This window comes from Streptomyces sp. NPDC006207 (assembly GCF_040613835.1).
GTDB lineage: Bacteria > Actinomycetota > Actinomycetes > Streptomycetales > Streptomycetaceae > Actinacidiphila.
This window is the reverse complement of the sequence record NZ_JBEXSX010000045.1, coordinates 1-56,788: the sequence shown is the minus strand read 5'-3', so window position 1 is coordinate 56,788 and position 56,788 is coordinate 1. Positions and strand designations below refer to the sequence as shown.

The 56,788-nt window shown below is 72.2% G+C and carries 51 protein-coding genes, 1 tRNA gene and 1 pseudogene (1 of these 53 cut by a window edge); 36 read left to right on the top strand and 17 right to left on the bottom strand.

Annotation, left to right across the window (positions count from 1 at the left end):
- On the bottom strand, positions 1-1,164 hold the 5' portion of the coding sequence (locus ABZ312_RS30250) for an FG-GAP-like repeat-containing protein (protein ID WP_500439159.1). It extends 318 nt beyond the left edge of the window; 1,164 of the gene's 1,482 nt are visible here — the first part of the coding sequence; it begins with the start codon at positions 1,162-1,164; its stop codon lies off the left edge, out of view.
- A gap of 263 nt (positions 1,165-1,427) precedes the next feature.
- On the opposite strand from ABZ312_RS30250, the gene ABZ312_RS30245 reads away from it, so the two are divergent.
- The gene (locus ABZ312_RS30245) at positions 1,428-2,174 is read left to right on the top strand and encodes a thioredoxin domain-containing protein (RefSeq protein WP_500439158.1); all 747 of its coding nucleotides are present in this window, start codon (positions 1,428-1,430) and stop codon (positions 2,172-2,174) included.
- 108 nt (positions 2,175-2,282) lie between these two features.
- Here the strand turns inward: ABZ312_RS30245 and ABZ312_RS30240 are convergent, their stop codons facing one another.
- Positions 2,283-4,550, bottom strand: coding sequence for a (Fe-S)-binding protein (locus tag ABZ312_RS30240; RefSeq protein ID WP_500322543.1), 2,268 nt, complete (start codon positions 4,548-4,550; stop codon positions 2,283-2,285).
- Between the two features lie 324 nt (positions 4,551-4,874).
- Here ABZ312_RS30240 and dnaK point away from each other — a divergent pair, with 324 nt between their 5' ends.
- Genes dnaK through ABZ312_RS30220 form a run of 4 tightly spaced genes read left to right on the top strand, consistent with a single transcriptional unit; the run spans position 4,875 to position 9,065 of the window.
- A complete protein-coding gene (gene dnaK, locus ABZ312_RS30235) occupies positions 4,875-6,716 on the top strand; it encodes a molecular chaperone DnaK (protein WP_500322545.1) in 1,842 nt (613 codons plus the stop codon).
- A complete protein-coding gene (gene grpE / locus ABZ312_RS30230) occupies positions 6,713-7,384 on the top strand; it encodes a nucleotide exchange factor GrpE (protein WP_499512673.1) in 672 nt (223 codons plus the stop codon). Before dnaK ends, grpE (ABZ312_RS30230) begins: the two co-directional genes overlap by 4 nt.
- Before the next feature lie 33 nt (positions 7,385-7,417).
- On the top strand, positions 7,418-8,596 hold the full coding sequence (gene dnaJ / locus ABZ312_RS30225; protein WP_500322547.1) for a molecular chaperone DnaJ: 1,179 nt from the start codon (positions 7,418-7,420) through the stop codon (positions 8,594-8,596).
- A 4-nt stretch (positions 8,597-8,600) separates the two neighbouring features.
- Complete coding sequence (locus ABZ312_RS30220) at positions 8,601-9,065, top strand: heat shock protein transcriptional repressor HspR (protein ID WP_361789985.1); 465 nt, start codon at positions 8,601-8,603, stop codon at positions 9,063-9,065.
- Between the two features lie 28 nt (positions 9,066-9,093).
- Here ABZ312_RS30220 and ABZ312_RS30215 read toward each other — a convergent pair whose 3' ends face one another.
- The 3 genes from ABZ312_RS30215 to ABZ312_RS30205 all read right to left on the bottom strand — a co-directional run bounded on the left by ABZ312_RS30215 (position 9,094) and on the right by ABZ312_RS30205 (position 12,878).
- Positions 9,094-9,636 (bottom strand): PIN domain-containing protein, encoded by a 543-nt coding sequence (locus ABZ312_RS30215; RefSeq protein ID WP_500322549.1) that lies wholly within the window; start codon positions 9,634-9,636, stop codon positions 9,094-9,096.
- Positions 9,633-10,790 (bottom strand): ImmA/IrrE family metallo-endopeptidase, encoded by a 1,158-nt coding sequence (locus tag ABZ312_RS30210; RefSeq protein WP_500322551.1) that lies wholly within the window; start codon positions 10,788-10,790, stop codon positions 9,633-9,635. The genes ABZ312_RS30215 and ABZ312_RS30210 overlap by 4 nt, the downstream gene beginning before the upstream one ends.
- A gap of 66 nt (positions 10,791-10,856) precedes the next feature.
- A complete protein-coding gene (locus ABZ312_RS30205) occupies positions 10,857-12,878 on the bottom strand; it encodes a PA14 domain-containing protein (RefSeq protein WP_500439157.1) in 2,022 nt (673 codons plus the stop codon).
- A gap of 166 nt (positions 12,879-13,044) precedes the next feature.
- Between ABZ312_RS30205 and ABZ312_RS30200 the strand changes: the two genes are divergently transcribed.
- A complete protein-coding gene (locus tag ABZ312_RS30200; RefSeq protein WP_500322554.1) occupies positions 13,045-13,509 on the top strand; it encodes a hypothetical protein in 465 nt (154 codons plus the stop codon).
- Here the strand turns inward: ABZ312_RS30200 and ABZ312_RS30195 are convergent.
- From ABZ312_RS30195 to ABZ312_RS30170, 6 genes are all read right to left on the bottom strand, one after another.
- A complete protein-coding gene (locus ABZ312_RS30195) occupies positions 13,467-13,763 on the bottom strand; it encodes an NIPSNAP family protein (RefSeq protein WP_500322555.1) in 297 nt (98 codons plus the stop codon). The two genes, ABZ312_RS30200 and ABZ312_RS30195, sit on opposite strands and share 43 nt — an antisense overlap.
- A 51-nt stretch (positions 13,764-13,814) precedes the next feature.
- Complete coding sequence (gene grpE / locus ABZ312_RS30190; RefSeq protein WP_500322557.1) at positions 13,815-14,462, bottom strand: nucleotide exchange factor GrpE; 648 nt, start codon at positions 14,460-14,462, stop codon at positions 13,815-13,817.
- Positions 14,459-15,598 (bottom strand): tetratricopeptide repeat protein, encoded by a 1,140-nt coding sequence (locus ABZ312_RS30185; protein ID WP_500360056.1) that lies wholly within the window; start codon positions 15,596-15,598, stop codon positions 14,459-14,461. The genes grpE (ABZ312_RS30190) and ABZ312_RS30185 overlap by 4 nt, the downstream gene beginning before the upstream one ends.
- 22 nt (positions 15,599-15,620) lie before the next feature.
- A complete protein-coding gene (locus tag ABZ312_RS30180) occupies positions 15,621-17,216 on the bottom strand; it encodes an Hsp70 family protein (RefSeq protein WP_500322561.1) in 1,596 nt (531 codons plus the stop codon).
- 115 nt (positions 17,217-17,331) lie between these two features.
- A complete protein-coding gene (locus ABZ312_RS30175; protein ID WP_500322562.1) occupies positions 17,332-17,736 on the bottom strand; it encodes a pyridoxamine 5'-phosphate oxidase family protein in 405 nt (134 codons plus the stop codon).
- Between the two features lie 13 nt (positions 17,737-17,749).
- The gene (locus tag ABZ312_RS30170) at positions 17,750-19,507 is read right to left on the bottom strand and encodes a PA14 domain-containing protein (RefSeq protein ID WP_500439156.1); all 1,758 of its coding nucleotides are present in this window, start codon (positions 19,505-19,507) and stop codon (positions 17,750-17,752) included.
- A gap of 178 nt (positions 19,508-19,685) precedes the next feature.
- Here ABZ312_RS30170 and clpB point away from each other — a divergent pair, with 178 nt between their 5' ends.
- Together clpB and ABZ312_RS30160 are read left to right on the top strand one after the other, a co-directional pair.
- Positions 19,686-22,283: an ATP-dependent chaperone ClpB gene (gene clpB / locus ABZ312_RS30165; protein ID WP_500322564.1), complete on the top strand. Its 2,598-nt coding sequence runs from the start codon at positions 19,686-19,688 to the stop codon at positions 22,281-22,283.
- A 104-nt stretch (positions 22,284-22,387) separates the two neighbouring features.
- A complete protein-coding gene (locus tag ABZ312_RS30160) occupies positions 22,388-22,918 on the top strand; it encodes a type III secretion system chaperone family protein (protein WP_499512661.1) in 531 nt (176 codons plus the stop codon).
- A gap of 144 nt (positions 22,919-23,062) precedes the next feature.
- Here the strand turns inward: ABZ312_RS30160 and ABZ312_RS30155 are convergent, their stop codons facing one another.
- The gene (locus ABZ312_RS30155; RefSeq protein ID WP_500439155.1) at positions 23,063-24,226 is read right to left on the bottom strand and encodes a pyridoxal phosphate-dependent aminotransferase; all 1,164 of its coding nucleotides are present in this window, start codon (positions 24,224-24,226) and stop codon (positions 23,063-23,065) included.
- A 188-nt stretch (positions 24,227-24,414) separates the two neighbouring features.
- Here ABZ312_RS30155 and ABZ312_RS30150 point away from each other — a divergent pair, with 188 nt between their 5' ends.
- The 19 genes and pseudogenes from ABZ312_RS30150 (at position 24,415) to ABZ312_RS30060 (ending at position 41,316) form a co-directional block, all read left to right on the top strand.
- Positions 24,415-24,888, top strand: a complete 474-nt coding sequence (locus ABZ312_RS30150) for a DUF4240 domain-containing protein (protein WP_500360061.1) — start codon at positions 24,415-24,417, stop codon at positions 24,886-24,888.
- A 245-nt stretch (positions 24,889-25,133) separates the two neighbouring features.
- Positions 25,134-25,259: a hypothetical protein gene (locus ABZ312_RS30145; protein WP_500322569.1), complete on the top strand. Its 126-nt coding sequence runs from the start codon at positions 25,134-25,136 to the stop codon at positions 25,257-25,259.
- 96 nt (positions 25,260-25,355) lie between these two features.
- Positions 25,356-26,159 carry an RNA-binding protein gene (locus ABZ312_RS30140; RefSeq protein WP_500360062.1) on the top strand — a complete coding sequence of 268 codons (804 nt, stop codon included), beginning with the start codon at positions 25,356-25,358 and terminating at the stop codon, positions 26,157-26,159.
- A gap of 131 nt (positions 26,160-26,290) precedes the next feature.
- The gene (locus ABZ312_RS30135) at positions 26,291-26,479 is read left to right on the top strand and encodes a hypothetical protein (protein WP_500322572.1); all 189 of its coding nucleotides are present in this window, start codon (positions 26,291-26,293) and stop codon (positions 26,477-26,479) included.
- A gap of 220 nt (positions 26,480-26,699) precedes the next feature.
- A complete protein-coding gene (locus ABZ312_RS30130) occupies positions 26,700-27,065 on the top strand; it encodes a hypothetical protein (RefSeq protein WP_500322574.1) in 366 nt (121 codons plus the stop codon).
- 399 nt (positions 27,066-27,464) lie between these two features.
- Positions 27,465-27,821, top strand: a pseudogene (locus ABZ312_RS30125) (tyrosine-type recombinase/integrase); the annotation flags it as partial.
- A gap of 750 nt (positions 27,822-28,571) precedes the next feature.
- Positions 28,572-29,108, top strand: coding sequence for a DUF2617 family protein (locus ABZ312_RS30120; protein ID WP_500322576.1), 537 nt, complete (start codon positions 28,572-28,574; stop codon positions 29,106-29,108).
- Positions 29,109-29,217: 109 nt separating this feature from the next.
- Positions 29,218-30,786, top strand: coding sequence for a polyamine aminopropyltransferase (locus ABZ312_RS30115; protein WP_500322578.1), 1,569 nt, complete (start codon positions 29,218-29,220; stop codon positions 30,784-30,786).
- 57 nt (positions 30,787-30,843) lie between these two features.
- A complete protein-coding gene (locus ABZ312_RS30110; protein WP_500439154.1) occupies positions 30,844-31,725 on the top strand; it encodes an SRPBCC domain-containing protein in 882 nt (293 codons plus the stop codon).
- Positions 31,726-31,735: 10 nt separating this feature from the next.
- A complete protein-coding gene (locus ABZ312_RS30105; RefSeq protein WP_500322580.1) occupies positions 31,736-32,566 on the top strand; it encodes an aldose epimerase family protein in 831 nt (276 codons plus the stop codon).
- Between the two features lie 10 nt (positions 32,567-32,576).
- Positions 32,577-33,116, top strand: coding sequence for an orotate phosphoribosyltransferase (gene pyrE, locus ABZ312_RS30100; protein WP_500322582.1), 540 nt, complete (start codon positions 32,577-32,579; stop codon positions 33,114-33,116).
- Positions 33,117-33,306: 190 nt separating this feature from the next.
- Positions 33,307-34,329: a class II fructose-bisphosphate aldolase gene (fbaA, locus tag ABZ312_RS30095; RefSeq protein WP_499512647.1), complete on the top strand. Its 1,023-nt coding sequence runs from the start codon at positions 33,307-33,309 to the stop codon at positions 34,327-34,329.
- Between the two features lie 74 nt (positions 34,330-34,403).
- Complete coding sequence (locus ABZ312_RS30090; RefSeq protein WP_499512646.1) at positions 34,404-34,817, top strand: DUF3151 domain-containing protein; 414 nt, start codon at positions 34,404-34,406, stop codon at positions 34,815-34,817.
- Positions 34,818-35,023: 206 nt separating this feature from the next.
- Positions 35,024-35,857: a tryptophan 2,3-dioxygenase family protein gene (locus tag ABZ312_RS30085; RefSeq protein ID WP_500439153.1), complete on the top strand. Its 834-nt coding sequence runs from the start codon at positions 35,024-35,026 to the stop codon at positions 35,855-35,857.
- Positions 35,850-37,073, top strand: a complete 1,224-nt coding sequence (gene kynU, locus ABZ312_RS30080) for a kynureninase (RefSeq protein ID WP_500322584.1) — start codon at positions 35,850-35,852, stop codon at positions 37,071-37,073. The genes ABZ312_RS30085 and kynU overlap by 8 nt, the downstream gene beginning before the upstream one ends.
- Before the next feature lie 3 nt (positions 37,074-37,076).
- On the top strand, positions 37,077-38,021 hold the full coding sequence (locus ABZ312_RS30075; protein WP_500322585.1) for an alpha/beta hydrolase family protein: 945 nt from the start codon (positions 37,077-37,079) through the stop codon (positions 38,019-38,021).
- Positions 38,022-38,116: 95 nt separating this feature from the next.
- Positions 38,117-39,409: a sensor histidine kinase gene (locus ABZ312_RS30070; RefSeq protein ID WP_500322586.1), complete on the top strand. Its 1,293-nt coding sequence runs from the start codon at positions 38,117-38,119 to the stop codon at positions 39,407-39,409.
- Positions 39,406-40,074 (top strand): response regulator, encoded by a 669-nt coding sequence (locus ABZ312_RS30065; protein WP_500322588.1) that lies wholly within the window; start codon positions 39,406-39,408, stop codon positions 40,072-40,074. The genes ABZ312_RS30070 and ABZ312_RS30065 overlap by 4 nt, the downstream gene beginning before the upstream one ends.
- 24 nt (positions 40,075-40,098) lie before the next feature.
- A complete protein-coding gene (locus tag ABZ312_RS30060) occupies positions 40,099-41,316 on the top strand; it encodes a cytochrome P450 (protein WP_499512640.1) in 1,218 nt (405 codons plus the stop codon).
- Positions 41,317-41,369: 53 nt separating this feature from the next.
- Here the strand turns inward: ABZ312_RS30060 and ABZ312_RS30055 are convergent, their stop codons facing one another.
- Entirely contained in the window at positions 41,370-42,953 is a 1,584-nt protein-coding gene (locus tag ABZ312_RS30055; RefSeq protein WP_500439152.1) for an ABC transporter permease, read from the bottom strand.
- A complete protein-coding gene (locus tag ABZ312_RS30050) occupies positions 42,950-43,900 on the bottom strand; it encodes an ABC transporter ATP-binding protein (RefSeq protein WP_500439151.1) in 951 nt (316 codons plus the stop codon). The genes ABZ312_RS30055 and ABZ312_RS30050 overlap by 4 nt, the downstream gene beginning before the upstream one ends.
- Positions 43,901-43,971: 71 nt before the next feature.
- Between ABZ312_RS30050 and ABZ312_RS30045 the strand changes: the two genes are divergently transcribed.
- The gene (locus tag ABZ312_RS30045) at positions 43,972-44,463 is read left to right on the top strand and encodes a GbsR/MarR family transcriptional regulator (RefSeq protein WP_500322594.1); all 492 of its coding nucleotides are present in this window, start codon (positions 43,972-43,974) and stop codon (positions 44,461-44,463) included.
- 4 nt (positions 44,464-44,467) lie between these two features.
- On the opposite strand, the gene ABZ312_RS30040 is transcribed toward ABZ312_RS30045, so the two are convergent.
- The gene (locus ABZ312_RS30040; RefSeq protein WP_499516881.1) at positions 44,468-45,256 is read right to left on the bottom strand and encodes a diacylglycerol kinase catalytic domain-containing protein; all 789 of its coding nucleotides are present in this window, start codon (positions 45,254-45,256) and stop codon (positions 44,468-44,470) included.
- Between the two features lie 188 nt (positions 45,257-45,444).
- Between ABZ312_RS30040 and ABZ312_RS30035 the strand changes: the two genes are divergently transcribed.
- From ABZ312_RS30035 to ABZ312_RS30020, 4 genes are all read left to right on the top strand, one after another.
- The gene (locus ABZ312_RS30035) at positions 45,445-46,728 is read left to right on the top strand and encodes an adenylosuccinate synthase (protein WP_500357606.1); all 1,284 of its coding nucleotides are present in this window, start codon (positions 45,445-45,447) and stop codon (positions 46,726-46,728) included.
- A 101-nt stretch (positions 46,729-46,829) separates the two neighbouring features.
- The gene (locus ABZ312_RS30030; protein ID WP_500357608.1) at positions 46,830-48,188 is read left to right on the top strand and encodes an aspartate aminotransferase family protein; all 1,359 of its coding nucleotides are present in this window, start codon (positions 46,830-46,832) and stop codon (positions 48,186-48,188) included.
- 128 nt (positions 48,189-48,316) lie between these two features.
- A complete protein-coding gene (locus ABZ312_RS30025) occupies positions 48,317-49,003 on the top strand; it encodes a GntR family transcriptional regulator (RefSeq protein ID WP_500357609.1) in 687 nt (228 codons plus the stop codon).
- A gap of 57 nt (positions 49,004-49,060) precedes the next feature.
- Positions 49,061-49,714: a putative DNA-mimic protein gene (locus ABZ312_RS30020; RefSeq protein WP_499512633.1), complete on the top strand. Its 654-nt coding sequence runs from the start codon at positions 49,061-49,063 to the stop codon at positions 49,712-49,714.
- Positions 49,715-49,744: 30 nt separating this feature from the next.
- On the opposite strand, the gene ABZ312_RS30015 is transcribed toward ABZ312_RS30020, so the two are convergent.
- Positions 49,745-50,494 (bottom strand): SLATT domain-containing protein, encoded by a 750-nt coding sequence (locus ABZ312_RS30015; RefSeq protein WP_500322599.1) that lies wholly within the window; start codon positions 50,492-50,494, stop codon positions 49,745-49,747.
- Between the two features lie 203 nt (positions 50,495-50,697).
- Here ABZ312_RS30015 and purD point away from each other — a divergent pair, with 203 nt between their 5' ends.
- The 4 genes from purD to ABZ312_RS29995 all read left to right on the top strand — a co-directional run bounded on the left by purD (position 50,698) and on the right by ABZ312_RS29995 (position 56,438).
- Positions 50,698-51,948, top strand: coding sequence for a phosphoribosylamine--glycine ligase (gene purD / locus ABZ312_RS30010; RefSeq protein ID WP_500322600.1), 1,251 nt, complete (start codon positions 50,698-50,700; stop codon positions 51,946-51,948).
- Positions 51,949-52,138: 190 nt separating this feature from the next.
- Positions 52,139-53,818: a hypothetical protein gene (locus tag ABZ312_RS30005; protein ID WP_500322601.1), complete on the top strand. Its 1,680-nt coding sequence runs from the start codon at positions 52,139-52,141 to the stop codon at positions 53,816-53,818.
- A gap of 144 nt (positions 53,819-53,962) precedes the next feature.
- A complete protein-coding gene (locus ABZ312_RS30000; RefSeq protein WP_500322602.1) occupies positions 53,963-55,471 on the top strand; it encodes a N,N-dimethylformamidase beta subunit family domain-containing protein in 1,509 nt (502 codons plus the stop codon).
- A gap of 70 nt (positions 55,472-55,541) precedes the next feature.
- The gene (locus ABZ312_RS29995) at positions 55,542-56,438 is read left to right on the top strand and encodes a phosphoribosylaminoimidazolesuccinocarboxamide synthase (RefSeq protein WP_500322603.1); all 897 of its coding nucleotides are present in this window, start codon (positions 55,542-55,544) and stop codon (positions 56,436-56,438) included.
- A gap of 129 nt (positions 56,439-56,567) precedes the next feature.
- On the opposite strand, the gene ABZ312_RS29990 is transcribed toward ABZ312_RS29995, so the two are convergent.
- Positions 56,568-56,640, bottom strand: a tRNA-Gly gene (locus tag ABZ312_RS29990).
- Positions 56,641-56,788: the final 148 nt, after the last annotated feature.

Genomic DNA, 56,788 nt, shown 5'->3' with positions numbered 1-56,788 from the left:
GCCGGGCAGGACGGTGACGCTGCCCGCGTCGGCCACCGTGCCGACGTCCTCGCCGGGCACCCCGACCGCGAGGTCCGCGCGGCCGTCACCGGTGAGGTCCGCCGCCGCCAGGGCCGCCCCGAAGCGGTCGCCGGCCTCGTCGCTGCCGGGTACGCCCACCGTGTCCTGGGCGAGGTCCACCGGGGGCCGTGTGGCGGCCGGGCCCTGGGCGCTGCCGTACAGGACGCGCACGATGCCGCCGGCACGGGTGGGCAGCGGGTGCTCGGGCACCCACGGCTCCTCGGTGTCGTGGATGCCGAAGCCCGCGCCGCCGACGGCGACGTCCGCGCGGCCGTCCCCGTCGAAGTCGCCGACCGCCAGTGCCTCGCCCGTGGTCTCGCCGTACCAGGACGGCGCCCGGACGAGGCCGGCCTCGGTGCCGCGCAGATAGGCGGTGCCGCCGCCGTCGAGGCCGTTGTACGCCACGGCCGCGTCCGTCCTGCCGTCGCCGTCGATGTCGCCGACCGCGAGGCGGATGCGCCCGACGAAGTGCGGGATGCCGTCGTCGGTGACGGTGGTGAGGGCGGCCGGTGCCCGGCCGGGGGCGAACGGGCCGAGGGCGACGGAGAGGCCCCCGCTCTCGTCGCCCCGGTTGCCGGTGACGATGTCGAGCCGCCCGTCGCCGTTGACCTCCGCCGCGGCCAGGCCGGCGAAGCCCGTGCCCTTGTAGGCGCCCGAGCCGGGCAGGGACGTGCCGCGCGTGAAGCCGGAGGAGCCGCCCCACAGGATGGTGATGCGGCCGGTGTCCTCCAGGGCGGACGCGTTCTCGCCCGGTGCGACGACGATCAGGTCCGCGTACCCGTTCCTGTCGAGGTCGCCGCTGGCCAGGCGGGCCCCGAACCGGTCGCCGGTCTCGGAGGAACCGGGGATGCCCGCGGTGGACTGGCTCACGGTGCGGCGGGCGGAGGTGCGGGGGCCGGCGGCCGACCCGGGGACCACGGCGACGTACCCGGCGGCCGTCTTGCCGCCCGCGGTCCCTCCCGGCACGCCGATCGCCAGGTCGGGGTAGCCGTCGCCGTTGAAGTCGTACGGCTTGGCGGGCGTGGCGGCCACGGCCGTCTGGGAGGGCAGGGCGAGGCAGGCTGCCGTCGCGGTGAGGGCGAGGGCGAGGACGCGAACGCGCACGGTGGCTCCCATCGGTGCGGAACAGGTGCCTGTGTGACGGGCCGGTTGGACGAAAGGTTGTGTCCGGGTGCACTCGGGGCGAACACCCGCGCGGGGGGATGCCGGCGGGCCGGTCGCGCGGTTGGGCATACGGCCCGGTGAAGCCCTACCGTTCGGGGCGGAACGGATCCGAAGGGACGGAAGTGCCGATGGTTGTCAGGGCCGTACGGAATGCCGCGCGCGGGACCGCGCGCACCTCAGCGCGCACCTCAGCGAGTGCCGCGGTGGGCGCGGCGGTCGCGGGGTTGCTGACCCTCGCGGTGACGGGGTGCGGGCTGCTGACGACCGACTCCGGTTCGCCGGCCGCGCCGGCCGCGGCGAGCTCCCCCGCCGCCTCGTCCGCCGTGGGCGGCGTGCCGGTGAAGCCGGACCCCGCGGTGCTGGCCGCCCTGCCGGCCCGTCTGGAGGCGGACGGGACGACGATCACGGTGGGCGACCCGGCGGCGCCGAAGACCGTCCACATCTACGAGGACCCGCGCTGCCCGATCTGCAAGGCGTTCGAGACGGCCGCCGGGCCGCAGCTGGCGGCGCTGGCGAAGGCCGGTGAGGTCAAACTGCAGTACACCCTGGCCTCGTTCCTGGACGAGAACCTCAAGGGCAGCGGCTCGAAGAAGGCCGCGGGCGCCCTGCGCGCGTCCGTCGAGGCGGGTACCGGGGCCTTCGCGACCTACCACGAGCTGCTCTACGCCAACCAGCCGCAGGAGCAGGTGGACGGGTTCACCGACGCGTACCTGCTGGAGCTCGCCGGACGGGTGGAGGGGCTGCGCGGTGCGGCCTTCGACACGGCGGTGCGCAAGCAGTCGTACGGGGACTTCGTGACCGCCTCCGAGGAGGCCTTCGTCAAGAGCGGGGCCACGGGCACCCCGTACGTGAAGATCGACGGCACGGCGGTGTCTCAGGCCGACCTGCAGAAGCTGTTCGACCCCGCGTCCTTCGCCGCGCTGCTGCGGCAGTCCGGCATCGGCGGCTGAGGGCGCCGGGGAGCGGGAAGAGCGCAAGAACGCCGGTGGGCGCGTACGGGATCCGTACGCGCCCACCGGCGTTCCCAGGCCGGTCCGCGGACCGGCCTGCTCCACGTGCTACTTCGCGGGCTCCGGCTGCGGCTCGCTCGCCGTCTCCTGCTCGCCGTCGGGGTCGAGCGGGGTCCTGACCGAGTCCAGCAGCAGCTGGGAGACGTCGACGACCTGCAGCGACTCCTTGGCCTTGCCCTCGTTCTTCCTGCCGTTGACGGAGTCGGAGAGCATCACCAGGCAGAACGGGCAGGCGGTGGAGACGATGTCGGGGTTGAGGGACAGCGCCTCGTCCACGCGCTCGTTGTTGATGCGCTTGCCGATCCGCTCCTCCATCCACATGCGGGCGCCGCCGGCGCCGCAGCAGAAGCCGCGCTCCTTGTGGCGGTGCATCTCCTCGTTCCGCAGGCCCGGCACCTTGGCGATGATCTCGCGCGGCGGCGTGTAGACCTTGTTGTGGCGGCCCAGGTAGCAGGGGTCGTGGTAGGTGATGATGCCCTCGACCGGGGTGACGGGGACGAGCTTGCCCTCGTCGACCAGGTGCTGCAGCAGCTGGGTGTGGTGGATGACCTCGTACTCGCCGCCGAGCTGCGGATACTCGTTCGCCAGGGTGTTGAAGCAGTGCGGGCAGGTGGCGACGATCTTCTTCTGCGCCTTCGGCTTCCTGGTCGACTCGTCCTCGTCGTCCTCGCCGAAGGCCATGTTCAGCATGGCGACGTTCTCGGCGCCGAGCTGCTGGAAGAGGAACTCGTTGCCCAGGCGGCGGGCGGAGTCACCGGTGCAGTTCTCCTCGCCGCCCATGATCGCGAACTTGACGCCCGCGATGTTCAGCAGCTCGGCGAAAGCCTTGGTGGTCTTCTTGGCGCGGTCCTCCAGGGAGCCGGCGCAGCCGACCCAGTACAGGTACTCCACCTCGGTGAGGTCCTCGATGTCCTCGCCCACGACGGGGACCTCGAAGTCGACCTCCTTGACCCAGGCGAGCCGCTGCTTCTTGGGCAGGCCCCAGGGGTTGCCCTTCTTCTCCAGGTTCTTGAGCATCGTGCCCGCCTCGGACGGGAACGAGGACTCGATCATGACCTGGTAGCGGCGCATGTCGACGATGTGGTCGATGTGCTCGATGTCCACCGGGCACTGCTCGACGCAGGCGCCGCAGGTGGTGCAGGACCACAGGACGTCCGGGTCGATGACGCCGTTCTCCTCGGCGGTGCCGATCAGCGGGCGCTCGGCCTCCGCGAGGGCCGGCGCGGGGACGTCCTTGAGCTGCTCCTCGGAGGCCTTCTCCTCGCCCTCCACGGTCTTGCCGCCGCCGGCGAGCAGGTAAGGCGCCTTGGCGTGCGCGTGGTCGCGCAGCGACATGATCAGCAGCTTCGGGGAGAGCGGCTTGCCGGTGTTCCAGGCGGGGCACTGCGACTGGCAGCGGCCGCACTCGGTGCAGGTGGAGAAGTCGAGGATGCCCTTCCAGGAGAACTGCTCCACCTGGCTGACGCCGAAGACGTCGTCCTCGCCCGGGTCCTCGAAGTCGATCGGCTTGCCGCCGGAGGCCATGGGCAGCAGGGCGCCGAGCGCCACGGCGCCGTCGGCGTTCCGCTTGAACCAGATGTTCGGGAAGGCCAGGAAGCGGTGCCAGGCGACGCCCATGTCGGTCTTGAGGGCGACCGTGATCATCCAGATGAAGGAGGTCCCGATCTTGATCATCGCGGTCAGGTAGACCAGGTTCTGCAGCGTGCCGACGCTCAGCCCCTTGAAGGCCGCGACCAGCGGGTACGAGGCGAAGTAGGCGGCCTCGTAGCCGTGCACCTCCGCCAGGGCGCCCTCCAGGCCGCGCAGCGTCATGATCGCGAGGCCGATGATGAGGATGACGGACTCGACGAAGTAGGCCTGGCCGGTGTTGGAGCCCGCGAAGCGGGACTTGCGGCCCGCCCGGCCCGGCCGGGACAGCTGGCGGACCACGATGAGCGTGAGGATGCCGAGCGTGGTCATCAGGCCGATGAACTCGACGAACACCTCGTACGGCAGCCAGTGGCCGATGACCGGCAGCATCCAGTCGGCCTGGAAGAGCTGGCCGAAGGCGTTCACCAGGGTGAGCACGAGGGAGAAGAAGCCGACGGCGACGAACCAGTGGGCGACGCCGACGACGCCCCAGCGGTTCATCCGGGTGTGGCCGAGGAACTCCCGGACCACCGTGACGGTGCGTGCGCGCCAGTCGTCCGTACGGGTGTCCGCGGGGACGTCCTGGCCCAGTCGTACGAACCGGTAGATCTGGGCGATGGCGCGGCTGAACAGCGCAACGCCGACCACGGCGAGTACCAGCGACACGATGATCGCGGCGAGTTGCATGAGGGGGCTCCTCGGACCTGCGAGAGCGGAGGCTCGGGGCTGACGCCCGGCTGCCTACTAAGCAGTAACTTATTCGGTTCTCCTGAGACTACCCAGTATCGGCGCACGTGCGCAGCCGTGCCGCCGGTGATCTGTGTCGCTGAGGCGTGCCTTCCCTTGACGCCGGGGCGGTCCGGCGGCCGCGCGGTCGCTGGTCGTGGCCGTCCGTGCGCGGAGGGCTGACCCATAAGTTGAGTCGCCGCGACTCAGGTCTGTTGACAGCGTGAGAGCTGTGAGGCACCCTTGAGCCAGTTCCACTCAAGTAGGCAGCTGGAGGATTCCACCATGGCACGTGCGGTCGGCATCGACCTGGGCACGACTAACTCCGTCGTCAGCGTTCTCGAAGGCGGCGAGCCCACCGTCATCACCAACGCCGAGGGTGCCAGGACCACGCCGTCCGTCGTCGCCTTCGCCAAGAACGGCGAGGTGCTCGTCGGCGAGGTCGCCAAGCGCCAGGCCGTGACCAACGTCGACAGGACCGTCCGGTCGGTCAAGCGCCACATGGGCACCGACTGGAAGATCAACCTGGACGGCAAGGACTTCAACCCGCAGCAGATGAGCGCCTTCATCCTGCAGAAGCTGAAGCGGGACGCGGAGGCCTACCTCGGCGAGAAGGTCACCGACGCGGTCATCACGGTCCCGGCGTACTTCAACGACTCCGAGCGCCAGGCGACCAAGGAGGCCGGCGAAATCGCGGGCCTGAACGTCCTGCGCATCGTCAACGAGCCCACGGCCGCCGCCCTGGCGTACGGCCTGGACAAGGACGACCAGACCATCCTCGTCTTCGACCTCGGTGGCGGCACCTTCGACGTCTCGCTGCTGGAGATCGGCGACGGCGTCGTCGAGGTGAAGGCCACCAACGGCGACAACCACCTCGGTGGTGACGACTGGGACCAGCGCATCGTCGACTACCTGGTGAAGCAGTTCGCCTCGGGTCACGGCGTGGACCTGTCCAAGGACAAGATGGCGCTGCAGCGTCTGCGCGAGGCCGCCGAGAAGGCGAAGATCGAGCTGTCCTCGTCCACCGAGACCTCGATCAACCTGCCCTACATCACGGCCTCCGCCGAGGGCCCGCTGCACCTGGACGAGAAGCTCACCCGCGCCCAGTTCCAGCAGCTGTCCCAGGACCTGCTGGAGCGCTGCAAGATCCCGTTCCACAACGTGATCAAGGACGCGGGCATCCAGCTCTCCGAGATCGACCACGTCGTCCTCGTCGGCGGCTCGACCCGTATGCCCGCCGTCGCCGAGCTCGTCAAGGAGCTGACCGGCGGTCAGGACGCCAACAAGGGTGTCAACCCGGACGAGGTCGTGGCCATCGGCGCCGCCCTCCAGGCCGGTGTCCTCAAGGGCGAGGTCAAGGACGTCCTGCTCCTCGACGTCACCCCGCTGTCCCTCGGCATCGAGACCAAGGGCGGCATCATGACCAAGCTGATCGAGCGCAACACCACGATCCCGACCAAGCGCTCGGAGATCTTCACCACGGCCGAGGACAACCAGCCGTCGGTGCAGATCCAGGTCTACCAGGGCGAGCGCGAGATCGCGGCGTACAACAAGAAGCTCGGCATGTTCGAGCTGACCGGTCTGCCGCCGGCCCCGCGCGGCATCCCGCAGATCGAGGTCGCCTTCGACATCGACGCCAACGGCATCATGCACGTCTCCGCCAAGGACCTCGGTACCGGCAAGGAGCAGCGCATGACCGTCACCGGTGGCTCCGCGCTGCCGAAGGACGACATCGACCGCATGATGCGCGAGGCCGAGCAGTACGCGGAGGAGGACCACAAGCGCCGCGAGTCCGCCGAGACCCGCAACCAGGCCGAGCAGCTGGTCTACCAGACCGAGAAGTTCCTCAAGGACAACGAGGACAAGGTCCCCGGTGACGTCAAGACCGAGGTCGAGGCCGCCGTCGCGGACCTGAAGGAGAAGCTGAAGGGCGAGGACTCCGCCGCCATCCGCGAGGCGACCGAGAAGGTCGCCGCCACCTCGCAGAAGCTGGGCCAGGCGCTGTACGCCAACGCCCAGGCCGAGGGCGGCGCGGCCGGTGCGGCGGGCGGTGCCCAGCCCCAGGCCGACGACGACGTCGTCGACGCAGAGATCGTCGACGAGGACAAGAAGGACGGTGCCGCGTGACGGAGGAGACCCCGGGCTTCGAGCAGGAGCCTGACGTCCCCTCTGCCGAGGCCGGTTCCACCTCGCCGGGGGACTCCCCCGGCGAGGCGGGGCCCGGCGCCGGGTCCGCCGACCAGGCGGGCCCGGCGGCCCCGGCCGGGGACGCGAACGCCAACGTCGCTCTGCAGGCGCAGCTGGACCAGGTGCGCACGGCGCTCGGTGAGCGCACGGCGGACCTCCAGCGGCTCCAGGCGGAGTACCAGAACTACCGCCGCCGGGTGGAGCGGGACCGGATCGCGGTCCGCGAGATCGCGATCGCGAACCTGCTGACCGAGCTGCTCCCGGTGCTCGACGACATCGGCCGCGCCCGGGACCACAAGGAGCTGGTCGGCGGGTTCAAGTCGGTCGGCGAGTCCCTGGAGACGGTCGTCGCCAAGATGGGGCTGCAGCAGTTCGGCAAGGAGGGCGAGCCCTTCGACCCGCTGGTGCACGAGGCCCTGATGCACAGTTACTCGCCGGACGTCACGCAGACGACCTGCGTGCAGATCCTGCAGCCCGGGTATCGCATCGGTGAACGCACCATCCGCCCCGCGCGGGTGGCCGTCGCCGAGCCCCAGCCGGGCTCGCAGGGCACGCAGAAGAACGACGACACGGCGGACGAGGAGAACGGTGGCCCCGAACAGGGCTGACGTGGGTAGCGCACGGAAGGAGGGACGCCGGGGATGAGCATCAGCAGGGACTTGTTCGAGAAGGATCTCTACAAGGTCCTCGGCGTCCCGAAGGACGCCACCGAGGCGGAGATCAAGAAGGCGTACCGGAAGCTCGCCCGCGAGTTCCACCCGGACGCCAACAAGGGCGACGCCAAGGCCGAGGAGCGCTTCAAGGAGATCTCCGAGGCCAACGACGTCCTGTCGGACCCCAAGCGCCGCAAGGAGTACGACGAGGGCCGCGCCCTCTTCGGCAACGGCGGCTTCCGCACCGGCCCGGCCGGCCCGGGCGGGTTCGGCTTCGACCTCGGTGACCTCTTCGGCGGCGGCCCCGGCGGCACCACCACCCAGGGTGGCGGTTTCGGCGGCGGCCTCGGGGACGTGTTCGGCGGTCTGTTCAACCGCGGCGCCGGTACGACCCGTACGCAGCCGCGGCGCGGCCAGGACATCGAGACCGAGGTGACGCTGAAGTTCACCGAGGCGGTGGACGGCGCCACCGTACCGCTGAAGATGACCAGCCAGGCCCCCTGCAAGGCCTGCTCCGGCACCGGCGACAAGAACGGCACGCCCCGGGTGTGCCCCACCTGCGTCGGCACCGGCCAGGTCTCGCGCGGCGGCAGCGGCAGCTTCTCGCTCACCGACCCGTGCACGGACTGCAAGGGCCGCGGCCTGATCGCGCAGGACCCCTGCGAGGTCTGCAGCGGCAGCGGCCGGGCCCGTTCGGCGCGCACCATGCAGGTGCGCATCCCGGCGGGTGTCATCGACGGGCAGCGCATCCGGCTGCGCGGCAAGGGCGCGCCGGGCGAGCGCGGCGGCCCGGGCGGCGACCTGTACGTCACCGTGCACGTCGACGCGCACCCGGTGTTCGGACGCAAGGGCGACAACCTCACCGTCACCGTGCCCGTCACCTTCGTGGAGGCGGCGCTGGGCGGGGAGATCAAGGTGCCGACGCTCGGCGGTCCCGCCGTGACCCTCAAGCTGCCCCCCGGCACGCCCAACGGGCGTACGCTGCGGGCCCGCGGCAAGGGCGCGGTCCGCAAGGACGGCACCCGCGGGGACCTGCTGGTCACGATCGAGGTCGCGGTCCCGGCGACCACCGAGGGCAAGGCGCTGGACGCCCTGGAGGCCTACCGGGAGGCGACCGCGGACGACGACCCGCGGGCAGAGCTGTTCGATGCCGCGAAGGGAGTCTGAGCCGATGAACACGAGCGGCGGCATGCGTGGCGGTCGGGGCCGCAACCCGTACGAGCTGACCGACGAGTCCCCCGTCTACGTCATCTCGGTGGCGGCCCAGCTCTCCGGGCTGCACCCGCAGACCCTGCGCCAGTACGACCGCCTCGGCCTGGTCTCGCCCGACCGTACGGCCGGGCGAGGCCGCCGCTATTCGGCTCGTGACATCGAACTCCTGCGCGAGGTCCAGCGCCTCTCCCAGGACGAGGGCATCAACCTGGCCGGGATCAAGCGCATCATCGAACTGGAGAACCAGGTGGCGGCCCTGCAGTCGCGGGTCGCCGAGCTCTCCGCGGCCCTGGAGGGCGCGGCGGCCGCCATGCAGCAGCGTGAGGCCGCCGTCCACGCCTCGTACCGGCGTGACCTGGTGCCCTACCAGGACGTCCAGCAGACCTCCGCGCTGGTGGTGTGGCGGCCCAAGCGGCCGGAGTGACCGGCCGCCGCTCACGTGACGACACGGCCTAGGCCAGTAGGTCCGCGGGGCCGCGCGAGACGCGGTGCAGATGGCGCCCCGAGGCGACCATCGCCTCCAGCAGTCGGTGGCCCTCCGCGGCGGGGACGAGCCCCCCGGCGCACGCCTCCCGTACGAGGTCGAAGGTCTCCTTGGTGGTGATGCCCCGCCGGCGCGCGAAGTCGCGGGCCGAGCGGTCGTCGGTGATCCAGACCGAGCCCCGGAACTCACGGCGTCGGGTGATCAGCACGCACGTCTCGGCCTCGCCGAGGTGCTTGGTCGGCAGGTGGGACGAGCCGCCGAAGACCGCCCGGCGCAGCCGGTCGACCTCCCGCAGTTCGGCGCCGTCGCTGATCTCCACGGGCTCGCCGAGCCACCCGGCCTCCGCCAGTCCGGCCAGCCGCGGCAGGAACCGCGCGGAACGGCCCGCTTCCCAGGCCACGGCCTGGGTCCAGCGGCCGCGGCCGTCCAGCACCTTCTCCAGCAGGAGCAGCCGGTCGACGGCCGCGAAGTTGCACAGGACGGTGTTGTCGGGGAACCACCACGTGGTCATGGCTGGAAGACCGGATCCCCTTCTTCCGCGTCCTGTTGCTCGATGCCGTTGCCCGGGGGCGGTTCGGGCGCGAGGAGGTCGTGCAGCCGTTCCACGTCGGTGCCCAGCAGCGCGGCCAGCGGACGCAGGGTCGTCTCCCCCGCCAGGTAGGCCTTGTACAACTCCGAGGCGACACGGGGCGGGAAGCGCTCCGCCGAGGCCCGCGAGGCCTGCTTCTGGTAGTCGTCGCCGGCGCCCGCGAGCAGGTGGCAGGCCTCGGTGGTGAGGGCGCGCAGCTGTTTGCGGCGTGCCACGTCGATGAGTCCCAGCTGGTGCAGCCTGGCCGCCAGCGCGCTCGGCGACACCCGGAAGCGCACGACGAGCCGCTCGAAGCCGGCGTCCGAGAGCCCGCCCTCCGCCGTCGCGGCCTGCGTCAACTCCCGTGTGGGCATCAGCAGATGCGACGCGAAGACGTTGGCCCTGACCTCGGCCAGGTCCTTCTGCCGGCCGGGGGCGACCCGGGACTCCACGACCACGCTCCGCGCGTCCCGGGCGAGGATGTGGCAGAGCTCGTGGGCCAGGGTGAAGCGCTGCCGCGTCCACAGGTCGGTGGGCGCGAGGAGGACGAGGCGGAAGGAGCCGGCCTGCCACGCCAGGCCGTCCACACCCTGGGGAAGCCCGGTGATGGCGACGTCCACCCCGAAGCGGTCCTCCATCGCCGCGATCAGCTCGTCCGTGTCCGTCCCCGCGGCCGGCAGCAGCTCCAGCACCTCGGCCGCCAGCCGCTCGCCCTGCGCCGCGTACCGCTCCGGCGCCGGGTCGACCTCGGGCACGGCGGGCAACTCCTTTGTGCGGCCCAGCAGCTCCAGCACCTCGAAGGCGTCGGCGAACCGCGCCGCGACCTCCTGCGCCCCCACCGGGTCGGCGGTGGTGTCGCCCCGCGTACGGGCCGCGAGCGCGGGGCGCAGCGGCTCGTTGCCGGTCAGCAGCCAGTCCACGCTCGTGCCGCCCGCCTCCGCGATCAGCGCCAGGTCGAGCGAGGTGAAACGGCGGACCCCGCTCAGCGACTTCGACAGCTTGTCGGGCGTGAGCCCGACCGACCGGGCGAAGGCGGCCTGGGTCATCGCCGCCGCGTCCATCACGGTGCGTACGCGTTCGATGACGAACGGATCCATGTCTACAGAGTAGGGCGGGCCTTGCGATAATCGCAAGGCCCGCCCTTTTCCGCTTGTCCTAGGACCTCATGGCGTCCGGATCGCGTAGCCCCCGCCGGGCAGCGACTCCGTTCCGTCCGCGTACACGGCGCGCACCCAGTAGAAGTGGGTGGTGCCGCGGGCGGCGGTGGTGTCGGTCCAGGCGGTGGCGGTGACCGGCTCCGAGGTGAGGCTCTCGTAGCGGCCGGTGTCGCGGTCCCAGCGGTAGACGAGGTAACCGACGGCGTCGGCCACGTCCTCCCATCCCAGCCGCACGCCGTCGCCGACGCCGGCGGCTGTCAAGCGGACCGGGGAGCCCTCGGGGGTCTCCATGGACGGGGTGAGGTCGAGCTCCGTGAACTCCACCACATTGGCGTTGTGGTCCAGGAGGAAGAAGGAGTTGCCCGAGATGTCCTGGGCGTCGACGAAGTAGCAGCCCTTCTCGCCGTCGGGCAGCCGCTCGGCGAGGTACTCGGTGGTGCCCGGGCTCAGCCACTCGACCACGTGGACGTCGTAGCAGGCCCGCTCCTCCTCGTCCTCGTACAGCTCACCGCGGTAGACCGCGTAACGGGCCAGGTCCGGCTCGGTGTTGGGGTCCCAGTGCAGGCGCACCCCGTACTCGGTCGGCACGACGGTCAGGCCGGCGACCTTGGCCGGGGGCTCCTCGTCGCCGGGGAGGGTGACAGCGGCCTCGCCGGAGAGGGGTGACTCGAGCCCGTCGGCGGTCTGGGTGACGGCGTAGTGGTACGTCACGCCGCGCCGCAGGGATTCCTTGTCGGTGCAGCTGAACCGGGCGGTGTCCCCGCCGAGTTCGCCCTCCCCGCTGATGGCGCAGTCCAGGGCGGTCGCGGTGGACGGGTCCACCGGCGAGGTGGTCGAGCGGTACACCGTGTACGACCCGACGGCCTGCTCCCTGGGCAGGCTCCAGGTCACCTTGATGCCGATGATGCTCTCGGAGGAGACCGCTGCCACGTCGCGGGGCGCGTCCGGCCGGATCGCCAGCGGGGCCGCACTCGCGGCCGCCGACCTGCCGGAGAGGTTCGTGGCGGCGTCCATCGCGATGACCGTGTAGAAGTACTGCGTCCTGGTGGCGACCTTGGTGTCCGTGTACGACGGGGCGGCAACGGTGTCGAGGAGCGCCCACGGGCCGGCCGCCGACGTGCCCCGGTACACCTGGTACGCCGACGTGTCCGCGTTCGGGCTCCAGGTGAGCGCGTAGCCCCTGCCGTCGGCGGTCACCGCGGCCTTCAGGCCGGTCGGCGTGGCCGGGGCCTGTTCGTCGATCGACGTGACGGTGACCGCGGCCGACATCGCGGAGGCGTTGCCCGCCTTGTCGACCGAGGTGACCGCGTAGGAGTACTTCGCCCCCGTGGCGGCCGGCAGGTCGCGGTAGGACGGCGTGGTCACGAGCGCGCTGCCGCCGATCCGTGCCCAGGCGCCGGTGCCGGTGCGCCGGTAGACCCGGTAACCGGCCAGGTCCATCTCGGCGTTCCTGGTCCATGCGAGCGTGAAAGCGTGGCCGCTGGCCGGGGCCTTGAGGCCGGTGGGTGCCAGCGGCTTCGTCTTGTCCACCGACGCCGACGTGCGCGGCGCGTACGTGAACTTGACGTTGGCGCTGCCCTTGAAGGCGGCGAAGTCGACGCGGAGGGTGTGCCTGCCCTTGGGGACGGTGAGGTTGAGCGTCTTGCTCCGGGTGGTGGAGACGTCCTTCCAGAGGTCGATTTTGCGGGTGCCGTCGACGTAGACGCGGATGCCGTCGCGGGCGGCGGCGGTGAACGTGAAGGGGCCGCCGGAGCCGAAGTCGCGGGTCAGGCTCCAGCGGACGCCGAAGTTGTCCTTCGGCAGGGTGACGCCGGCGGGATCGCCGGTGCCGTAGTTCTCGTTGATCGAGGTGTCGCAGGCGGTCTTCTTCGGGGTGCCCTTGAACGTGGTGTTCGCGTAGTACGACGCGACCCACACCCCGGTGGAGCAGGTGGTCGCCGCGTGGGCGGCGCCGACCGGCAGCGCGAGGCCCGCGGCGGTCGTTGCGAGCGCGAGCGCGGTGGCGCGGGCGCGTATGGATTTGGTCAAAGATCCCTCCTTGAGGAGTGAGATCCTGGCAGGCCCCGAACACCCGTGCCAAGTCGGTTCGGTTGCTCGTGATCAGGCCGTGCCGTCCCGGTCCCGCGTCCGCCGAAGGGGTGGCCTCCCGTGGCGGGGCGGGCGTGTGGGGCGCGTGGTGGGGAAGACGGTCCCTATGCCGCACAAGGGCGTCGGAGCAGGGATCGTGGTGGGGCTGGCCGTGGGGATGGTGGCCGGTGCGATGCCGCTCGGGACGAACTGGGGCGCCGAGGGGCTGGACGTGGGGCTGGCGACCGTGGCGATGTGGGCCGGGCTGCGGCTGGCGGCGCGGCGCGAGGGGCCGTGGTGGATCGCCGGGCTCATGGCACTGGTCCTGGTGAGCGTGGGCGTGGCGGCGTACGGGGACGTGGGCGTGCCGCGGTACGCGGGCCTGGTGCCGGTCCCGGTGGTGGCGGCTCTGCTGGTGGTGGGCGGCGCCGGTTCCGTGTGGGCCCGGCGCCGGGGGATGGGCGTGGTGGGTGCGGCGGCCGGGGCCGGCGCGCTGGTGGCCGCCGTGTGGCTGCCGGTCTGGGCGGTGGCCGCGGTGTGGGCGGCGGCTCAGGCCGGTTCGACGTCACGGACCTCGCTGCCGACGAGGTAGTCCTCGGGCTGCAGCGGCATCCGTACGCGTTCGGGGCTGTCCCAGTAGCGGGCGTTGGCCGCGGCGAAGCCGTCCTCGCCGTCGTAGGCGATCAGCCAGACGAACTGGCTGTGCTCGCGGTCCACCCAGGCCAGGCCGATCTCGAAGCCGTGGGCCCGGCGCAGCGGCACGATCTCGGCGTGCCACAGGCCGAGCCAGGCGTCGAGCATCTCCGGCTTGATGGTGTACGTCCGCAGCTGTGTGGTCCTGGGCAATCCGGGGCTCCCTGGGTTCCTCGGGTCCTTGGCTTCCTTGGCTTCCTCCGGTCACGCGGGCGCGTGCACGCGGACCTGCTGGGGGCGTACGACGCGGTCCCCCATGCGGTAGCCGTGCCGTACGACCTCCGCGACGTCGCCGGCGAGCTCCGGCCGGGGCGCGGGGACGGTGCCCACGGCCTCCTGGAGGGCGGGGTCGAAGCGCCCGGCGGTGACCGGGATGCGGGTCATGCCGTACTTCTCCAGGAGGGTCAGCAGCTCTGCGCCGACCGAGTCGCCGAAGCCGCCGTCGACGCCGAGGTGGCGGTCGATGCGGTCCAGGAGGAGGACGAGGTCGTACAGGAGCGGCTGCACCAGCCGGCCCTCGGCGGCCCTGCGGGTGTGGTCGAGCTCGGCGCGCAGTTCGTCCAGACCGCGCCGTCCCTCACGGTCGTTGAGCAGCCGGCGGCGGAACTGGTCGCCGAGCGCGGCCATTTCCTCGCGCAGGCCGTCGACGGCGTCGGCCACCACGGCCAGGGGGTCGGGCGCGGGCTCCTCCGCGGTCTGCGGGGCGGGGCCCTCCGGCGGCACCTGCGGCACCTCCGGCGGCGCGGGGGGCTGCGGGGGCACCTCCGGCAGGGGTGCCGGTGGTACCACCGGCACCACCGGCACGGGCGGGACCTGCGGAGGCTGCGGAGGCAGCGGTGGCGGGGTGCTCATGCGCGGCTCCAGTACTGCTGCGGCGGGTTGAGGAGGTGCCGGGGGAGGGACGCGCGGGTGTGCCACCAGCGCGGTCGGAAGCCGATCCACGCGATGAGCGCGAGGGCGGCGAGCGCCACGAACCAGGCGTAGGGCCTGGCCGGCGTGAGCGGCACCACGACGGCCGGGACGAGGACCCAGAGCATGCTCTTGTGCCACCGCCAGGTCTTGCCCAGGGACTCGGCGGCGAGCCCCCGGTAGAACTCCAGCCGCCCCAGCAGGTCCGGATCGGCCGGGCGGACGGCCAGGCCCTGGTCGACGCAGTGCAGGATGCGCCGGGCGGCCTCCTCGGAGGCGACGACCAGCCTCCGGGTGACCGGGTGCGTGATCATCGAGCCCTCGGCACGCAGCGACCAGATGCGGCTGATCTGGTTGCGCAGCCCGGTGTGGCCGGGACTGTGCGCCAGGGCCTTCTCGTACCAGGTCAGCGCCTCGTCGAAGCGCGAGGAGGCGTACAGGCCGTCGCCGACGGCGAGTTCGGTCCCGAGGTCGCCCGGCGCCAGGTCGTCGGCCTTCATGTACCAGGTCAGGGCCGTGTGGTGGTCGCCGAGCGCGGTGTGGACGTTGCCGATCTGGAAGTGGTTCGCGGCGTCGTCCGGGTCCAGCTGCAGCGCCCTGCGGTGCTCCTGCAGGGCGTCCTGGTAGGCGCCGAGGTCCTGGTGGACGGCGCCCAGCAGCCGCCAGGCGTAGGCGTTGCGGTCGTCGTGGTGCACGGCCTGGCGGAGCTCGTACTCGGCGGCCTGCAGGTCGCCGTCCTCGATGTTCCGCTCGGCGTTGCCCACCCAGTCGCGTACGGTGCCGCCGAGGGTCGGCTGTACGGCTTCAGGCTCCCGGGGCCCCGGCCCCTTCTTCAGGGACCGGGCCAGCCGCTGGTCGTACAGGGCGCGGGCGGAAGGGTCGGTGAGCGCCTTGCGGGCCTCCAGCACGCGCCGCACCTTGTCCTCGGCCTCGCGGCGCTTGTCGGCAGTGGGGGCCTTGCTCGCCTTCCCCGCCCAGCTGCGGTGCTCGCGGTCGAGCTTCCTGCCGATCTCCTCGGCGCTGTCGGCGGTGCCGATCCCGAACTCGGCGTAGTAGTCGGGCACGTCCGTCGTGGTCATGGGGCGTCGGCTCCCGCTCCGGTCAGAGGGCCGCGGTGCGGGACACGCGGTCGCTGAGTTCCTCGAGCTCCTCGGTGCCCAGGTTGTCCGGGCGCTCGACCTCGAACTCGCCGAGCCACTCGCCCGAGGTCAGGTCCTTGACCTCGACGTGGATGATGCCGTCCACGTCGTAGGCGTAGTACACCTCGAAGGGCGCGCCCTTGGGGTACGGCGGGATCTTCAGGGTGCTCTCGCCGACGACCTTCACGTAGTCCAGGTCCTCGCCCTCGCCCTCGGTGACCTGCACCCGCAGCGCGGACTGGCGCTCCCGGACCGTGTAGAAGGTGTCGCTCTCCTTCGCGGGGACCGTGGTGTTGTGCGGGATGATCACCGCGTTGTACTCCGGTGAGCGGGGGGCGTCGTCGTGGACGGCGACCATGCCGAGCGACTGCGAGGTGACGTCCTTGATGGACTTCACCCTGCCCTTGGTGAGCCGGGCCAGGCCGTCGCCGGGGGCGGACTCCACGTGGGCGCCGCTGCCGATGTACTTCTTGCGCTCGGCGGCCTGTTCGGCGCGGACCTCGGCGTCCAGGGCGATCAGCGCGGCCCCCAGGGCCACCACCTCGTCCTGGCTGACGCCGCGTTCCGCGGTCCGCCCGGACAGCCGCTCCACCAGGGCCGGGACCTGCGGCATCCGCGTGGAACCGCCGACGAGCAGCACCTTGTCGACGTCGTCCCAGGTGAGTCCGGACTCCTCCAGGACGCCCTCGGTGAGGATGCGGGTGCGGTCCAGCAGTTCGGCGGTGAGCTCGTCGAACTTCTCGCGGGTGACGCGGATCTGCTCGTGCCGGCCGCCGGCCGAGAGCATGACGACGGCCTGCGGGGCGTTGGACAGGGTGCGCTTGGCGATCTCCGCCTTGTCGCGCAGTTCGGCGAGGGCGGCGGTGTCGTCGGTGAGGTCGGGGCCGCCGGCCGCCATGAAGGCGCCGTTGAGGTGCTCCATCAGCGCCCCGTCCCAGTCGAAGCCGCCGAGGTTGCGGTCCCCGTCGGTGGCGATGACGTCGTACTCGCCGTCCTCGACCTTCATCACGGTGACGTCGAAGGTGCCGCCGCCGAGGTCGTAGACGAGGACGGTGCCGACCCGCTCGTCCTCGTCCTGGTCGAGCCCGTACGCGAGGGCGGCCGCGGTCGGCTCGTTGACGATCCGCAGCACCTCCAGGCCGGCGATCCGGCCGGCGTCCTGGGTGGCCTTGCGGCGGGCGTCGTCGAAGTAGGCGGGGACGGTGATCACGGCGCGCTCGACGGGCTCGCCGAGCATCATCTCGGCGTCCTCCTTGAGCCGCTTGAGGATCAGCGCGGAGATCTCCTCGGGGCGGAAGGGGGTGCCGGACTCCGAGGTGTAGACGGGCGTGGGCTCGCCCATGTAGCGCTTGACGAACTGCACCACGTGGTCCGGGGCGGTGGCCGCGGAGCGTTTGGCCTGCGAGCCGACGACGACGACGTCGCCCTGGAACATCACCACGGACGGGGTGATGTTCTCGCCCTCGCGGTTGCGGACGATGGACGCGGTGCCGGTCCGGTCCGCCACCGCGACAGCGCAGTACGTCGTGCCCAGATCGATTCCCACAACCCGTGCCACAGCCGGGCACCTCCCCGTAGCCGTACGCCAACCGAATCTGCCGGAGCGTCAATCATGCAGCATGCAGGGGTCTTTCGGGGGCGGATCGACAGGGCCGCGGGGGCCGGGCCGAGGGTCAGGCGCGGCCCATGGCGCGGGTCAGCGCGATCTCGACGACGACCCGGTCCGGGTTGGGGGCGGGAGTGCGGCCGTAGCGCTCGGCGTAGCGCCGTACCGCGTCGGCGACGGCGTCCGGGTCGGTGTTGATCCGGGCCACGCCCTCCAGCGTCGCCCACCGCCCCTTGTCGACCTGGCACACCGCGACCCGGGCCCCTTCGGGCCCGGCCGCCAGCACGTGGGCGACCTTCCGGCTCGCCTTGTTGGTGATCACGCGCGCCAGCCCCGCCTCGGGGTCGTACGTCACGCCCACCGGCACGACGTGCGGGGAGCCGTCGGGCCGGTGGGTCGTGAGCGTGCTCATCAGGTACTCCCGCCAGAAGGCGAGGTAGGCGGGATCCGGTTCGCGTGGGTTGACCGTCATACCGGGAAGGATGTCACCCCATCGGCGCCAGGGCGACGGAGCCCCACGCCGGGAAGGACTCCGTCCCGTCGTCGAGGACGGCGGCCACCCGGTAGACGTGGGTCGTGCCCCTGGCCGGCGCGGTGTCGGTCCAGCTCGACGGCACGGTGGGCAGGGGTAGGGCGTTGAGCTTGACGAAGGCGCGGGTGGTGTAGTCGAAGTCGTACACGTTGTAGCCGGTGATCCGGTCGCACACGGAAGCGTTCGAGCAGTGCCAGTCCAGGAGCACCCCGCCCGCGGTCGTCTCCGAAACGCTGTCCATCCGCACCGCGAGGGTGCCCGGCGCGGGGTAGGGGGTGTCCACCATGTCGATCGGCGTGACGTCCAAGGTGGCGGCAACGGTGTCCGCGGTGGCGTTGCCCGAGGTGTCGACGGCCGCGACCAGGAAGCTCACGGGCTGGCTGCCGAGCGGCTTGACCAGGCGGTAGTGCGTGGTGCCGGCGGGGACCACGGCCGTGGTGTCCTTCTGGAAGTACCACTGGCTGGTGTAGGCGTTCAACTGCCAGGAGCCGGTGTGGACCTCGTAATGGTCGAGGTCGGCCGCCGTGCTGTCGTCCCAGTCGAGTTCGATGCCGTACTTCTCGGCCGTGCCGGTGAGGCCGGTGACGGCGGCCGGCGGGCCCGAGACCGCGGTCAGGGTGACCGAGGGCGCCTGGGACCTGGCGGACTCGTTGCCGGAGGCGTCGACCGCGGTGACCGCGTAGGAGTACGTCCCGGCCGTGCCGCCGGGCATCTGGTCGTTCAGGTACAGCTCGGTGGACGGGGCGCTGTCCGGGGCGAGCCGGACCCAGGCGCCGTCGGCGCCGGTGCGGCGGTACACGCGGTAGGACCGCAGGTCGCCGTCCTTGCCGGCGGCCCAGGTCACCGTCACGGCGCCGGTGGACTCGGAGTACGTCGCCAGGACCCCGGTCGGTACGGCCGGAGCGGTCCTGTCGGTGCTGGCGACCGTGATCATGGTGGAATCGGCCGAGGCGTGGCCCGCCTTGTCGACTGCCGTGACCGTGTAGACGTACTTCGCACCCGTGGGCGGCGGGGTGTCGCCGAAGCGGGGCGAGGTCACCAGGCCGGTCCCGCCGATCCTGGTCCAGACGGTCGCGGTCGCGAGCCTGCGGTAGACGCGGTAGCCGGCCAGGTCCATCTCGGCGTTCGGGGACCAGGTCAGACCGGCCTTGGCCGTGCTGCCGGAGTACGTGGCGCGCAGGCCGGCCGGGGCCAGTGGCTTGATCTTGTCGACGGAGGCCGACGTGCGGGGCGCGTAGCCGAACGTCACGTTGGCCTTGCCCTTGAAGGCGGCGAAGTCGACGCGGATGGTGTGCCTGCCCTTGGGGACGGTGAGGTTGACCGTCTTCTTCTGGGTCTTGCTCACGTCCTTCCAGAGGCTGATCTTGCGGTTGCCGTCGAGGTAGACGCGGATGCCGTCCTGTGCGGTGGTGCTGAAAGCGAACGGGCCGCCCGATCCGAAGTTCCTCGTCACCGTCCAGCGGACACCGAAGTTGTCCTTGGGCAGTGAGACGCCGGCCGGGTCGGCCGAGCCGTAGTTCTCGCTGATCTTCGTGTCGCAGACGGTCTTCTTGGGGGTGCCGTTGAAGGTCGTGCCGGCGTAGTAGGACGCCTTCCACACGTTGGTGCCGCAGGTGACGGCGGTGGTGGCGTGTGCCGGAACGGCGCCGGCGGTGGTGGCCCATGCGAGGGCGGCAGCGGCGACCACGGCTGCGGAGTGGCGTATGGACATGTCAGTGGATCCCCTCCCCTGGGGATTGATCGTGGCAGAGATGCGGAGAACTGCAAGGGCTTTCTGCGCCCGTCGCTGGCATTCACAGACTTGAGTGGAATAGACTCAACTTGTCTCACGCTGGAGTAGGCAGGTCCGAAACGGTTCCGGAAGGACCCAGAAGGAGGAGTACGCGGACGTGGACGCCGAGCTGACCAACAAGAGCCGCGAGGCCCTGAACGCCGCCAACACCAAGGCGGTCTCGGCCGGGCATGCGGACCTCACCCCCGTGCACCTGCTGCTGGCGCTGCTGGAGCAGCCGGAGAACGACAGCGTGCTGGACGTCCTCGCGGCCACCGGCGCGGACGCCGCCGCGGTGCGTTCCGGCGCCGAGCGGCTGCTGGGCGGACTGCCCAGCGTCCAGGGCAGCACGGTGGCGCCGCCGCAGGCGAACCGCGAACTGCTCGCCGTGATCGCCGACGCGGCGGGGCGGGCGAAGGAACTCGGGGACGCGTACGTGTCCACCGAGCACCTGCTCATCGGCATCGCCCTCAAGGGCGGAGCGGCCGGTGGGCTGCTGAAGGAGTACGGTGCGACCGGCAGCAGGCTGCAGGACGCCTTCGAGCAGATCAGGGGAGGTCAGCGCGTGACGACACCCGACCCCGAGGGCACGTACAAGGCGCTGGAGAAGTACGGCACGGACTTCACCGCGGCGGCCCGCGAGGGCAAGCTCGACCCGGTGATCGGCCGGGACAACGAGATCCGGCGCGTGGTGCAGGTGCTCTCCCGGCGCACCAAGAACAACCCGGTGCTCATCGGCGAGCCCGGCGTCGGCAAGACGGCCGTCGTCGAGGGCCTGGCCCAGCGGATCGTCAAGGGCGACGTGCCCGAGAGCCTGCGCAACAAGCGGCTGGTCGCCCTGGACCTGGGCGCGATGGTCGCGGGCGCCAAGTACCGCGGCGAGTTCGAGGAGCGGCTGAAGGCCGTGCTGGCGGAGATCAAGGCCAGCGACGGCCGGATCATCACCTTCATCGACGAGCTGCACACCGTCGTCGGCGCGGGCGCCGGCGGGGACTCCGCGATGGACGCGGGCAACATGCTCAAGCCGATGCTGGCCCGCGGCGAGCTGCGCATGGTCGGCGCGACCACCCTCGACGAGTACCGCGAGCGGATCGAGAAGGACCCGGCCCTGGAGCGCCGCTTCCAGCAGGTGCTGGTGGCCGAGCCCAGCGTCGAGGACACCATCGCGATCCTGCGCGGTCTCAAGGGACGCTACGAGGCGCACCACAAGGTGCAGATCGCCGACGCCGCCCTGGTCGCGGCCGCGACCCTCTCCGACCGCTACATCACCGCCCGCTTCCTGCCCGACAAGGCCATCGACCTGGTCGACGAGGCCGCCTCGCGGCTGCGCATGGAGATCGACTCCTCGCCGGTCGAGATCGACGAGCTGCAGCGCTCCGTCGACCGCCTCCGCATGGAGGAGATGGCGCTGGAGAAGGAGACCGACGAGGCGTCCAAGCAGCGTCTGGAGAAGCTGCGCAAGGACCTCGCCGACAAGGACGAGGAACTGCGCGGCCTCACCGCCCGCTGGCAGAAGGAGAAGGAGGGCCTGAACCGGGTCGGTGAGCTCAAGGAGCGTCTGGACGACCTGACCACCCGGATCGAGCGCGCCCAGCGCGACGGCGACTTCGAGGCCGCGTCCAAGCTGCTGTACGGCGAGAAGCCGAAGCTGGAGGCGGAGCTCGCCGAGGCCACCGAGGCCGAGGAGGTGGCCAAGCGGGGCACCATGGTCAAGGAGGAGGTCGGCCCGGACGACGTCGCCGACGTGGTCGCCGCCTGGACCGGCATCCCGGCCGGCCGCCTGATGGAGGGCGAGACGCAGAAGCTGCTGCGCATGGAGGAGGAGCTCGGCAAGCGCCTGATCGGCCAGGGCGAGGCCGTGCGCTCGGTGTCCGACGCGGTGCGCCGCTCCCGCTCCGGCATCGCCGACCCCGACCGCCCGACCGGTTCCTTCCTCTTCCTCGGCCCGACCGGTGTCGGCAAGACCGAGCTGGCCAAGGCGCTGGCGGACTTCCTCTTCGACGACGAGCGGGCCATGGTCCGCATCGACATGAGCGAGTACGGAGAGAAGCACTCCGTCGCCCGCCTGGTCGGTGCCCCTCCCGGCTACGTCGGCTACGAGGAGGGCGGTCAGCTGACCGAGGCGGTGCGTCGCCGCCCGTACTCCGTGGTGCTGCTGGACGAGGTGGAGAAGGCCCACCCCGAGGTCTTCGACGTCCTGCTCCAGGTGCTCGACGACGGCCGGCTCACCGACGGCCAGGGCCGTACGGTCGACTTCCGCAACACCATCCTCGTCCTCACCTCCAACCTCGGCAGCCAGTACCTGGTCGACCCGGTGCTCGGCGACGAGCAGAAGAGGGAGAGCGTGCTGGAGACGGTGCGGGCTTCGTTCAAGCCCGAGTTCCTCAACCGGCTCGACGACATCGTGGTCTTCAGCGCCCTGAACAAGGACGAGCTGCGCCGCATCGCCCGGCTGCAGACCGACCGCCTGGCGGCCCGGCTGCGCGACCGGCGGATCGCCCTCGACGTCACCGACGAGGCCCTGGACTGGCTCGCCGAGGAGGGCAACGACCCCGCCTACGGCGCCCGTCCGCTGCGCCGGCTGGTGCAGACCGCCATCGGCGACCAGCTGGCCAGGGAGATCCTGGCCGGCGAGGTCAGGGACGGCGACACGGTGCGGGTCGAGCGGGTCGGCGACCGGCTGCTGGTGGGCGCGACCACCGGCAAGACCCTCTGAGGCACCCCGGGAACGGCACGCGAACAGGGCACGGCGGGCCGCGCTTGCACGGCGCGGCCCGCGGTGAGGGAGGATGGGTGTATCCGTACGAAGGGAACTGCAAGGTGAGCATCGACCCGTCCTCGATTCCGAATTTCGGGGGCCAGCCGGACCCCCAGCCCGGCCCTGCCGGGAACGTGGTCATTCCTGACCAGGATCTGGTCAAGCAGCTGCTGGAGCAGATGGAGCTCAAGTACGTCGTCGACGAGGAGGGCGACCTCGCCGCGCCGTGGGAGGAGTTCCGCACCTACTTCATGTTCCGCGGGGAGGAGGACCAGCAGATCTTCGCGGTCCGCACCTTCTACGACCGGCCGTACAGCATCGAGGACAAGCCTCAGCTGCACGAGGCGCTCGACGACTGGAACCGCCGCACCCTGTGGCCGAAGGTCTACACCCACACGCACGACGACGGCACGGTCCGTCTGATCGGCGAGGCCCAGATGCTGATCGGCCTCGGCGTCGGCCTGGAGCACTTCGTCTCCAGCACCGTCAGCTGGGTCCGGGCCTCCATCGAGTTCGAGAAGTGGATCCTCGAGGCCCTCGGGCTGGAGAAGGACGCGGAGTCCACGGACGACGACGGCGACGGCGAGGACTGAGCGCGCCCCCACGGGCGTACACGGACCGCACGAGGGCAGCCCGTCCGCCACGCGACCGCCGGTGAGCGGGCGTGCGCGGGCGGGCTGTCCTGCTCCGGTCCCGGCCGGACGCGCGCCCCGACCGGCCCCGGCCCGCCCACGGCCTCAGAGCCGGCGCAGCCGCTCCACGCTCTCGCGCAGCACGTCCTCGCGCTTGCAGAAGGCGAAGCGCACCAGGCTGCGGCCCTCCTCCGCGTCGTCGTAGAAGATCACGTTGGGCACCGCCACCACCCCGCAGCGCTCGGGCAGCGCCCGGCAGAACGCCAGGCCGTCCTTCTCGTCGAGCGGCCGGATGTCGGTGGTCACGAAGTACGTGCCCTCCGGGCGGAAGACCCGGAACCCGGCCGCCTCCAGGCCGTCGGAGAGCAGGTCCCGCTTGCGCCGCAGGTCCTCGCGGAAGTCCCGGTAGTAGGCGTCCGGCAGCCGGAGCGCCTCGGCCACGGCGTACTGGAACGGCCCCGCGCTCACGTACGTCAGGTACTGCTTGGCCGCGCGCACCGCGTCGACCAGGACGGGGGCGGCGGTCACCCAGCCGACCTTCCAGCCCGTGAACGAGAACGTCTTGCCCGCGCTCGAGATGGTGACCGTGCGGTCGCGCATCCCCGGGAAGGACGCGAGCGGCACGTGCTCCGTGCCGTACGTCAGGTGCTCGTAGACCTCGTCGGTGACCACGATCAGGTCGCGCTCGACGGCCAGCTCCGCGATCGCCGCCAGCTCCTGCCGGGTGAGGACCATGCCGGTCGGGTTGTGCGGGCTGTTGAGCAGCAGCAGCCGGGTCCGCGGGGTGACCGCCGCGCGCAGGGCGTCCAGGTCCGGGCGGAAGGACGGCGCGCGCAGGGTGAGCGGGACGCGGCGGGCGCCGGACATGGCGATGCAGGCGGCGTACGAGTCGTAGAAGGGCTCGAAGGCGATCACCTCGTCGCCCGGTTCCAGCAGCCCGAGCATGGTGGCCGCGATGGCCTCGGTGGCGCCCGCGGTGACCAGCACCTCGGTGCCGGGGTCGAAGCCGAGCCCGTGGAAGCGCAGCTGGTGCTCGGCGACGGCCAGGCGTAGTTCGGGCACACCGGGCCCGGGCGGGTACTGGTTGCCGCGGCCGTCGCGCAGCGCGCGCACGGCGGCCTCGCGCACCTCCTCGGGGCCGTCGGTGTCCGGGAAGCCCTGGCCGAGGTTGATCGCACCGGTGCGGACGGCGAGGGCGGACATCTCGGCGAAGATCGTGGTCCCGAACTCGGCGAGTGCGCGGTTGAGCGGGGGTCGCGAGGAGGTCATGCCCGCCATCCTCCGCCGAACCTCTGGACTTCCTCAACGTAGCTTCGTGGGTGAGCACCTGCGGTGGTACCCAACGCGCCCCCTCTGACCAGGGGGGAGGCCGTCGTCGTCTGGCGTCGTCTGTCGTCGTTGGCTGCCCTCGGACGGCCCACAGACGGCCCAGGATCGCCGGGCCGTACGCTCTGGCCATGATGATGACCTGGGCTGACTTCTGGGCATTGATAGACACCCTGGGCGGTAAGACTGATGAAGCTGGTTGCCGCCGCCTTGCTGCAGAGCTGAGTAATCGCCCGGTTCCCGACATCCAAGGCTTCGCAGAGCGCCTGGCCGAGGCGTTGTACCGTCTGGATCAGGAGAAGTTCGGCAGCCTGCCCGTCGCCGACCTGACGCTGCGAGACGGTGAACCCCTCCCGCAATCCGCAGACAGCTTCCTGTATGCACGCTGTGCTGTGGTGGCTGCCGGCCAATCCGTCTGGGAGTCCGTGTTCTTCGACGTCGACCAGTTCGCCCCGTACACCGCCCCTACGCGCGACGGCGAGTCGCTCCTCTACGTGCCTGATCAGGCCTACGAACTGGCAACCGGGCAGGAGTGGGATCGGTCCACGCGCTACTGCTTCGAGACATTCTCGAATCAGGACGGCTGGCCACACCTGCAGGCCTGAGGCCGGCGGAGCCTCAATGGCTGCGTCAAGCCCGAGAACGACCTTGAAAACCGTCGTGGCAGCGATGTCACCGTGGGTTCAAATCCCACACTCTCCGCAGTAGGCCGGCGAAGGCGCTGGACAGAAGGGGTGCCCCAAGACACGGGGGCGCCCCTTCTTCATGCCTGCTGGCACCGTGATTCCCCGCGGTTCACCGTCTGATCGGGCACGCCAGGGGCACGGCGGCCGTGGGGGAAGATGGCAATGTGCAGCTCCCCTACGTCTACCGCGTCACCAAGTACGACCCCGCCGACCGTGACGCACACGGGCATTACACCGGCAGTGAGGACACCGTCAGCGATCACGGCGAGGTCGAGGCGTCTTACCTTTAGGCGGTCGCGGCCTTTGCCAGGGACACCGGTGTCGATCACCTGGCCGTACCTGAACCACAGGTCCCGTCCCTCGCGCACTTCGGTGTGGAGCCTGCGGTGGACGGCTTTGGGCTGGACGGGCTCTTCCCTGCTGGCCCTGTCGGTTTCTATGACGGGGCAGAAGTATCGCTCGAAATCGGGCTGCAGCTGGTGCGCGCCATGTTGCGCGACAACGGTGCCTGGTGCCGGTTGGAGGCCGAAGGCACGTTCGCGGTCCATGTGGGATGGGACCAGTACCTCTACATCAGCAGCAGCCGGCCTTGCGAGGAAGCGTTGGCCCACACCCGGGAGCTCGGACTGTTCCCAGAACGCCTGGACGCCTCCCCGTATGCCTTCGAGGCCGAAGAGGAGGAGCAGGTCACCCAGCGGCCCGGCGATGACGACTTCTGGGCCGACCTGCACAGGGCAGTCACCAACGGCAGCGCCGGAATCCTGGAAGAGACGTATCTCGAAGGCGCCTCACGATGGCACCACCTCGACCGCGACACCGTCGACACGGTTCGCGCCGGAATGGCTCCCCGGGCCCGTCTGTCCGTCTGGCCGCCCTTGTCCTCCGACATCAATGCCGTCCTGGAAGCCCTCCCCGCAGAAGGTCTCGTCGAAGGCGTCTGGCAGGACAACGACGGTCGCATCCACAGCGCCATCGCCGACGAGACCGCATTCCCGGAGCTGACCGCACGTATGCGCAGCGCCCGCGCCGCCGTACTACTGTCCACGTACGCGGGTGAAAGTGTCCCTCTGTTCACAGCTGTCATGCCAGACAACGACGGAGTTCTGCGGGCTCGTTGGCGAACCGGAGCCTCAATGGCTCAGGCAAGCGCCGCCGCACTCGAAGCGGGGAGCGCCAGTTTGGAAGACTGAGGCCGCGGACTGCGCCTCACCTGGGCGGACGCTGACCTGCGGCAACGCGGTCCCGTCGCCGCTGTTCCCCGTGGCTCCCCCTGCGACCCCGCCCGACGTGGCACGCGTGTGGCACGCACTATGGTTCGCCCATGAATCGCGCTCTCTGGACGGTCCTGGCCTTCGTGCTCTCCGTTTTTGCGGTCGGCGGCCTCAACAGTGCCATCAACGGCGCTGTGGGCGGCGGCGACGTGCCGAGTATCCTCGTCGCCCTCGTCATCAGCACCGTTCTGTTTTTCGCTGCGCGTGGTGCGTGGAGGCGGGTGGTTGGGAAGCACTAGACGCACCCGGCGGGTTCGCAGTCGACGAGCCGGTCAGTTCTTCTGGAAGTGATTCGGCGCATCCCTGACCTGCGCTTCCTTCTGTATCCCAACTTCTGACCTGCGGAGCGGCGGTCGGCCGCTGTCGTCGTTTGTCACTGTTGGCCACCCGTAGACGGCCCAGCAACGGCCCGAGAGCTAGCGATGCCGCCGCCTCTTCTGCAACTGGGACAATCCCGAGGTGAGCTACCCCGCAACAGACGAGCTGTCGTCAGCAGAGCGCGCATTCATGATCAATGCGACGGAGATTGACATCCTGCCGGGCGTCCGGGGAGATCTGGATGAACCGTTGGCATCCGCCGGTCCCACCGAGCTTGCGGCAATCCTTCTGCCGCTCATCGACAAGGGATGGATTGAAGTCTCCCGCTGCATCCCCTGGACCACCGTTGACGGCACACCGGGACTTCAGCCTGGACCATCCATCCCACGGCACGACCTTCCAGCCTTGCTGGCCGATGCTGACAACTGGGAGTACCCGGAAGACTTCGAGTGGCTGGGTCGCCTCACGCTCGTCCTTACCGAGGCCGGGCAGCAGATTCCCCGGTGACCTCCGTTCGCCCGGCGTCAAGGTTGGCGTAGCGGCTTTGCACGGGAGCTGCCATGGGGCGAGAGATCGGGGCCCGTACGCTGGCCGCGAATCGGGCTGGCTCCCTGCCTGCCCGCAATAGCCCGATGTGGGTCCCGATCTTCGAGGCTCGCCCCATGGTGGCTGTGTAAAACCGTGGAGCCGACCGCCCCAGCCACAGAGGGTTGCCTCCTCAGGCACCCCTCGCGCCGCCGCGCTCTGCGCGGCGGGAGCGCCTTGATGAGGTAGAGAAATCCGTAACAGTGCAGCTCAGTCGGTTGTCGGATCGTCTTCGTCGGTGACGCGGAACTCGTAGCTCAGTGAGTAGCGGTCGCCGGGGATGATGATGTCGGCGATCTCGACGGGGCGTTCGTCGGTGAGGTGACAGCTCGCCTGCTGTTCACCAACGCCGGCGGAGGCATCGTGTGGCGGAGCAACTTCAACGCCCACGACTGGAAGCCCGCTCTCGCCTCGATCGGCCTCATCCCGGAGGCGGAGGAAGGGAAGCGCTACGTCTCCGCCCGTGAACACGGCATGCACGCCCTCCGGCACTTCTACGCCTCGGTACTCCTCGACTCCGGGGAGAGCGTGAAGGCCGTGAGCGAGTACATGGGACACGCCGACCCGGCGATGACCCTTCGCGTGTACGCGCACCTGATGCCCAACAGCCGCGAGCGATCCCGGCGAGCCGTTGATCGAGTCCTTGGGCCGCCGCACGTTGAAGATCACGGCCCCTAGACGGCCCAGTCGCCCACCCTTGGCCCCTGGTTCTGGTTCCGATGCAGACCAGGGGCCTTCGCGTACCCGGAAACCTCTGGACTTCCTCAACTTTGCTTTCGGCCGCGGACCGCGGGGGCATCACCGTCGCACAACGAAAAGCACGGAAAGCGGGGGTGGGAACGATGGGCGCGTTGGTCGTATTGCTCGTCTTCGGCGCGATAGTGGGGCTCGTCGTCCTGGCGGCGAGGAAGGGCGGCCGGCGGAGGGGCCGGCGGCACTCGTACAGCTCCTCCGCCGGGGGCGCCGGGGCCGGCTGGTGGGCGGGGGACGCGGGCTCCTCCGACGGGGGAGGCGGTGGCCACCACGGGGGAGGCCACCACTCCTGCGGCGGCGGGAGCTCGTGCGGCGGGGGCGGCGGTGGCTGTGGCGGCGGGGGCTGTGGCGGCGGGGGCTGCGGCGGCGGAAGCTGACGATACGAAATTGCGTATTGCCCGTGCCGAATCGCATATGCGCCCGGTGGGTTACTCACCCGTCGGGCGCATTTGTAGTGAACACCTGAACCCGTCCGGGCCCTTGCGGATGTAAAGGGGGTGGAGATGGGTAAAAACGCTGAAGGCGACGCGCCATTCATGATTGCGTATTCACCGACCCCTCGTGGGCACGAGCCGACGGACGTTCTCCCCCCACAGGCGCGGGTCGGCGCGTCCTCTCCCACCATGCCCGTGACCTCCCCTCGCTTGCTCGCGATGTGCCTGCGGAGCCGACTTCATGCTCACCATGCTTCAGACCGCCTACACCGACACCCGCGCCGGCGACCTGGCCTGGTGTCTGGGGAAGGACGAGCTGCCGGCGCTCGCCGTGCTCGACCGCGAGCTCCCGGGCGCCGGTTCCGACGCGCCCGCGGCCCCCGGCGTCCAGGTTCAGCTGCGGCTGCTCGGCGCCTCCCACCAGGTCATCCTGGACTCGGCCCGCGGCCGCTGCTCGGAGACCGTCGCCTGCCTGCCGGGCACCAGCGCGCCGCTGCCGTTCGGTGTGGCGCGGCGGATCGCCGGCTGGGACTACGAGTTCGCGGCGCGGATCGAGACGCTCTCCCGGGGAGGCTTCGCGGGGCGGGCGCAGGAGCTGCTCGCGCTGGTGGCCGATCACCCCAATGGCCTCGCGGGGACGTTCCCGGGTGATCCGCACGCCTTCACCGCGATGCTGGTGCAGTACCGCGGCGGCAGCGTCCTGTGGCGCACCTGGCACGCGTACCCCCAGGAAGGACGCCTGGTGGCGACCCGTTCGACCCTCAGCGCGCAGCCGTGAGCGCGGTGGTACGCCCGTGGCCGACACGGCGTCAACGCGCCGCCAAGTGCCACGAATTGCACCCCTGTGGGTGACGTGGACCGCCACATACCTGACATAGCGTGCAAGCATGATCGACCAGTCCACCTCCCGTACGGCCCGGGCCGCCCCGCGCGTCTGCAGGCTGCGGCTCCCCGTCCCGGTGGCCGCGGCCAGGGCGCTGGTCCTGGCCGCGGTCTTCGTCTGCGCCGCCTGCGGCCTGGTGTACGAGCTCGAACTGGTCGCCCTCGCCTCGTACCTGGTCGGCGACTCCGTGACGCAGGCGTCGATCGTGCTGTCCGTGATGGTCTTCGCCATGGGCGTCGGCTCCCTGCTGGCCAAGCGGCTCAGCTGCGCGCCGGCGATCGGCTTCGCGGCCGTCGAGATCGTGCTGGCGCTGGTCGGCGGGCTCTCGGTGATGGCGCTGTACGCCAGCTTTGCCTGGTTCGGCCAGTCCCGGCCCGCGATGGCGGTCTTCGCCTTCGCGATCGGCGTTCTCATCGGCGCCGAGATACCGCTGCTGATGACGCTGATCCAGCGGGTCCGGCGGCAGGACGCGGGCGGTGCGGTCGCCGACCTCTTCGCCGCGGACTACGTGGGCGCGCTGGTCGGCGGGTTGGCCTTCCCCTTCCTGCTGCTGCCCTGTTACGGCCAGCTGACCGGGGCGCTCGTCACGGGCGCGGTCAACGCCGTGGCGGGCGGCGCCATCGTGCTCTGGCTCTTCCGCAGTGACGTCACGCCACGTGCCAGGGCCCGGCTGATCGCCGCCAACCTCGTGGTCCTCGCGGTGCTGGCGGCGGCGGCCTGGGCCGCCGGGCCGTTCGAGCGGGCGGCCCGGCAGGCGGTGTACGGCGGCGACGTGCGGTTCGCCGAGCAGACCGCCGTCCAGGAGGTCGTGCTCACCTCGGCTCCGTTGCAGCTCTTCCTCGACGGCCGGCTGCGGGTCCGCGACCGGGACGAGTACCGCTACCACGAGGCGCTGGTGCACCCCGCCATGGCGGGCCGGCACCGCCGGGTGCTGATCCTCGGCGGTGGCGACGGGCTCGCGCTGCGCGAGGTGCTGCGCTACCGGGGGGTCGGCTCGGTGACCCTGGTCGACCCCGACGCCCGGCTCGTCGCCCTGGCGCGGGACGACGCGGCGCTGGCCCGCCTCAACCGGCACGCCTACCGCGACCCCCGGGTCGAGGTGGCCGCCGCGGACGTCTTCGACTGGCTGCGGCAGGAGGGCCCGCCGCGACCGCCGGGCGGGTACGACGTCGTGCTCGCCGACCTCCCCGACCCGGGGATCTCGCGCAGCGCCAAGCTGTACTCGCAGGAGTTCTACGGGCTGGCCGGGCGCGTGCTCGCCCCGGGTGGGCGGCTCGCGGTGCACGCGGGAGCGCCCGGCGCCGCCCGGCGCGGCTTCTGGACCGTCGACGCGACGGTACGGGCGTCCGGGCTGCGCACCGCCGACTACTGGATCGGCACCGGCCGCGAGGACGAGGACTGGGGCTTCGTCCTCGCCGCCCGGCACCGCGCCCCGGCCCCGCGGCTGCCCGCGGACGCGCCGCGGCTGCGGTCGCTGTCCCCCGCCGTGCTCGCCTCGGCGGTCCGGCGGGCCGCGCGGTCCCCGCTGCGTGACCTGCCCCCGTCGACGCTGATGCATCCGCGCTCCGGGTGAGGGCGAACCGGCGGTGAATCGGCACCGAAGCACCGCCCGGCGGATTAGGCTCGCGGCATGGAGCCGCATGAGGTGTTCGTTCCGTTTCCGGCCGAAACCATTCGCCGGTCCCTCGCCGACCTGGAGCGCGTGGCGCGCTGCGTGCCCGGCCTCCAGCGGGACGCCGGCGCCGAGGAGGGGCTCGCCGGCCGGCTGAGGCTCCGGATCGGCGGCTCGACCATCACCTACCGCGGCACGCTGCGACTGGTCCCGCGCGGCGGCGGGCTGGCCGTCGAGGGCGAGGCGGTGGAGTCGCGCGGCGCGGGCACGGTCAAGCTGGCGCTGGAGCTCGGCGTGGACGCCGTGTCGGGCGGTGCCCTGCTGACCTTCACCGGCACCGTGCAGGCCGACGGGCGGCTCGGCGAGTACGAGGAGGCGACGGTCACCTCCGCCGGCCACCGCCTGCTGGACCGTTTCGTCGCCGCGCTCACCTCCGACCTGGAGGAGCAGGCACCGGCCGGGGCGCCCGAGCCGGTTGTGGAGGACGCCGGTGTCGAGGACCTCGCCGACGACCTGCCCGCGCAGCTCGACGAGTTCGCCGGGCACGACGCCCAGGAGCTGCGTGAGCTGGAGGAGCTCCCCGAGCTGGAGGACGCGGACGGCGCGGAGGCCGTCGGCGAGGTGCTGCCCGGAGCGGAGGCGGTGGCCAGGGTCCCCGAGGACCCGGCCGGGATCGACCTGCCCGCGGAGGCCGCGCACGCCCGCCGCACCCTGATCGGCCGCAGCGCCGAGGAGGTCGACCACGCCCCGCCGCGCGGCCGCTACGCCCCGGTGCCCGCACCGCAGAGCGGCGCCGCGGCCGCGTCGCTGCGCCGTTACGCGCCGGTCGCGGCGGCGCTGCTGCTGTCGGCCGTGGTCGCGGGGCGGGTGCTGCGGCGGCGCAGGCGCTCGTTCCCGTAGGGTCTCATCCGTGGCCACGGATGAGACCCCTGACGGGCGAGACGACGAGCACGCAGTCCAACTCGAAGCCGGACCGGCGCGGCTGACGATCCTTCCGGATCTCGGCTGCCGTGTCGGCTCGCTGACCGTCGGCGGCGTCGAGCTGCTGCGGCAGGGCCCCAACTTCGGGTCCTTCCCGATGGTCCCGTGGTGCGGCCGCACCCGGGACGGGCAGTTCCGCAACGGCGGGGTGCTGCACCAGATGCCGCGGGACGCGGGCCCGCACGCCATCCACGGCACCGGCCGGCACGTCGCCTGGCACAAGGCCCCGGGCGCCACCGGCACCAGCGTCTGCTTCTACTACGACCTGGCCGAGCCCTGGCCGTACAAAGGCCGGGTCAGCCAGCGCTTCGAGCTGTCCGAGGACCGCCTGGACCTCACGATGAGCGTGGAGACCACGGACGACTCCTTCCCGGCCCAGGCCGGCTGGCACCCCTGGTTCCTGCGCAACCTCGGCCGGGGCGGGCAGGACGCCCTGATCGACTTCACCCCCGGCTGGATGGAGGAGCGCGGCGAGGACCACCTGCCCACCGGCCGCCGGGTGGAGCCGGGGCCCCGCCCCTGGGACGACTGCTTCGGCATGCCGGACGGTGTGGACGTCACCCTGACGTGGCCGGGCGAGCTGCGGCTGCGGATCACCAGCCCCGCCGAGTGGGTCGTCGTCTACGACGAACAGCCCCCGGCCATCTGCGTGGAACCGCAGTCGGGCCCCCCGGACGGGCTGAACACCGCGCCGCGTCTGGTCACCCCGATCGACCCGTTGGAGATGCGCGCCACCTGGGCCTGGGAGCCGCTGGGCTAGGCTCGTGGCCATGAGCGACGCGCGTGATGCCCTGCTGCAGCAGATCAAGGACAAGGCCGTGGTGCACGGCAAGGTGACCCTCTCCTCGGGTCTCGAGGCCGACTACTACATCGACCTGCGCCGGATCACGCTGGACGCCGAAGCCGCTCCGCTGGTGGGTCAAGTGATGCTCGACGCCACCGCCGACCTGGACTTCGACGCCGTCGGCGGGCTCACCCTCGGCGCCGACCCGGTCGCCACCTCGATGCTGCACGCCGCCGCGGCCCGCGGCCGCCGGCTGGACGCCTTCGTGGTGCGCAAGGCGCAGAAGGCGCACGGCATGCAGCGCCGCATCGAGGGGCCGGACATCACGGGCCGCCGGGTGCTGGTGGTCGAGGACACCTCGACCACCGGCGGCTCGCCGCTGACCGCGGTGGAGGCCGCGCGCGAGGCCGGCGCCGAGGTCGTGGCCGTCGCCGTGATCGTCGAGCGGGGCGCCGCCGGGGCCATCGCGGAGGCGGGTCTCCCGTACGTCCGCGCCTTCGGTCTGGACGATCTCGGTCTGGGCTGATTGGCCGTCTGACCTGGGCTTTCCCTCAGGGGTGAAGGGTTTCACGTGAAACCCTTCACCCCTGAGGTATGTCCGTGCTGCGCAGTGTGTGGAGCTCTCGCGCAAGTCTGCCAAGATGGGGGCGACGATGACGTCGATCCCAGGTCAGGGTCACTCACCGAACAACCCGCACATCACAAGGAGCGGACAGATGCCCATCGCAACCCCCGAGATCTACAACGAGATGCTCGACCGGGCGAAGGCCGGCAAGTTCGCCTACCCGGCCATCAACGTGACCTCGACCCAGACCCTGCACGCCGCGCTGCGCGGCTTCGCGGAGGCGGAGAGCGACGGCATCGTCCAGATCTCGACGGGCGGCGCCGAGTTCCTCGGTGGCCAGTACAAGAAGGACATGGTCACCGGTTCGGTGGCGCTGGCCGAGTTCGCGCACGTCGTCGCCGAGAAGTACCCCGTCAACATCGCGCTGCACACCGACCACTGCCCGAAGGACAAGCTGGACGGCTACGTGCGCCCGCTGCTGGCGATCTCCCAGGAGCGCGTGGCGGCCGGCCGCAACCCGCTGTTCCAGTCGCACATGTGGGACGGCTCCGCCGAGACCCTCGACCACAACCTCGCCATCGCCCAGGAGCTGCTGGCCGAGGCCGCCAAGGCGAAGATCATCCTCGAGGTGGAGATCACCCCCACCGGCGGCGAGGAGGACGGCGTCACCCACGAGATCAACGACAAGCTGTACACCACGGTCGAGGACGCCATCCGCACCGCCGAGGCGCTGGGCCTGGGCGAGAAGGGCCGGTACCTGCTCGCCGCATCCTTCGGCAACGTCCACGGCGTCTACAAGCCGGGCAACGTCGTGCTCCGTCCCGAGCTGCTGAAGGAGCTCGCGGAGGGCGTGGCCGCCAAGTTCGGCAAGCAGGACCCGTTCAACTTCGTCTTCCACGGCGGCTCCGGCTCCACCAAGGAGGAGATCGCCACCGCGCTGGAGAACGGCGTGGTCAAGATGAACATCGACACCGACACGCAGTACGCCTTCACCCGTCCGGTCGCGGACCACGTGCTCCGCAACTACGACGGTGTGCTGAAGATCGACGGCGAGGTCGGCGACAAGAAGACCTACGACCCGCGCAGCTGGGGCAAGCTGGCCGAGGCCGGCATGGCCGCCCGCGTCCTCGAGGCCTGCCAGGACCTGCGCTCCGCCGGCACCAAGCTCAAGTAACCGCCCCGCACGGCGGTACGCACCGGGCCCGGCCCTTCCACGCGGAGGGCCGGGCCCCGGCCATACTGGAACCCATGGCCATTCACGAGAACCTGCTCGGGGGACCGCCCCCGACGAACCTGCCCGACGACCCCGAGCCGCGCGAGCTGCTCGCCTCCGGAGCGGCCCCCTCCGAGGTCGCCGCCAAGTACCCGGTGTCCTCCCTGGCCTGGGCGCAGCTCGCGGACGACGCCTTCGAGGGCGGCCGGGTCGTCGAGTCGTACGCCTACGCCCGCACCGGTTACCACCGCGGCCTGGACGCGCTGCGCCGCAACGGCTGGAAGGGCCACGGCCCGGTGCCCTGGGAGCACGAGCCCAACCGCGGCTTCCTGCGGGCCCTGCACGCCCTGGCGCGCGCCGCCCAGGCGATCGGCGAGCAGGAGGAGTACGAGCGCTGCAGCACCTTCCTGCGGGACTCCTCCCAGACCGCCGCCGACACCCTCGGCTGAGCCACCGCCCCGCCGCTGACCACGGCATCCACCCCCGACCTGTCCGGCGCGCGCGCCGGGCAGGTCTTGCCGTAGCGTGCTCTGACCACGCATGATGCCCGTTGGGCCCGGCGCCGGTAGGGCGCGGGCCCGAGGGGACCGGGGTCCCGCCGCGACGGCGCGCGGGACAGACCGCTACCCGGTAGCTCGTATCCACGGAGACACCGATGTCCCACCGCCCCGACGTTTCCCAGGCGGCCCCCGAGGCCCCGAGCCTGGACTTCGAAGGGACCACCCCGTACGAGGACTACGTCCAGGCCGACGTCCTCACCCATCTGCAGCACCCCCGCTCCGACGACCCCGGCGAGATGGTCTTCCTGGTGACCACCCAGGTCATGGAGCTGTGGTTCACCGTCATCGTGCACGAGTGGGAGACCGCCTCCCGTGCGCTCGCGGCCGACGACCTGCCCACAGCGCTGGCCGCGCTCAAGCGCAGCACCTACGAACTGCAGTCGCTCAACGCCTCGTGGGAGCCGATCGCCCACCTCACCCCGGCGCAGTTCAACGCCTACCGCGCCGCCCTCGGCGAGGGCTCGGGCTTCCAGTCGGCGATGTACCGGCGCATGGAGTTCCTGCTCGGTGAGAAGTCCGCGTCGATGCTGGTCCCGCACCGCGGCGCGCCGCGGGTGCACGACGAGCTGCAGAAGGCGCTGCACGAACCCAGCCTCTACGACGAGGTGCTGCGGCTGCTGGCCCGCCGCGGCCACGACGTCCCGCAGCGCGACGACCTCTCGCAGCGCTACGAGGCCGACCCGGCGGTCGAGCGGGCCTGGCAGGCCGTCTACTCCGGTGACCAGGAGGACGAACTCGTCCGGCTGGGCGAGGCGCTGACCGAGGTGGCCGAGCTGGTGTGGCGCTGGCGCAACGACCACCTGGTGGCGACCCGCCGCGCGATGGGCGCCAAGACCGGCACCGGAGGCTCCGCCGGGGTCTCCTGGCTGGAGAAGCGCGCGACCAAGAACGTGTTCCCCGAGCTCTGGACGGCCCGCAGCCATGTCTGACGCGATGAAGCCCACCGAGTCCCCGGCGGCGCGGGCCGCCCGCCTCGACACCGCCGACGAGCTGGCCAAGCTCCGCGACCGCTTCGTGCTGGACGACGTGATCTACCTGGACGGCAACTCGCTGGGCGCGCTGCCCGCCGGGGTGCAGGACCGGATGGCGGACGTGGTCGCGCGCGAGTGGGGGCAGTTGCGCATCCGCTCCTGGACCGAGAGCGGCTGGTGGACGGCGCCGGAGCGGATCGGCGACCGCATCGGCGCGCTCATAGGCGCCGGACCCGGCCAGGTCGTGGCCGGGGACTCCACCAGCGTCAACGTCTTCAAGGCCGTCGTCGGCGCCGTCCGGATGGCCCGGCAGACCGATCCGGCCCGTGACGAGGTGCTGGTCGACGCCGCCACCTTCCCCACGGACGGGTACATCGCGGAGTCCGCCGCCCGTATGACCGGGTGCGCGATCCGCGCGGTCGACGCCGCGGAGGTCGCCGCCGCGGCGGGCCCGCGCACCGCCGTCGCGCTGGTCAACCACGTGGACTACCGCACCGGCCGGCTGCACGACCTGCCGGCCACCACCGCCGCCGTGCACGCGGCCGGCGCCCTGGTGGTCTGGGACCTCTGCCACACGGCCGGGGCCCTGCCGGTCGGCCTGGACGAGCACGGCGTGGACCTGGCCGTCGGCTGCACGTACAAGTACCTCAACGGCGGCCCCGGCGCGCCCGCGTACCTGTACGTCCGCCGTGACCTGCAGCCGCGCTTCGACTCCCCGCTCCCCGGCTGGAACTCCCACCGCGACCCGTTCGCGATGGAGGCCGCCTACCGGCCCGCCGACGGCAGCGTCCGCGGCCGGGTCGGTACCCCGGAGATCCTGTCGCTGCTGGCGCTGGACACGGCCCTCGACGTCTGGGACGGCGTGTCCCTGGACGCCGTTCGGGCCAAGAGCCTCGCCCTCACCGACTTCTTCCTGGAGTGCGTCGCGGCGTACGTGCCGGACGGCGCCGTACGGTCGGTCACCCCGGCCGCGCACGCCGAGCGGGGCAGCCAGGTCGCGCTGCGCTGCCCCGGGGCGGGCGCGGTGATGGGGGAGCTGATCGCCAGGGGCGTCGTCGGCGACTTCCGCGAGCCGGATATCCTCCGCTTCGGATTCACCCCGCTGTACACGCGCTTCGCGGACGCGGAGCGGGCGGCGCGGGTGCTGGCCCAGGTCCTGGAAGGGACGCGGTAACGCATGTCCGATCCCACCTCGTCGAGCGACACCATTGCGGCGGGCGCCGACGGCCGCGCCGACGCGGTGGGGCCCCGGTCCGCTCCGCGGGACCCCGCGGAGCGGGCCGCGGCCGAGGAGGCGTCCGCGTTCTCGCACGCCCCCGTCCCCCCGGACGCCACGGCCGCCTACGGCGACCACCCGGACCAGGTCGTGGACTTCTACCGTCCGCGGCCCGGGGCGGGCGGCACACGGCCGGGGCCGCTGGTCGTGCTGCTGCACGGCGGCGCCTGGCGGGCGCCGTACGACAGGACGCACGTCTCACCGCTCGCGGACCTGCTCGCCCGGCACGGTTTCGCGGTGGCCTCGGTGGAGTACCGCCGGGGCGACGGCGGTACGGTCGCGGGCCGCTGGCCGGACACCTTCGACGACGTGGCGGCCGCCACCGACGCCGTCGCGGCGCTGGCCGTGGCCGCCCTGGGCGAGGACACCGTCGACGTCCGGCGGATCGTGCTCACCGGTCACTCGGCCGGCGGCCACCTCGCGCTGTGGGCGGCCGCCCGGCACGTGCTGCCGGCCGGGTCGCGCTGGCACCGCCCCGGCGCGCCCACGCTGCGCGGGGTGGTGGCGCTCGCGCCCATCGCCGACTTCGAGGCCGCCGTGGAGCGCGACGTGTGCTCCGGGGCGGTCGCCGAACTGCTGGGCGGGCCCGAACTGCTCGCCGAGCGCCGCGCCGAGACCGACCCGGCCGCGCTGCTGCCCACCGGCATCCCCGTGACCGTCGTGCACGGCGACCGCGACGAGGTCGTACCGCCGCAGGTCGCGGAGGCCTTCGCGGCGGCATCGGCGAAGGCGGGGGAGGAGGTCCAGCTGACCCTGCTGGCGGGCGTGGGCCACTTCCCGGTGATCGACCCGGCGGCGGACGCGGCGGCCGTGGTCGCCGAGGAGATCGCCCAGCTCGCCTGGTGAGGCGTCCTCCTGCGGGAGGTCCTACTTGAGGATGACGCCCCCACATCGTCTTCGCAGGTGACGACGGCGACACGCGGATTGCCTACCGTGAGAGCGTGACCGAGACAAGCCAGACCTCGCTGCGGACCGAGCTCCGCATGGCCCGCGGCGCCCTCAGCGGGCTGCGGCACGACCTGATCACCGATGGCTTCGCCTTCCGGCCGATGGCACCGCTGCGCGACGGGCACCCGCTGTTCGCGGTGGTGCCGCGCAGGCTCCGGGGGTACGCGCGCTGGATGCCGCACGCGGCGCTGACCTGCTTCACGGTCTTCCTGATGTTCGTCTCGACGGAGAGCGTGGGCGGGCCGGGCGGCTTCGTGCTGGCGCTGCTGGCCGGTGTGCCCCTGCTCACCACGATGTTCCGGCCGATCGGCGCGTGGTGGCTGTCCGTCGGTGCCGCGGTGCTCACCGGGGTGTTCAGCTCCGGCTGGTCCTCCACGTATCCGTGGACGGACGCCGGCTTCGTCTCGCACCTGACGGTGCTGGGCGTGGTGGCGGCGCGCACCCGGGCGCGGGTGGCCGCCGAGATGTGGCTGCTGACCGCCGCTCTGGCGCTGGCCTTCCAGGGGCTGTCGAGCGGGTACGGCTCGGACCCGTTCATCATGATCTTCCTCTCCGCCGTCGTGCTGTCCGTCGTGTCGGCGGTGCGCGGGCTGCGCCAGTCCCGGCAGGAGGTCGCCGCCCAGGTCGCGGTGACCGAGGTCGAGCGGACCCGGCGCACGCTGCTGGAGGAGCGCACGACCATCGCCCGTGAGCTGCACGACGTCGTCGCCCACCACATGTCCGTGATCGCGATCCAGGCGGAGGCCGCGCCGTACCGGGTGGAGGACCCGCCCGAGGAACTGACCAAGAGCTTCTCGATCATCCGCGAGAACGCCGTCATCGCCCTGACCGAGCTGCGCCGCGTCCTCGGGGTCGTACGTGCCGAGGACTACCAGGCCCCCGACGCGCCGCAGCCGACCCTCGCCGACCTGGACCGGCTCGTGGCCAACGTGCGCGAGGCGGGGCTGGAGGTGGAGCGGACGGTGACCGGCGCGGTGCGCGAGCTGCCGCAGGGAGTGGAGCTGTCGGCGTACCGGATCATCCAGGAGGCGCTGAGCAACAGCCTGCGGCACGCGCCGGGCGCCGCCGCCCGGGTCGAGGTCAGTTACGTCCTCGGCGGGCTCGGGCTGCGCGTCGTCAACGGTCCGCCGCGCGGCCTGGTGAAACCGTCACCCGGAGCGGGACACGGCATAGCAGGCATGCGGGAGCGGGTGGCGATGCTGAGCGGCGAGATGACCGACGGGCCCACCGAGGACGGCGGCTACGAGGTCTCCGTGTTCATCCCGGTCCCCGGGGAGCGTGCATGACCGGGAACACCATCCGGGTGCTGATCGCGGACGACCAGATGATGGTCCGCGAGGGCTTCTCGGTGCTGCTGGGCGCCCAGCCCGACATCGAGGTCGTCGGCGAGGCCGTCGACGGACGGCAGGCGATCGAGCAGGTGGCGGCGTTGCGGCCGGACGTCGTGCTGATGGACATCCGCATGCCCGAGCTCAACGGCCTGGAGGCCACCCGCGAGATCGTCGCCGCGGACGCCGACGCGAAGGTGCTCGTGCTGACCACCTTCGACCTGGACGAGTACGTCTACCAGGCGCTGCGCGCGGGCGCCTCCGGCTTCCTGCTCAAGGACGCCTCGGCCCGTCAGCTCGCGGACGGGGTGCGGATCGTGGCGGCCGGCGACGCGCTGCTCGCCCCGGCGATCACCAAGCGGCTGATCACCGAGTTCAACCGGCTGGGCACCCCCCGGCCGCCCGCCCAGGACCGGGTCGGGGAGCTCACCGAGCGTGAGACCGAGGTGCTCGTGCTGGTCGCCCAGGGACTGTCGAACGCGGAGATCGCCGACCATCTGGTGGTCGCCGAGTCGACGGTCAAGACGCACGTGAGCCGGGTCCTGGTGAAGCTGGGGCTGCGCGACCGGACCCAGGCGGCGGTCTTCGCCTACGAGGCGCGGCTGGTCACCCCGGGCGGCTGAACGGGCGGAGGGTAGTCTCCGCACATGAGCAGCACTGCCACCGCCTTCGATCCCTGGTCGCCGCAGTTCGTCGCCGACCCCTACCCCGCGTACGCCCGGCTGCGCGCGGAGGGGCGCGCCCACTGGTTCGAGCCGAGCCGGCAGTGGCTCATCCCGCACTTCGCGGACGTCAGCGCGCTGCTGCGGGACCGGCGCCTCGGGCGGACGTACCTGCACCGCTTCACCCACGAGGAGTTCGGCCGCACCGCGCCGCCGCCGGAGCACGAGCCCTTCACCACGCTCAACGGCAACGGCCTGCTCGACCTGGAGGCCCCCGACCACACCCGCATCCGGCGGCTGGTCTCCAAGGCGTTCACCCCGCGTACGGTCGAGCGGCTCACGCCGACCGTGCAGCGGCTCGCCGGGGAACTGGTGGAGCGGCTGGTCGCGGAGGGCGGCGGCGACCTCATCGCCACGGTCGCGGAACCGCTGCCGGTGGCCGTCATCGCCGAGATGCTGGGGATACCGGCCGCGGACCGGCACCTGCTGCGGCCCTGGTCGGCCGACATCGTCGGGATGTTCGAGCTCAACCCCTCCGAGGAGGCCGCGCGCCGGGCGGTCCGCGCGAGCGAGGAGTTCTCCGCCTACCTGCGCGAGCTGATCGCCGAACGCCGCAAGGCGCCCGGCGAGGACCTGATCAGCGCGCTGATCGCTGCGCACGACGAGGGCGACCGGCTCACCGAGCAGGAGATGGTCTCCACCTGCGTGCTGCTGCTGAACGCGGGCCACGAGGCGACCGTCAACACCACCGGCAACGGCTGGTGGACGCTCTTCCGGCACCCCGAGCAGCTGGCGGAGCTGCGCGCGGCACCGGAGGAGCTGCTGCCGACGGCGATCGAGGAGCTGCTGCGCTTCGACACCCCGCTGCAGATGTTCGAGCGCTGGGTGCTGGACGACATCGAGGTGGGCGGCACGGTGATCCCGCGCGGCAGCGAGGTGGCGCTGCTCTTCGGCTCCGCCAACCGCGACCCGGAGCGCTTCCCCGACCCTGACCGGCTGGACCTCTCCCGCGCCGACAACCCGCACATCACCTTCGGCGCCGGCATCCACTACTGCCTCGGCGCGCCGCTGGCCCGCATCGAACTCGCCGCGTCCTTCACGGCGCTGCTGCGCCGCGCCCCGCGGCTGGAGCTCGCGGCGGAGCCCGCCTGGAACGAGGGCTACGTCATCCGCGGTCTGCGCGAACTGCGCGTCACCTGTTAGGTCCTGTCCTCCGGATCGCTGCGGGACCCGGCCCGGTGGCCGGGTCCCGCGGCTCACGCGGTGATGTCGCGGCGGCGCAGCGCCGCGAGGCCGAGGGCCGCGAGCGCGAGGGCCAGCACGGTGAGCACCGCCAGCGGGGTCACGGTGACGTCCGCCGACGGCACCTTCGGCAGGTGCGTGAAGACGGACAGGTCCATCACCCAGGGCGAGAGCTTGAGCGCCGGCCCGTAGAGCCCGATGGCGAGCGTCAGCGACGCCACCCCCCAGCTCGCCCGCGCCGCCTTCGGTGCCGCGCCGTACAGCAGCAGCGCCACCGCGGCCACGCACCAGACCGCGGGCAGCTGCACCAGGCCCGCCCCCGCCAGCCGCCACATCTGGCCGCCCGTGTCGCCGGCCGTCGCCCCGTAACCGATTCCCATGGTGAGGCCGGAGACGGCCATGAGGAGCACGGAACCGGCGAAGGCGAGCAGTGCGTGGCCCGCGGCCCAGCGCACCCGCCCCACGGGCGTGGCGAGGACGGGCTCGGCGCGGCCGGAGCTCTCCTCGCCCTGGAGCCGGAGCACGGCCTGGACGGCGTAGATCGCGGCGATCATCCCCATCACCCCGGTCATGGAGGCGAGGTAGGAGTCGACCAGCCCGGAGGCGCCGCCCATGTCGCGCATGACATCGGCCAGCTGCTCGTTGTCCCGGACGAGGTCGGCCGCTCCGTTGGCGAGGCCGCCGAGCGCGCCGCCGCCCACGGCGAAGCCCGCCGTCCACCCCCACAAGGAGCCGCGCTGCAGCCGCCAGGCCAGGGCCTGGGCGGAACGCAGACGGGGACCGGCGGTGGCCGGGCCGGGGCGGGACGGCAGCAGGGAGGCGTCGATGTCACGCCGGGCCACCAGGGCGTAGGCGACGGCGACGAGACCGGCGGCCCAGGCCGCGAACAGGGCCGCCACCCACCAGCGTTCGTCCGCGTAGGGGCGTATGTTCTCGGCCCAGCCCAGCGGCGAGAGCCAGGTCAGGGTGCCGCTGCCGGCGTCGCCGACGGCACGTATCAGGAAGGCGAGGCCCAGGACCGCGCCCGCGATGCCCCGCGCCGCACGCGCGCTTTCCGTCAGCTGCGCCGCGACGGCCGCGACCGCGGCGAAGGAGCATCCCGCGCCGGTGAAGGCGATCCCGAAGGCCACCGCGCCCCGCGCGCCCTGCCCGAGCAGGGCCGCGGTGACGAGCAGTCCGAGGAGCAGCGAGGCCCCGGTGCCGGTGACCAGGGCGGCAGCCAGCGGCGCCCGTCGTCCGACGGCACCCGCGCCGACCAGCTCCAGCCGGCCGGCCTCCTCTTCCTCCCGGGTGTGCCGGACGACCAGCAGCAGCGCCATCAGTCCGGCCAGCGCCGCACCGAAGGCCATCATGCGCCAGGCCGTCAGGCCCCCGATGCTCGTGTCGAACACCGGTCCGTACAGGGCGCGCAGCGAGCCGTTGCCCGCCGTGCTCGCCGCGACCCCGGCGCGTTCCGCCGGGGTGTCGTAGAGGCCGCCGAAGGCCGACGCGGTGGACGCGACCAGCAGGGCGATCGGCACGACCCACGCCGGGATCATGACGCGGTCCCTGCGCAGCGCGAGCCGCGTGAGCGTGCCCGTCCCGGTGAGCGCGTTCATCGTCGGGCCTCCGCGTCGGCCGCGACGGCGCCGGTGGTGCCGGCAGGGTCGGCAGGGTCGGCAGGGCTGTCTTCGTAGTGCCGCAGGAACAGCTCCTCCAGCGTGGGCGGCGTGCTGGTCAGGCTGCGCACGCCCGTCTCGCTCAACTGCCTCAGCACGGCGTCGAGCTTGTCGGTGTCGACCTGGAGCCGGACGTGGTTGCCGCGCACGTCGAGGTCGTGCACGCCCGGCAGTTGGCCGAGGCCGTTCGGCCGGCCGGCCAGCTCCGCGGTGACCGAGGTACGGGTGAGGTGCCGCAGCTCGGTCAGGCTCCCGGTCTCCACCGTGCGCCCGCCCCGGATGATGCTGACCCGGTCGCACAGGGCCTCGACCTCGCTGAGGATGTGACTGGACAGCAGCACCGTCCGGCCGCGGTCGCGTTCCTCGCGGACGCACTCGCGGAAGACCTCCTCCATCAGCGGGTCGAGGCCGGAGGTGGGCTCGTCGAGTATCAGCAGGTCCACGTCGGAGGCGAACGCAGCGACGAGCGCGACCTTCTGCCGGTTGCCCTTGGAGTACGCGCGGCCCTTCTTCGTCGGGTCCAGCTCGAAGCGCTCCAGCAGCTGCCGCCTGCGGACCTCGTCCAGCCCGCCGCGCAGCCGACCCAGCAGGTCGATGACCTCGCCCCCGCTGAGGTTGCGCCAGAGGGTGACGTCACCCGGGACGTACGCCAGGCGCCGGTGGAGGGTGACGGCGTCGCGCCACGGGTCGCCGCCGAGCAACTGGGCGGCACCCCGGTCCGCGCGCAGCAGGCCGAGCAGGATGCGGATGGTGGTGGACTTGCCGGCGCCGTTGGGCCCCAGGAAGCCGTGCACCTCCCCCTCCTCGACGGTCAGGTCGAGGCCGTCCAGTGCGCGCGTGCGGCCGAAGGACTTGTGCAGTCCGGCCACACTGATTGCCTTCGTCATGATTCTGAACGTACAGTAGATTCACAAATTTGTGAAGTTAAGGAAGTGTATAAACTTCGGGACGGGAGGTGATGGCGGTGGCCGAAGAGTCCTCGGAGCCGATGACGTTCGTCGAACGCTTCGCGGCGGAGCTGGTCGAGGCGGGCATGCAGCGCATGGCGGCGCGGGTGTTCGCCGCGCTCCTCGCCTCGGAGACCGGCGTGCTGAGCGCCGCCGAGCTGTCCGGCCGGCTGCAGGCCAGCCCGGCCGCCGTGTCCGGCGCGGTCCGCTACCTGGCGCAGGTCGGCATGCTCACCCGCGAGCGGGAGCCGGGTTCACGGCGGGAGCGCTACCGGGTGCACAGCGACCAGTGGTACGAGACCTTCACCCGCCGCGACCGTGTCCTCGCCCGCTGGGAGAACACCCTGCGGTCCGGCATCGACGCGCTCGGCCCGGACACCGCGGCCGGACAGCGGCTCGCGGAGACCGCGGCCTTCTTCGACTTCCTGCAGGAGGAGCTCGTGGACATGATGGACCGCTGGCGCGACCGCAAGGCGGAGCTGCGCGAACAGGGCGTCCTGTGACCCTCTAGTAGGCGGACCGCGGGACCGTCAGCCGCCAGGCCGCGGGCATCACCGTCCAGGTACGGCGCCGGACCGGGCCGGCCGGCGCGGTGTCGGCCGTGTAGCGGAAGTCCCGTCCGGAGACGGTGACGCTCCGGGCGTGCACCGGCCCCGCGGGCGCCCCGCCCTCCCTGCGGACCAGCACTTCGGCGAGGCCGGGCACCGCCGTGGAGACCGAGACCTCCTCGACGCAGTCGTCCAGGTCGGCCAGGACCACCCCGTCCGCCTCGATCCGCAGCCGCTGCCCGCCGCGCATCCCCAGCCCCAGGTGCGCGGTGTGGCCGTTCAGGCTCAGCGTGCGGGCCAGCGAGCGGGCCCGGCGCTCCACCGGCGTCCACCAGGCGGGTGTCGCCGAGCCGATGCGCAGCGCGCCCAGCACGATGCCGCCGCTGTCGTCGAGCAGCAGGTCGAGCTCGCGCTCCGCCCCGTCCAGCACCGCGCGCGCCGCGCTCACCGCCCCGCCCGGTACGCCGAGCGCCCGCGCCAGGCCGGTCCGCCGCCCCACCGGCACCAGACCGACGACCGCCTCGCCCAGTCCCCGGGCCGAGTGCAGCGCCCGTACCGTGCGCAGCAGCGCCGCGTCGTCACCCACGACCACCGGACGCCGCCGGCCCCGGTGCTCCAGCACCCGGACGGCCTCCTCCTCGGACTCCGGAAGGGCGATCTTCACGGAGGGGGCTCCCCCGCACAGCACGTCCTTCGCGATGCGTACGGATTCGCCGTCCATGACGCGGGCAGCGGGGTCGATGACCACGAGCAGGGGCTGCCCGGACGGTCGCTGAGCCGACACCTTGGTCCTTCCTCAGGTAACATCTCGGTGCAAGAGCCCCTTGCGCTGCCTTGCGCCAGGGGCTTCGTCTATTTCCGGGGCACCGGTCCGACGGCTCTCCCCGCCATGGGGAGCCACGTTGGACATGCCCCGCCCGGAAGGGGTGTACGCCTGTGCCCGCACTTGTGCTGCTCGGTGCTCAGTGGGGTGACGAGGGCAAGGGAAAGGCCACCGACCTGCTCGGTGGCTCCGTGGACTACGTGGTGCGCTACCAGGGCGGCAACAACGCCGGCCACACGGTCGTCGTCGGCGACCAGAAGTACGCGCTCCACCTCCTGCCTTCCGGGATCCTGTCACCGGGGTGCACCCCGGTCATCGGCAACGGAGTCGTCGTCGACCCGGCGGTCCTGCTCTCCGAGCTGAGCGGGCTGAACGAGCGCGGCGTCGATACGTCCAAGCTCCTCATCAGCGGTAACGCGCACCTGATCACGCCGTACCACCAGACGCTCGACAAGGTGACGGAACGCTTCCTCGGCAAGCGCAAGATCGGCACCACCGGCCGCGGCATCGGCCCCGCCTACGCCGACAAGATCAACCGCGTGGGCATCCGGGTCCAGGACCTCTTCGACGAGTCGATCCTCCGTCAGAAGGTCGAGGCGGCGCTCCACGACAAGAACCAGGTCCTGATCAAGATCTTCAACCGCCGTGCCATCAGCATCGACCAGGTCGTCGAGGAGTACCTGGGCTACGCGGAGCAGATCAGGGACTACGTCGCGGACACGACGCTGGTCCTCAACACCGCGCTCGACGAGGGCAAGGTCGTCCTCCTCGAGGGCGGTCAGGGCACCCTGCTGGACGTCGACCACGGCACGTACCCCTTCGTGACCTCGTCCAACCCGACGGCGGGCGGCGCCTGCACCGGTTCCGGCATCGGCCCCACCAAGATCAACCGGGTGATCGGCATCCTCAAGGCCTACACCACCCGCGTGGGCGCCGGCCCGTTCCCGACCGAGCTGTTCGACGCCGACGGCGAGGCGCTGCGCCGCATCGGCGGCGAGCGCGGCGTCACCACGGGCCGGGACCGCCGCTGCGGCTGGTTCGACGCGGTGATCGCCCGCTACGCGACCCGGGTCAACGGCCTCACGGACTTCTTCCTCACCAAGCTCGACGTCCTCACCGGCTGGGAGCAGATCCCGGTCTGCGTCGCCTACGAGATCGACGGCAGGCGCGTCGAGGAACTGCCGTACAGCCAGACGGACTTCCACCACGCCAAGCCGGTCTACGAGACCCTGCCCGGCTGGAGCGAGGACATCAGCAAGGCGAAGACCTTCGCCGACCTGCCGAAGAACGCCCAGGCGTACGTCAAGGCGCTGGAGGAGATGTCCGGCGCCCCGGTCTCGGCCATCGGCGTGGGCCCCGGCCGCACCGAGACCATCGAGATCAACTCGTTCCTCTGAGTGACGGCGGCGCGCGGGCCCTACAACCTGTCGGCGCGCGCGCCCACCGTCATACAGGGTGCCAATGTCGTGCGCCCGGGCCGTTTCCTTAGCCTGGGCGCATGACCCCTCCCTTCGCCGACCCCGGGACCGGCGCCGCCGTCAAGGCCGCCGACCGCGCCCACGTCTTCCACTCCTGGTCCGCGCAAGGCCTGATCGACCCGCTGCCGGTCGCCGGGGCCGAGGGCGCGTACTTCTGGGACTACGACGGCAACCGCTACCTCGACTTCACCAGCGGCCTGGTGTTCACCAACATCGGTTACCAGCACCCCACGGTCGTCGCCGCCATCCAGGAGCAGGCCGCGAAGCTCGTCACCTTCGCGCCCGCCTTCGCCGTGGAGCCGCGCTCCGAGGCCGCCCGGCTGATCGCCGAGCGCACGCCCGGCGACCTGAACAAGATCTTCTTCACCAACGGCGGCGCCGAGGCCGTCGAGAACGCGGTACGGCTCGCCCGGCTGCACACCGGCCGCCCCAAGGTGCTGTCCGCGTACCGCTCGTACCACGGCGCCACCTCGGCCGCGATCAACCTGACCGGCGACCCGCGCCGCTGGCCCTCCGACAACGGCTCGTCCGGCGTCGTCCACTTCTGGGCGCCGTTCCTCTACCGTTCGCCGTTCCACTCGGAGACCGAGGAGCAGGAGCGCGACCGCGCGCTGCAGCACCTCGAGGACACCATCGTCTTCGAGGGCCCGCAGACCGTCGCGGCGATCGTCCTGGAGACGGTGCCCGGCACGGCGGGCATCATGGTGCCGCCGCCTGGCTACCTCGCCGGGGTGCGCGAGATCTGCGACCGGTACGGGATCGTCTTCGTCCTCGACGAGGTCATGGCCGGCTTCGGCCGCACCGGAAGCTGGTTCGCCGCCGACCGGTTCGACGTCACCCCTGACCTGCTCACCTTCGCCAAGGGCGTCAACTCCGGCTACGTGCCGCTCGGCGGTGTCGCGATCAGCGAGGAGATCGCCGCGACCTTCGCCACCCGCCCCTACCCGGGCGGCCTCACCTACTCCGGCCACCCGCTGGCCTGCGCCGCCGCCGTCGCCACGATCCAGGTGATGGAGGACGAGGGCGTCGTCGCACACGCCGCCGCGCTCGGCGAGAACGTGCTCGGCCCGGCCCTGCGGGAGCTCGCCGGGCGCCACCCGTCGGTGGGCGAGGTGCGGGGCCTGGGCGCCTTCTGGGCGTTGGAGCTGGTGCGCGACCGGGAGACCCGGGAGCCGCTCGTCCCCTACAACGCGGCGGGCGAGGCCAACGCCCCCATGGCGGCCTTCGCGGCGGCCTGCAAGAAGAGCGGCCTGTGGCCGTTCGTCAACATGAACCGCACCCATGTGGTGCCCGCCTGCAACATCACCGAGGCCGAGGCCAAGGAGGGCCTGGCACTCCTCGACGCGGCGCTGTCCGTGGCCGACGAGCACACGCGCTGAGCGCTCCCGGGGGGCGTCCGCGGACCGCGGGTGGTCCACACCACAGGTGTGGACCACCCGCGGCCCGGCCTCGCATAAGGTGTGGCGGAGCCGTAAGTGCACCGCCACACCTGTAGGGAGGCACCGGCATGCCGGAAGGCCCAGCGGGCGGACCCGTCCGACGGAGCAGTCTGCGGCAGCAGATAGCCGACGCGCTCCGCGACGAGGTGCTCACCGGGCGCATGACGGCCGGGCGGCACTTCACGGTCAAGGAGATCGCGGATCTGTACGGCGTGTCCGCCACCCCGGTCCGCGAGGCCCTGGTGGACCTGGCGGCGCAGGGGCTGCTCGACGTCGAGCACCACCGCGGCTTCCAGGTGCGACGCTTCACGGACGCCGAGTTCCGCTCCATGGTCGAGGCGCGCACCCTCGTCGTCGAGGGGATCTTCCGCCGCATCGCCGCGCGCGGCATGCGCGAGGTCGACCCCATGGAGCTGGCCTCCGTACGGCGCCGGGCCGAGGCCGCGGCGCGTGCCTCCCGGGCCGGCGAGCTGGACGTCCTCATCGGCTACGACATCCGCTTCTGGCGCGAGCTGACGGCGCTGGCCGGGAACAACCACGTCGGGGAGTTCCTCGACCGGATCCGCACCCAGACCTGGGTGTACGCGGTGCCCTTCCTGCGCGGCCGGCCGGACCTGGCGGGCCTGTGCTGGTCCGACCACGTCGCCCTGGTCACCGCGATCGAGAAGCGGGACACGGAGGCGGCCCAGCGCGTCGTCGAGGAGTTCGACGACCATTCCCTCGCGCTGATGCGGCGACTGGCCGCGGGCCGGTAGGAACGACCGCCGCCCACTACGCTGGTCCGACCACGCACGGAAGGACTTGGAGCGCCTGTGGCCTGCGACTTGTGGCTGGTTCCCCTGGTGGACGTGCTCTGCCACAGCCCCGACAACCCGTTCGCCGAGGAGATCGCCCGCTATGACAAGGCGTTGAGCGACGCCGGTCTCCCGCCGGTGCCCGTCTACTCCTACATGCCGGGCCTGTCCGGCGACGTGGCCCCGGTCGCGGGCTTCGACTACGACGCGCTGCACTTCCTGCGCCGCGCGTACCTGCTCCACATCCAGGGCCTCGCGGTCACCCCGGTCGACGAACTCGGGGGTGACTACGAGCAGTTGCTGGAGATGTTCGAGACCACCGCCCAGCAGTCGCACCTCGTCTGGCACTACGACCACGCGGGCGGCTACGTCCCCCTCGACTTCCCCCATCCGCTGGTCAACGACGAACTCCTGGACGCCGGCGGCCCCCTGGGTTCCGCCCACGGGCTGCTGCGCGAGCTCGAGTTCGTCGCCCCGGTGATCGGCATCGACCCGCACAACCCGCCGCCCGCCCCGGCGCCGCCGGCCGGTCCCACCGAGCTGGAGGAGCCGGCGGCCCCGCCGGCGCACCACGACGGCAGCCCCTTCGCGCGGGAGCGCCACGTGTGGCTGGGGCTGCACGCGGCGGCGACGCGTGCGCTGGGACAGGGCTCGATGATCGTCTTCAGTTAGCACCGGGCGGCGGGCGCCCCCCGGCGGCGGTCAGCTCGCGCGGGGGCCCTCCGGGGGGCGCTGGCGCGGCATGCTCGGCCGGCCGCCGGGCAGCAGCGGGAACCTGCCGCCGGTGCCGGTCGCGGCGCCCTCGGTGCCCCGGCTGCTCCCCGCCCAGGTCAGGGACTGGGTCCGCAGCGGGGCGGCGCCGGCCCGGAAGTCCACCATCCAGTCGGCGGTCTCGCAGCGCACGAGCTCCGAGACGTCCTCGCTGAAGCGGCGCAGCACGGTCAGGCACCGCTCGGCGGCCTCGGCCGCGGTGCCCTCCGTCGGGCCCAGGACCTCGCGGACCGACTCCGAGGCCCAGTCGAAGCGCAGCGCCTCCAGCCGGCGCTGCACGGCCTGGGCGGTGGCCATGTCCCGCATCCAGCCGGCCGTGAGGCCGAGGTAGCGGTCCAGGCCCACGCACACGACGGCCAGCACCAAGGCGGCGTACGCCCAGCGGATGTGCCCGCCCGCCCCCGTGACGGCGAGGACGGCGCCGGTCGTCGCGCACAGGGCCGCGCCGACCCGCAGCGACCGGGCCCAGCGGCGCTTGCGCAGACGGTCGGCGAGGTACCACTCGACGGTCCGCAGGGCGTCCGCCTCCACCCAGCGGTAGAGCTCCTCCAGCCGCCCGGCCGGTTCCCCCCAGTCGCCGAGCGGGAAGGGCGGCGTCCGCAGGTCCTCCTGCCGGTGCAGCGCGCGCCGCTTCGGCTTCTCCCGGGGGACCTCCTCGGGATACATGTCCGGCTGGCTCACCTGCACGCTCCCTCGCGACTTCCGATGACGAGGCACCTTCTTACCGCCGAACGGCTGACCGTGCGAGGGTCATCGGGCCATTTCCGCCCTTACGGGTTCCTTGATCAGGTATGGGGCCCGGCTCCGGGCCACCCGAAAGAGTGAGCCGGGGGTCGTGACGACCGGCCCACGGGGAGGGTGCCGCCAGCCGATACCCTGGGCACGTGAACGTGCTTGTGATCGGCGGCGGAGCCCGCGAACACGCCCTGTGCCGTGCCCTCTCCCTCGACCTCGACGTGGAGTCGCTGCACTGCGCGCCCGGGAACGCCGGCATCGCCGAGGTGGCGGAGCTGCACGCGGTCGACGCCCTCGACGGCGCGGCGGTGGCCGACCTCGCGGAGCGGCTCGGCGCCGACCTCGTCGTGGTGGGCCCGGAGGCCCCCCTCGTGGCGGGCGTGGCCGACGCCGTGCGCGCCCGCGGCATCGACTGCTTCGGCCCGTCCGGGCAGGCCGCGGCCCTGGAGGGCTCGAAGGCGTTCGCCAAGGACGTGATGGCCTCGGCCGGCGTGCCCACCGCACGCTCCTACGTGTGCACCACCCCCGCCGAGGTGGACCACGCGCTGGACGCCTTCGGCGCCCCGTACGTCGTGAAGGACGACGGCCTGGCCGCGGGCAAGGGCGTCGTGGTGACCGACGACCTGGAGGCCGCCCGGGCGCACGCCAACTCCTGCGAGCGGGTGGTCATCGAGGAGTACCTGGACGGCCCCGAGGTCTCCCTGTTCGCCGTCACCGACGGCGAGACGGTGGTCCCGCTGCAGCCCGCGCAGGACTTCAAGCGCGCCCACGACGCCGACGAGGGCCCCAACACCGGTGGCATGGGCGCGTACAGCCCGCTGCCGTGGGCCGATCCCCGGCTGGTCGAGGAGGTGGAGCGCACGGTGCTCCAGCCGACCGTCGACGAGCTGCGCCGCCGCGGCACCCCGTTCGCCGGGCTGCTGTACGCGGGGCTGGCGATCACCTCGCGCGGTGTGCGGGTGATCGAGTTCAACGCGCGCTTCGGCGACCCGGAGACCCAGGTCGTGCTGGCCCGGCTGAGGACCCCGCTGGCGGGCCTGCTGCGCGCCGCGGCGACCGGCCGGCTGGCCGCCTTCCCGCCGCTGCGGTGGAGCGACGGCGCCGCGGTGACCGTGGTCATCGCCTCCGAGAACTACCCCGGCACCCCGCGCACCGGCGACCCGATCACGGGCCTGGACGAGGTGGCGGAGCAGGACGAGCACGCCTACGTGCTGCACGCGGGCACCAAGGCGGACGCCGAGGGCCGTGTGGTGAGCGCGGGCGGCCGCGTACTGTCCGTCACCGCCACCGGTGGCGATCTGGCCAAGGCCAGGGAGCGCGCCTACCGGGCGGTGGGACGGATCGGGCTGAAGGGCTCGCACCACCGTTCGGATATCGCAGAGAAGGCCGCCCAAGCCTGAATCGGCGGGCAAGGCCACTCCAAGGGGTGATGCCTTCGCCATCCTGCTGACGTGAGCCCCGAGCCCAACTACTGTGCCCGGCAAGCGCACTGTGGAACCCCGCGCGCACTGCACTATCGGCCCTACCGGCATTGCGGTGTCGGTGGGCGGTGCGACAGTGGGGGCATGCAGTCGCGTCAGCAGCTTGGGGGTGAGCACACCGTTGGCCGGGGAAGCAGGTGAGGGACACGCGCGGTCACGCGCGCTCGCCGTCCTGCGCATCCGCAGCGCCGCGCTCACGGTCGCGCTGCTGCCCGCCGCGCTGGCGGTCGTGCTGCTGGTCGGCGGCGCGACGGGCCGCATCGTCGGCGACGCGTCCGAGGTGCTGCGCTGGGCGGTGGTCGCGGGCGCGCTGCTCGTGCTGCTGCTCGCGGCCGGTGTCGCGGCGGTGATCGTACGGGCCAGGCCGGCCGAGAGCCCGACCGTGGCCGTCTCCGAGGCGTCGGCCCCCGACCTGTACCGCATGGTGCGTGACCTGGCCGTCCGCCTGCAGGTGCCCGCCCCCTCGGCGATAGAACTGACTCCGGACTGCGACAGCTGGCTGGAGGACCGCACCCATCGGCAGCGGCGCCGCGCGGTGTCCGAGGCGCCCACGCTGGTGATCGGCTCGCCGTTCATGTGGTGGATGCGCGTCGCCGAGCTGCGCGCCCTGCTCGCCCCGGTCGTGGCGGGCACGGGCCCGGCCGCGGATCCGGACATCGCGGCCGCCCGCCGCTTCGTGCGCGGCTTGGACGCCGCCGTCGGCGTGGCCACCGCCCCGCAGGAGCCCTCGGTCGTCGGGTTCCTGCGCCGTCCCGCGTACGGGTTCCTGGGCTGGGTCGCCAAGCTGCTGCTACGCGGCTGCCGGGCGCACGCGGCGGAGATGGAGCGCGCGGTGGCCGCCTCCGCCTCCGAGCGGGCCCAGGCGGTCGACTACGGGCTGCGCATCGTCGCCCAGGAGCAGGTGGGTCTGGCCTACGCGGGCTGGGACCGGCTGCTGACCCGGGTGGCGCTGCCGGCCTGGCGCATGGGCCGCTGGCCCTCCCGGCTCGACGCGGGCGTGGTGGCGGCCCTGACCGAGCTGTCCCGGCGGGACCGGCTGGCCGAGGGCTTCGAGTCCCGGCTGGGCGAGCGCCCGGCGTGCGACCTGCTGGAGGAGCCCGGCACGATGGACGAGGCGGCCTCGCTGCTCGCCGCCCGGCTGTTCCACGGCGGTCCGCAGCGACCCGGCCCCGAATGGTCCCCGGTCGGCTGGGACACCTACCCGCAGGAGGTCGTGGACCGCATCTGGCGCAGCGACGCCTCCCGCCTGGTGACCGTCCTGGACGAGGTGCACGAGCCCGCGGGGGTCGCCGGGAGCCGGCGCATATCCGTGGCCTCCGGCGGTTCGCGGAGCACGGTGGACGACTGCGCCGAGCCGGGGCGCGCGACCCTGGCCCGGGTGCTGGAGCGGCTCTCCGCGGGCGGCAGCGAGGAGCTGGCGGCCCGCATCACCCGGCACGTCGCCCGTGAGGAGGCCGTGCGCGAGGCGGCCGCGCGGGAGGAGTCCGCCGACCAGGTCCCGTCCGGCGGCGTCCTCACGCCCGTCTACCAGCTGCTCCCGCCGCGGACCGGCCGCGAGCTGCTCACCGACCATGTGACCGCGATGATCTGCTGTGCCGCGGTGGACACCGCCGGTGCCACCCCGGGCCTGGACTGGCTGGACGGGCCGGCCCTGCTGGTCGGCGGGGTGCGCCGGGGGGACCTGGCCTGGCCCGTGCTCCGGCTCGTGGAGAACGGCGACGCCGCCCCGCTGCGTTCCTGGCTCAGTGCCGTGGGCGTACGCCCCGAGAAGCCGATACGGCTCATCTGACGGAAAAATGGCGGGGTTTGTCCGCCCTGGCGTGAATTCCTGGCGATAATGCACCACGAACAGTAACCAAGGCAGCGCATTGTGTGATGTGCTGGATGTGCGCACACGCACACCACCTCGGGGGACGACGAGGAGGGGACCATCGTGGTGAAGGAGCAGGTCCGCCGCTGGCAGTCCGGGGCACTGGCGCACGGGGTCACCGACCCCTTCGGGCAGGGCCCGGTGCCGTGGCTGCGTGGCGCGGTGCAGTATCTGGACGACACCGGCCAGGTCGTGCCGTGGTACGTCGACCTGGCCGCCAGCCGCGGGGAGCCCGGGGGTCTGCCGGGCGACGCCGTGGGGCGCACGCCCCGCGTGCCAGGCCCGCGCGCCGCGGACGACGTGCGGTGCCAGATCAAGGGCTTCGCGCCGGGCGCCTCCGTGGCCCCCGGCGACGCCATCGACTTCCGCATCACCGTCGACCCGCCGCAGAGCTACGGCATCGACGTCTACCGGATCGGGCACTACGGCGGCGACGGCGCCGCCCAGTTCACCTCCAGCCCCCGGCTGTCGGGGATCGTGCAGCCGACGCCGCTCGCCGCCGGGCGCACCGTCTCCTGTCACCACTGGTGGCAGTCCTGGCGGCTGCAGGTGCCCTCGTACTGGAAGTCCGGCGCCTACGTCGCCGTCCTCACCACGCAGGACGGCTACCGCAGCCACATCCCGTTCACCGTGCGCGACGACCGGCCGGCCGATCTGCTCCTGCTGCTGCCCGACGTCACCTGGCAGGCGTACAACCTCTACCCCGAGGACGGCCGCACGGGTGCCAGCCTCTACCACGCCTGGGACGAGAAGGGCCGCCTGCTGGGCGAGGAGGAGGCCGCGGTCACCGTCTCCTTCGACCGCCCGTACGCGGGCGCCGGGCTCCCGCTGCACGTCGGCCACGCCTACGACTTCATCCGCTGGGCCGAGCGCTACGGCTACGACCTGGCCTACGCCGACGCGCGCGACCTGCATGCGGGGCGGATCGATCCTTCGCGCTACCGGGGCATGGTCTTCCCCGGTCACGACGAGTACTGGACGGTCCCCATGCGGCGCGCCGTCGAGGCGGCCCGGGACGGCGGCACCTCGCTGGTCTTCCTGTCGGCCAACACCATGTACTGGCAGACCGAGCTGGGCCCCTCCCCGTCGGGCGACCCCGACCGGCTGCTCAGCTGCCGCAAGCGCCGCGGCCACCCGCCGGGCCGCAGCGCCCTGTGGCGTGACATGGGTGAGCCCGAACAACTGCTGATCGGCGTGCAGTACTCCGGCCGGGTGCCCGAACCGTCCCCGCTGGTGGTGCGGAACGCCGGCCACTGGCTGTGGGAGGCCACCGGCGCCGAGGAGGGCGACGAGATCCCCGGCCTGGTCGCGGGCGAGGCGGACCGTTACTTCCCGCGCACGCCGCTGCCCGACTACATGGAGCGGATCCTGCTCGCCCACTCCCCGTACGAGGACTCGGCGGGCCGCAGAGCGCACCAGGAGACCTCGCTGTACCGGGCGCCCGGCGGGGCCCTGGTCTTCGCCTCCGGCACCTTCGCCTGGTCCCCGGCGCTGGACCGTCCGGGCCACGTCGACCCCCGTGTCCAGCGCGCCACCGCCAACCTCCTGGACCACATCTGCAAGCACGGCTGACCCCCGCGTCGCGCCCGCCGGGCGCACGTACGGGAGAATCGGGAACCGAACCGCCGATCGGGGAGGACCCATGTCCGGATTCGTCCACAAGCCCGAGCCCGCGCAAGTGCCGGGCCTGGTGCACCTGCACACCGGCAAGGTGCGCGAGCTGTACCAGAACGAGGCAGGGGAGCTGGTGATGGTGGCCAGCGACCGGATGTCCGCGTACGACTGGGTGCTGCCCACCGAGATCCCGGACAAGGGCCGCGTCCTGACCCGGTTGTCGCTGTGGTGGTTCGACCAGATCGCCGACCTGGTGCCGCACCACGTGCTGTCCACCGAGCTCCCCGAGGGCGCCCCCGCCGACTGGGAGGGGCGGACGACGGTCTGCAAGCCGCTGGACATGATCCCCGTCGAGTGCGTGGCGCGCGGCTACCTGGCCGGCTCCGGCCTGCTCGAGTACGACACCGACCGCACGGTGTGCGGGGTGACCCTCCCCGAGGGCCTGGTGGACGGCTCCGAGCTGCCCGCGCCGATCTTCACCCCGGCCACCAAGGCCGAGGTCGGCGAGCACGACGAGAACGTCAGCTACGAGGAGGTCGCCCGCCGGGTCGGTGCCGACACCGCGGCGCAGCTGCGCCAGAGCACCCTCGCGGTCTACGGCCGGGCCCGGGACATCGCCCGCGAGCGCGGCATCCTCCTGGCGGACACCAAGTTCGAGTTCGGCTTCGACGGCGAGGTGCTGACCATCGCCGACGAGGTGCTGACCCCGGACTCGTCGCGCTTCTGGCCCGCCGAGCTGTGGGAGCCGGGCCACGCCCAGCCCTCGTACGACAAGCAGTTCGTCCGCGACTGGCTGACCTCCGCCGCGTCCGGCTGGGACCGCCGCAGCGAGCAGCCCCCGCCGCCCCTGCCGGAGCACGTGGTGGAGCAGACCCGCGCCAAGTACATCGAGGCGTACGAGCGGCTCACCGGCCTCGGCTGGTAGTCCGCCACGGCCCGCACGCCCGCCGGTCCTCCGTCCGGCGGGCAGTGCGGCAGCCGCGGCGACGGCGGACGGCCCAGCCGTCCCAGGAACACCGAAGGCCCCGGTCGTCACGACCGGGGCCTTCTCTTGAGCGGACGACGAGGCTCGAACTCGCGACCTCAACCTTGGCAAGGTTGCGCTCTACCAACTGAGCTACGTCCGCCTGCTCCGCGCGTTCCCGTGCGGTGCGTCATCCACTATAGCCAACGCCGGGGGCCTTGGGCACACACCCTGGCGCGGCGGGTTCCCCGCGTCGTGTCCCGCGGCGCACGCGACGGGGGCGCGGCAGCGACGAGGGCCTGGTCACGGAC

What these genes read in the sequence shown, in the direction of transcription:
- ABZ312_RS30240 (WP_500322543.1), bottom strand. Translation starts at nt 4,550, where the DNA reads ATGCAACTCGCCGCGATCATCGTGTCGCTGGTACTCGCCGTGGTCGGC.
- dnaK (WP_500322545.1), top strand. Translation starts at nt 4,875, where the DNA reads ATGGCACGTGCGGTCGGCATCGACCTGGGCACGACTAACTCCGTCGTC.
- dnaJ (WP_500322547.1), top strand. Translation starts at nt 7,418, where the DNA reads ATGAGCATCAGCAGGGACTTGTTCGAGAAGGATCTCTACAAGGTCCTC.
- ABZ312_RS30220 (WP_361789985.1), top strand. Translation starts at nt 8,601, where the DNA reads ATGAACACGAGCGGCGGCATGCGTGGCGGTCGGGGCCGCAACCCGTAC.
- ABZ312_RS30215 (WP_500322549.1), bottom strand. Translation starts at nt 9,636, where the DNA reads ATGACCACGTGGTGGTTCCCCGACAACACCGTCCTGTGCAACTTCGCG.
- ABZ312_RS30210 (WP_500322551.1), bottom strand. Translation starts at nt 10,790, where the DNA reads ATGGATCCGTTCGTCATCGAACGCGTACGCACCGTGATGGACGCGGCG.
- ABZ312_RS30200 (WP_500322554.1), top strand. Translation starts at nt 13,045, where the DNA reads ATGCCGCACAAGGGCGTCGGAGCAGGGATCGTGGTGGGGCTGGCCGTG.
- grpE (WP_500322557.1), bottom strand. Translation starts at nt 14,462, where the DNA reads ATGAGCACCCCGCCACCGCTGCCTCCGCAGCCTCCGCAGGTCCCGCCC.
- ABZ312_RS30185 (WP_500360056.1), bottom strand. Translation starts at nt 15,598, where the DNA reads ATGACCACGACGGACGTGCCCGACTACTACGCCGAGTTCGGGATCGGC.
- ABZ312_RS30175 (WP_500322562.1), bottom strand. Translation starts at nt 17,736, where the DNA reads ATGACGGTCAACCCACGCGAACCGGATCCCGCCTACCTCGCCTTCTGG.
- ABZ312_RS30170 (WP_500439156.1), bottom strand. Translation starts at nt 19,507, where the DNA reads ATGTCCATACGCCACTCCGCAGCCGTGGTCGCCGCTGCCGCCCTCGCA.
- ABZ312_RS30155 (WP_500439155.1), bottom strand. Translation starts at nt 24,226, where the DNA reads ATGACCTCCTCGCGACCCCCGCTCAACCGCGCACTCGCCGAGTTCGGG.
- ABZ312_RS30150 (WP_500360061.1), top strand. Translation starts at nt 24,415, where the DNA reads ATGATGATGACCTGGGCTGACTTCTGGGCATTGATAGACACCCTGGGC.
- ABZ312_RS30135 (WP_500322572.1), top strand. Translation starts at nt 26,291, where the DNA reads ATGAATCGCGCTCTCTGGACGGTCCTGGCCTTCGTGCTCTCCGTTTTT.
- ABZ312_RS30120 (WP_500322576.1), top strand. Translation starts at nt 28,572, where the DNA reads ATGCTCACCATGCTTCAGACCGCCTACACCGACACCCGCGCCGGCGAC.
- ABZ312_RS30115 (WP_500322578.1), top strand. Translation starts at nt 29,218, where the DNA reads ATGATCGACCAGTCCACCTCCCGTACGGCCCGGGCCGCCCCGCGCGTC.
- ABZ312_RS30110 (WP_500439154.1), top strand. Translation starts at nt 30,844, where the DNA reads ATGGAGCCGCATGAGGTGTTCGTTCCGTTTCCGGCCGAAACCATTCGC.
- pyrE (WP_500322582.1), top strand. Translation starts at nt 32,577, where the DNA reads ATGAGCGACGCGCGTGATGCCCTGCTGCAGCAGATCAAGGACAAGGCC.
- fbaA (WP_499512647.1), top strand. Translation starts at nt 33,307, where the DNA reads ATGCCCATCGCAACCCCCGAGATCTACAACGAGATGCTCGACCGGGCG.
- ABZ312_RS30090 (WP_499512646.1), top strand. Translation starts at nt 34,404, where the DNA reads ATGGCCATTCACGAGAACCTGCTCGGGGGACCGCCCCCGACGAACCTG.
- ABZ312_RS30085 (WP_500439153.1), top strand. Translation starts at nt 35,024, where the DNA reads ATGTCCCACCGCCCCGACGTTTCCCAGGCGGCCCCCGAGGCCCCGAGC.
- kynU (WP_500322584.1), top strand. Translation starts at nt 35,850, where the DNA reads ATGTCTGACGCGATGAAGCCCACCGAGTCCCCGGCGGCGCGGGCCGCC.
- ABZ312_RS30075 (WP_500322585.1), top strand. Translation starts at nt 37,077, where the DNA reads ATGTCCGATCCCACCTCGTCGAGCGACACCATTGCGGCGGGCGCCGAC.
- ABZ312_RS30065 (WP_500322588.1), top strand. Translation starts at nt 39,406, where the DNA reads ATGACCGGGAACACCATCCGGGTGCTGATCGCGGACGACCAGATGATG.
- ABZ312_RS30060 (WP_499512640.1), top strand. Translation starts at nt 40,099, where the DNA reads ATGAGCAGCACTGCCACCGCCTTCGATCCCTGGTCGCCGCAGTTCGTC.
- ABZ312_RS30055 (WP_500439152.1), bottom strand. Translation starts at nt 42,953, where the DNA reads ATGAACGCGCTCACCGGGACGGGCACGCTCACGCGGCTCGCGCTGCGC.
- ABZ312_RS30050 (WP_500439151.1), bottom strand. Translation starts at nt 43,900, where the DNA reads ATGACGAAGGCAATCAGTGTGGCCGGACTGCACAAGTCCTTCGGCCGC.
- ABZ312_RS30045 (WP_500322594.1), top strand. Translation starts at nt 43,972, where the DNA reads ATGGCGGTGGCCGAAGAGTCCTCGGAGCCGATGACGTTCGTCGAACGC.
- ABZ312_RS30030 (WP_500357608.1), top strand. Translation starts at nt 46,830, where the DNA reads ATGACCCCTCCCTTCGCCGACCCCGGGACCGGCGCCGCCGTCAAGGCC.
- ABZ312_RS30025 (WP_500357609.1), top strand. Translation starts at nt 48,317, where the DNA reads ATGCCGGAAGGCCCAGCGGGCGGACCCGTCCGACGGAGCAGTCTGCGG.
- ABZ312_RS29995 (WP_500322603.1), top strand. Translation starts at nt 55,542, where the DNA reads ATGTCCGGATTCGTCCACAAGCCCGAGCCCGCGCAAGTGCCGGGCCTG.